The organism is Megasphaera sp. NM10 (assembly GCF_000417505.1).
GTDB classification, from domain to species: Bacteria; Bacillota; Negativicutes; order Veillonellales; family Megasphaeraceae; genus Megasphaera; species Megasphaera intestinihominis.
The window spans coordinates 1-42,539 of sequence record NZ_APHY01000066.1 but is presented as its reverse complement, the minus strand read 5'-3'; the positions used below and the strand labels follow the sequence as shown (position 1 = coordinate 42,539).

42 protein-coding genes, 2 pseudogenes and 1 riboswitch are annotated in these 42,539 nt (G+C 54.4%); of the genes and pseudogenes, 36 read left to right on the top strand and 8 right to left on the bottom strand.

Annotation, left to right across the window (positions count from 1 at the left end):
* From argS to NM10_RS10255, 10 genes and pseudogenes are all read left to right on the top strand, one after another.
* A pseudogene (gene argS / locus NM10_RS10300) lies at window positions 1-1,405 on the top strand (arginine--tRNA ligase); the annotation flags it as partial.
* A 66-nt stretch (window positions 1,406-1,471) separates the two neighbouring features.
* Window positions 1,472-3,082, top strand: a complete 1,611-nt coding sequence (locus NM10_RS10295; protein ID WP_020311515.1) for a CTP synthase — start codon at window positions 1,472-1,474, stop codon at window positions 3,080-3,082.
* Between the two features lie 577 nt (window positions 3,083-3,659).
* Complete coding sequence (rsxC, locus tag NM10_RS10290; protein WP_020311514.1) at window positions 3,660-5,015, top strand: electron transport complex subunit RsxC; 1,356 nt, start codon at window positions 3,660-3,662, stop codon at window positions 5,013-5,015.
* A 17-nt stretch (window positions 5,016-5,032) separates the two neighbouring features.
* A complete protein-coding gene (locus NM10_RS10285; protein ID WP_036201110.1) occupies window positions 5,033-6,064 on the top strand; it encodes an RnfABCDGE type electron transport complex subunit D in 1,032 nt (343 codons plus the stop codon).
* 1 nt (window position 6,065) lies between these two features.
* Window positions 6,066-6,617 carry an RnfABCDGE type electron transport complex subunit G gene (locus NM10_RS10280; RefSeq protein WP_020311512.1) on the top strand — a complete coding sequence of 184 codons (552 nt, stop codon included), beginning with the start codon at window positions 6,066-6,068 and terminating at the stop codon, window positions 6,615-6,617.
* Between the two features lie 2 nt (window positions 6,618-6,619).
* On the top strand, window positions 6,620-7,243 hold the full coding sequence (rsxE, locus tag NM10_RS10275) for an electron transport complex subunit RsxE (RefSeq protein ID WP_020311511.1): 624 nt from the start codon (window positions 6,620-6,622) through the stop codon (window positions 7,241-7,243).
* Window positions 7,243-7,815 (top strand): electron transport complex protein RnfA, encoded by a 573-nt coding sequence (locus tag NM10_RS10270; protein WP_020311510.1) that lies wholly within the window; start codon window positions 7,243-7,245, stop codon window positions 7,813-7,815. Before rsxE ends, NM10_RS10270 begins: the two co-directional genes overlap by 1 nt.
* Window positions 7,816-7,836: 21 nt before the next feature.
* The gene (gene rnfB / locus NM10_RS10265) at window positions 7,837-8,694 is read left to right on the top strand and encodes an RnfABCDGE type electron transport complex subunit B (RefSeq protein WP_020311509.1); all 858 of its coding nucleotides are present in this window, start codon (window positions 7,837-7,839) and stop codon (window positions 8,692-8,694) included.
* 117 nt (window positions 8,695-8,811) lie between these two features.
* On the top strand, window positions 8,812-9,759 hold the full coding sequence (locus NM10_RS10260) for an FAD:protein FMN transferase (protein ID WP_020311508.1): 948 nt from the start codon (window positions 8,812-8,814) through the stop codon (window positions 9,757-9,759).
* Window positions 9,760-9,888: 129 nt separating this feature from the next.
* Complete coding sequence (locus tag NM10_RS10255; protein ID WP_014015117.1) at window positions 9,889-10,329, top strand: Lrp/AsnC family transcriptional regulator; 441 nt, start codon at window positions 9,889-9,891, stop codon at window positions 10,327-10,329.
* A gap of 157 nt (window positions 10,330-10,486) precedes the next feature.
* Here NM10_RS10255 and NM10_RS10250 read toward each other — a convergent pair whose 3' ends face one another.
* Window positions 10,487-11,176 (bottom strand): ATP-binding protein, encoded by a 690-nt coding sequence (locus NM10_RS10250; protein WP_020311507.1) that lies wholly within the window; start codon window positions 11,174-11,176, stop codon window positions 10,487-10,489.
* A gap of 123 nt (window positions 11,177-11,299) precedes the next feature.
* Here NM10_RS10250 and NM10_RS10245 point away from each other — a divergent pair, with 123 nt between their 5' ends.
* Window positions 11,300-11,968, top strand: a complete 669-nt coding sequence (locus NM10_RS10245) for a Crp/Fnr family transcriptional regulator (protein WP_020311506.1) — start codon at window positions 11,300-11,302, stop codon at window positions 11,966-11,968.
* A 162-nt stretch (window positions 11,969-12,130) separates the two neighbouring features.
* Here NM10_RS10245 and NM10_RS10240 read toward each other — a convergent pair whose 3' ends face one another.
* Both NM10_RS10240 and NM10_RS10235 read right to left on the bottom strand, forming a co-directional pair.
* Window positions 12,131-13,348 carry a bifunctional 3,4-dihydroxy-2-butanone-4-phosphate synthase/GTP cyclohydrolase II gene (locus tag NM10_RS10240; protein ID WP_020311505.1) on the bottom strand — a complete coding sequence of 406 codons (1,218 nt, stop codon included), beginning with the start codon at window positions 13,346-13,348 and terminating at the stop codon, window positions 12,131-12,133.
* 114 nt (window positions 13,349-13,462) lie between these two features.
* A riboswitch (FMN riboswitch) is annotated at window positions 13,463-13,594 on the bottom strand.
* Between the two features lie 52 nt (window positions 13,595-13,646).
* Window positions 13,647-15,049, bottom strand: a pseudogene (locus NM10_RS10235) (FAD-binding oxidoreductase).
* Window positions 15,050-15,213: 164 nt separating this feature from the next.
* Here NM10_RS10235 and NM10_RS10230 point away from each other — a divergent pair.
* The 14 genes from NM10_RS10230 to NM10_RS10165 all read left to right on the top strand — a co-directional run bounded on the left by NM10_RS10230 (window position 15,214) and on the right by NM10_RS10165 (window position 29,084).
* Window positions 15,214-15,561, top strand: coding sequence for an FtsB family cell division protein (locus NM10_RS10230; protein WP_020311504.1), 348 nt, complete (start codon window positions 15,214-15,216; stop codon window positions 15,559-15,561).
* 108 nt (window positions 15,562-15,669) lie between these two features.
* On the top strand, window positions 15,670-16,119 hold the full coding sequence (locus tag NM10_RS10225) for a S1 domain-containing RNA-binding protein (protein ID WP_014015111.1): 450 nt from the start codon (window positions 15,670-15,672) through the stop codon (window positions 16,117-16,119).
* 85 nt (window positions 16,120-16,204) lie between these two features.
* On the top strand, window positions 16,205-17,128 hold the full coding sequence (locus NM10_RS10220) for a Ppx/GppA phosphatase family protein (RefSeq protein WP_020311503.1): 924 nt from the start codon (window positions 16,205-16,207) through the stop codon (window positions 17,126-17,128).
* Window positions 17,125-18,117, top strand: coding sequence for a tRNA lysidine(34) synthetase TilS (gene tilS / locus NM10_RS10215; RefSeq protein ID WP_020311502.1), 993 nt, complete (start codon window positions 17,125-17,127; stop codon window positions 18,115-18,117). The genes NM10_RS10220 and tilS overlap by 4 nt, the downstream gene beginning before the upstream one ends.
* A 26-nt stretch (window positions 18,118-18,143) precedes the next feature.
* Entirely contained in the window at window positions 18,144-18,683 is a 540-nt protein-coding gene (gene hpt / locus NM10_RS10210) for a hypoxanthine phosphoribosyltransferase (RefSeq protein WP_020311501.1), read from the top strand.
* A gap of 89 nt (window positions 18,684-18,772) precedes the next feature.
* A complete protein-coding gene (ftsH, locus tag NM10_RS10205) occupies window positions 18,773-20,821 on the top strand; it encodes an ATP-dependent zinc metalloprotease FtsH (protein WP_036201101.1) in 2,049 nt (682 codons plus the stop codon).
* 255 nt (window positions 20,822-21,076) lie between these two features.
* Complete coding sequence (locus NM10_RS10200; protein WP_020311499.1) at window positions 21,077-22,045, top strand: biotin--[acetyl-CoA-carboxylase] ligase; 969 nt, start codon at window positions 21,077-21,079, stop codon at window positions 22,043-22,045.
* Between the two features lie 86 nt (window positions 22,046-22,131).
* Complete coding sequence (locus NM10_RS10195) at window positions 22,132-22,896, top strand: type III pantothenate kinase (RefSeq protein WP_020311498.1); 765 nt, start codon at window positions 22,132-22,134, stop codon at window positions 22,894-22,896.
* A complete protein-coding gene (gene dusB, locus NM10_RS10190; protein ID WP_020311497.1) occupies window positions 22,880-23,878 on the top strand; it encodes a tRNA dihydrouridine synthase DusB in 999 nt (332 codons plus the stop codon). Before NM10_RS10195 ends, dusB begins: the two co-directional genes overlap by 17 nt.
* 106 nt (window positions 23,879-23,984) lie before the next feature.
* The gene (greA, locus tag NM10_RS10185) at window positions 23,985-24,473 is read left to right on the top strand and encodes a transcription elongation factor GreA (protein WP_020311496.1); all 489 of its coding nucleotides are present in this window, start codon (window positions 23,985-23,987) and stop codon (window positions 24,471-24,473) included.
* A gap of 17 nt (window positions 24,474-24,490) precedes the next feature.
* The gene (gene lysS / locus NM10_RS10180; protein ID WP_020311495.1) at window positions 24,491-26,002 is read left to right on the top strand and encodes a lysine--tRNA ligase; all 1,512 of its coding nucleotides are present in this window, start codon (window positions 24,491-24,493) and stop codon (window positions 26,000-26,002) included.
* A gap of 204 nt (window positions 26,003-26,206) precedes the next feature.
* On the top strand, window positions 26,207-27,484 hold the full coding sequence (locus NM10_RS10175; protein ID WP_020311494.1) for a hypothetical protein: 1,278 nt from the start codon (window positions 26,207-26,209) through the stop codon (window positions 27,482-27,484).
* 112 nt (window positions 27,485-27,596) lie between these two features.
* Complete coding sequence (brxF, locus tag NM10_RS10170) at window positions 27,597-28,064, top strand: BREX-3 system P-loop-containing protein BrxF (protein WP_020311493.1); 468 nt, start codon at window positions 27,597-27,599, stop codon at window positions 28,062-28,064.
* 192 nt (window positions 28,065-28,256) lie between these two features.
* Complete coding sequence (locus tag NM10_RS10165; protein WP_020311492.1) at window positions 28,257-29,084, top strand: undecaprenyl-diphosphate phosphatase; 828 nt, start codon at window positions 28,257-28,259, stop codon at window positions 29,082-29,084.
* Between the two features lie 267 nt (window positions 29,085-29,351).
* On the opposite strand, the gene NM10_RS10160 is transcribed toward NM10_RS10165, so the two are convergent.
* Entirely contained in the window at window positions 29,352-29,813 is a 462-nt protein-coding gene (locus NM10_RS10160) for a hypothetical protein (protein WP_020311491.1), read from the bottom strand.
* A 116-nt stretch (window positions 29,814-29,929) separates the two neighbouring features.
* Between NM10_RS10160 and NM10_RS10155 the strand changes: the two genes are divergently transcribed.
* From NM10_RS10155 to NM10_RS10115, 10 genes are all read left to right on the top strand, one after another.
* Window positions 29,930-30,487, top strand: coding sequence for a DUF805 domain-containing protein (locus NM10_RS10155; RefSeq protein ID WP_020311490.1), 558 nt, complete (start codon window positions 29,930-29,932; stop codon window positions 30,485-30,487).
* 11 nt (window positions 30,488-30,498) lie between these two features.
* On the top strand, window positions 30,499-30,729 hold the full coding sequence (locus NM10_RS10150) for a FeoA family protein (protein ID WP_020311489.1): 231 nt from the start codon (window positions 30,499-30,501) through the stop codon (window positions 30,727-30,729).
* Window positions 30,722-32,623 (top strand): ferrous iron transport protein B, encoded by a 1,902-nt coding sequence (gene feoB / locus NM10_RS10145; protein WP_256378983.1) that lies wholly within the window; start codon window positions 30,722-30,724, stop codon window positions 32,621-32,623. The genes NM10_RS10150 and feoB overlap by 8 nt, the downstream gene beginning before the upstream one ends.
* A complete protein-coding gene (locus NM10_RS15050; RefSeq protein WP_256378982.1) occupies window positions 32,620-32,826 on the top strand; it encodes a nucleoside recognition domain-containing protein in 207 nt (68 codons plus the stop codon). The genes feoB and NM10_RS15050 overlap by 4 nt, the downstream gene beginning before the upstream one ends.
* 24 nt (window positions 32,827-32,850) lie before the next feature.
* Window positions 32,851-33,690 (top strand): energy-coupling factor transporter ATPase, encoded by an 840-nt coding sequence (locus NM10_RS10140; protein ID WP_020311488.1) that lies wholly within the window; start codon window positions 32,851-32,853, stop codon window positions 33,688-33,690.
* Window positions 33,675-34,547 (top strand): energy-coupling factor transporter ATPase, encoded by an 873-nt coding sequence (locus tag NM10_RS10135; RefSeq protein WP_020311487.1) that lies wholly within the window; start codon window positions 33,675-33,677, stop codon window positions 34,545-34,547. The genes NM10_RS10140 and NM10_RS10135 overlap by 16 nt, the downstream gene beginning before the upstream one ends.
* Window positions 34,537-35,334 carry an energy-coupling factor transporter transmembrane component T family protein gene (locus NM10_RS10130; protein ID WP_020311486.1) on the top strand — a complete coding sequence of 266 codons (798 nt, stop codon included), beginning with the start codon at window positions 34,537-34,539 and terminating at the stop codon, window positions 35,332-35,334. Before NM10_RS10135 ends, NM10_RS10130 begins: the two co-directional genes overlap by 11 nt.
* On the top strand, window positions 35,334-36,116 hold the full coding sequence (truA, locus tag NM10_RS10125; RefSeq protein ID WP_020311485.1) for a tRNA pseudouridine(38-40) synthase TruA: 783 nt from the start codon (window positions 35,334-35,336) through the stop codon (window positions 36,114-36,116). Before NM10_RS10130 ends, truA begins: the two co-directional genes overlap by 1 nt.
* 85 nt (window positions 36,117-36,201) lie before the next feature.
* Window positions 36,202-37,266, top strand: coding sequence for an anthranilate phosphoribosyltransferase (gene trpD / locus NM10_RS10120; protein WP_020311484.1), 1,065 nt, complete (start codon window positions 36,202-36,204; stop codon window positions 37,264-37,266).
* A gap of 45 nt (window positions 37,267-37,311) precedes the next feature.
* Window positions 37,312-38,004, top strand: a complete 693-nt coding sequence (locus NM10_RS10115) for a TVP38/TMEM64 family protein (protein WP_020311483.1) — start codon at window positions 37,312-37,314, stop codon at window positions 38,002-38,004.
* Window positions 38,005-38,086: 82 nt separating this feature from the next.
* Here NM10_RS10115 and NM10_RS10110 read toward each other — a convergent pair whose 3' ends face one another.
* The 3 genes from NM10_RS10110 to NM10_RS14725 are packed head-to-tail and all read right to left on the bottom strand — an operon-like array spanning window position 38,087 to window position 40,421.
* The gene (locus NM10_RS10110) at window positions 38,087-39,493 is read right to left on the bottom strand and encodes a radical SAM protein (RefSeq protein ID WP_239639703.1); all 1,407 of its coding nucleotides are present in this window, start codon (window positions 39,491-39,493) and stop codon (window positions 38,087-38,089) included.
* Window positions 39,494-39,520: 27 nt separating this feature from the next.
* Complete coding sequence (locus NM10_RS14730) at window positions 39,521-39,985, bottom strand: universal stress protein (protein WP_020311481.1); 465 nt, start codon at window positions 39,983-39,985, stop codon at window positions 39,521-39,523.
* Entirely contained in the window at window positions 39,972-40,421 is a 450-nt protein-coding gene (locus tag NM10_RS14725) for a universal stress protein (RefSeq protein WP_020311480.1), read from the bottom strand. Before NM10_RS14725 ends, NM10_RS14730 begins: the two co-directional genes overlap by 14 nt.
* Window positions 40,422-40,558: 137 nt before the next feature.
* On the opposite strand from NM10_RS14725, the gene NM10_RS10100 reads away from it, so the two are divergent.
* A complete protein-coding gene (locus NM10_RS10100) occupies window positions 40,559-41,482 on the top strand; it encodes a LysR family transcriptional regulator (RefSeq protein WP_036243998.1) in 924 nt (307 codons plus the stop codon).
* A gap of 113 nt (window positions 41,483-41,595) precedes the next feature.
* Here the strand turns inward: NM10_RS10100 and NM10_RS10095 are convergent, their stop codons facing one another.
* Window positions 41,596-42,144, bottom strand: coding sequence for an NADH peroxidase (locus NM10_RS10095; protein ID WP_020311478.1), 549 nt, complete (start codon window positions 42,142-42,144; stop codon window positions 41,596-41,598).
* Window positions 42,145-42,539: the final 395 nt, after the last annotated feature.

Genomic DNA, 42,539 nt, shown 5'->3' with positions numbered 1-42,539 from the left:
AGCATCAACTTCTTCTTGAAGAATGACGTCATTTACGATACGCTCAACAGATCCTGGCTGCCGGCGATGCCTATGGCCATGCACCGCTGCGCAAAGAAGACACGATCCAGGTCGAATACGTCAGTGCCAACCCGACAGGGCCGCTCCACGTCGGTCACGGCCGCGGCGCCGCTTATGGCAGTGCCCTGGTCAATCTCCTGCGGGCTGCGGGCTATAACGTCCAGGCCGAATACTACATCAACGACGCCGGCAACCAGATGAACAACCTGGCCGCTTCCGTCAATGCCCGCTACCTGGAACTGTTGGGCAAGCCGGCAGAAATCCCGGAAAACGGCTATCACGGCCACGACATCATCGAAACGGCCCAGGCCATCATCGACCAGGACGGTGACAAATACCTGGACATGCCTGAAGAAGAACGGCTGGAACTCTTCAAGGACCGGGCCTATGCCGAAAAGCTCAAGGCCCTCAAACGCGACCTGGCCCATTTCAACGTCCATTATGACAACTGGTTCAGCGAACGGACCCTCCATCCCGATGCCATCCAGGCAGCCTGCAAGGTCCTGGAAGAACGGGGTAAGATTTATGAAAAGGACGGCGCCCTGTGGCTGAAATCGACGGATTACGGCGACGACAAAGACCGCGTCGTCATCCGCGACAACGGCGTGCCGACTTATCTGGCTGCCGATATCGCTTATCATAAGAATAAATACGACCGGGGCTTCAAGAAGATGATCAATATCTGGGGCGCCGACCACCACGCTATGTAGCCCGTGTCAAAGCGGCCATGGCGGCCCTCGGCTATGACGTCAATCAGCTGGAAGTGCTCCTCTTGCAGATGGTCAGCCTCTTCCGCGACGGCAAACCGGTCAAGATGAGCAAGCGCACGGGCCAGGCCATTACGCTGAACGAACTCATCGAAGAAGTTGGTACCGATGCAGCCCGTTACTTCTTCATCATGCGTTCCCTGGATACGCAGCTCGATTTCGACCTGGACCTGGCAAAATCGCACAGCAACGAAAACCCGGTCTATTATATCCAGTACGCTCATGCCCGTATCTACAGCATTTACCGTCAGGCCAAGGAAGCCGGCGCCGACCTCAGCACGGACTGGTCCGACGTCAAATGGGATACGCTGACCAACGAATACGAACTGGAACTCATCAAGAAGATGGCCGCCTTCCCGGAAGAAGTCCAGCGTGCCGCCCGCGAACGGGCACCGCACCGCATTGCCCACTTCGTCCACGAACTGGCCGGTATGTTCCATACGTTCTACAACCACTGCCGCATCATCCAGGAAGACAAGAATCTGGAAAGAGCCCGTCTGGCCCTGGTCACGGCAGTCCGCATCACTATCGCCAACAGTTTGGCTATTTTAGGGGTTTCTGCTCCTGAAAAAATGTAATATAATAAAATAAAAGTTATTGATTGATTTTTGATTCGATGAGCAGAAGCTCAACAGGGAGGAAATATGGCTAAATACATCTTTGTCACAGGCGGCGTCGTTTCTTCGTTAGGGAAAGGCATTACAGCAGCATCGCTGGGCCGTTTGCTGAAGAACCGCGGCTACAAGGTCACGATCCAGAAGTTTGACCCCTATATCAATATCGACCCGGGCACGATGAGCCCGTACCAGCACGGCGAAGTCTTCGTCACCGACGATGGCACGGAAACGGACCTCGACCTCGGTCACTATGAACGCTTCATCGACATTAACCTCGGCAAGAACTCCAACGTCACGACCGGCAAGATCTACTGGTCGGTCCTGCAGAAAGAACGGCGCGGTGACTATTTGGGCCATACTGTCCAGGTCATCCCGCACATCACCAATGAAATCAAGAACCGCGTCTACCGCGTCGGCGACGATGACAATGCGGACATCGTCATCACCGAAATCGGCGGTACTGTCGGCGACATCGAAAGCCTGCCGTTCCTGGAAGCTATCCGCCAGATCAAGAAGGAAGTCGGCCGCAATGATGTCTTGTACATCCACGTCACACTCGTACCGTATATCGGCGCTGCTGGCGAACTGAAGACCAAACCGACCCAGCACAGCGTCAAGGAACTGCGCAGCATCGGCATCCAGCCGGACATCATCGTCTGCCGGACGGAACGCCCCTTGTCGGATGAAATGAAAGAAAAGCTGGCCCTGTTCTGCGACATCGACAAAGATGCCGTCATCGAAAACAAGACCTTGAACAGCATCTATGAAGTACCCCTCCTCTTGTCGGAAGAAGGGATGGACCGCATCGTCCTGGAAAAACTCGACCTGCCCAATCGTCCCTGCGATATGGAAGACTGGAAGAAAATGGTCCATGCCATTTACAATACGGAAAAGACCCTGGAAATCGCCTTGGTCGGTAAATACGTCGCCCTCCACGACGCCTACCTCAGCGTCGCTGAAGCTCTGAACCATGCTGGCATCGCCTATAAGACGAAAGTCAATATCCACTGGATCGATTCGGAAACTCTGGAAGACCCGAACCTCTCGATGGAAGAAGTCTTCAAAGGCATCGACGGCATTGTCGTTCCCGGCGGCTTCGGCAACCGCGGCGTCGAAGGCAAGATCCGTGCCGTCCAGTATGCCCGTGAAAACAACGTGCCTTACCTCGGCCTCTGCCTGGGTATGCAGTGCGCTGTCATGGAATTCGCCCGCCACGTCGTCGGCCTCGAAGGCGCTACGTCGTCGGAATTCCATGAAGATGCCAAATTCCCGGTCATCGACCTCATGCCCGACCAGGTCGACATCTCCGATAAAGGCGGCACCATGCGCCTCGGTCTCTATCCCTGCAAGCTGACCGAAGGTACGAAGGCCCATGAAGTCTATGGCACCAACCTCATTTACGAACGCCATCGCCATCGCTGGGAATTCAACAATAAATACCGCACGGAAATGGTCAACGCCGGCCTCGTCCTCTCGGGCACATCGCCGGACGACCGCCTGGTAGAAATCGTCGAACTCAAGGATCACCCCTGGTTTGTAGGCTGCCAGTTCCATCCGGAATTCAAATCCCGCCCGACCAAAGCCCATCCGTTATTCAAAGGCCTGATCAAAACGGCTTTAGAATTAAAAGGGGAATAATTAGTGGGGGCCGCCGCATGAAGGGTTCTGCCATCATGCCAGGCCCCTTTTAATTTATAGTTTGTAGTACGGAGTTTGTAGAAGATGGCTTTAAATTTAAAAAACTTCACTAAAAACTACAAACTGCAAACTTAATACTCCCAAAGGCGCTGTCATAAGACAGCGCCTTTTTCGCGTCTATGCGGCAGACACATATAGGATGCATATATATGTGATTTATTGAACGTATGGCAAGTTGTTCTAGAGCCGTCAAAATACGATAAAAGTTAGTTACGGCGACATGAAAAATAAACTATTTTTTGTTATTATGCATCCTTATAAAATAGGGTAAGAACGGCCTTTATACTATACAAAACAGGTGACGTATACGGAAATGTAACTACGTTATCTCTTTGTATCCGGACAATTTTTGACTTCTTTTTCCTGCGCCCGGCAGGTCATAAAAATAAGTTAAATGTGTAACTTTGCTCTGATTTTCACATTGAATAATATGCTACATAATGATATAATGTAAGCGATTGAAAGCATGATTCATGTTTTTATTATTTTTCATTATATAATAATGAGGTGATTTTTGATGTTGAATACCTTTAAAAGAGGTGGGGTCCATCCTGACGATGGCAAGATCTATGCAAAAGACAAAGCCATAGAAACCCCGGCAGTACCGGCTCAAGTCGTCATTCCCATGAGCCAGCACTTTGGTGCGCCTTGTACGCCGACCGTCAAAGTCGGTGACCTGGTCAAGAAAGGCCAGCTTATCGGGACGAGTGACGCATTCTTGCATGCCGACATCCATGCATCTACGTCCGGCAAAGTCATCAAAGTTGCGCCTATGCCGCACAACATGATGGTCAAATGCATGGCTGTCGTCATCGAAGCAGATGGCAAAGATGAATGGGCAGAAGGGATTCCCCAGGCTCACGACTGGAAACAGCTCGACAGCAAGGAAATCCTGGAACTCATCAAGAAAGCCGGCGTCGTCGGCTGCGGCGGTGCTACTTTCCCGGCTCATGTCAAATTGGCTCCGAACAAACCGGTCGATACGTTCATCGTCAACGGTGCCGAATGTGAACCGTATCTGACTTGTGACTATCGTGCCATGGTCGAAAAGGAAACGACGGACAAACTCGTCACGGGCGTCCAGATCTGCATGAAAGTCCTCGGCGTCAAGAAGGCTTTCATCGGCATTGAAGACAACAAACCGGAAGCCATCCAGAACCTGACCGAAGCTTTCAAAGATATTCCTGAAGTTACGGTTCTCGCTTGTAAGACGAAGTACCCCCAGGGTGCTGAAAAGATGATGATCGAAGCCTGCACAGGTCGTCAGGTCGAACCGGGCGGACTTCCTATGAACGTCGGCTGCGTCGTCAGCAACGTCGGTACGGTCATTGCCATCACCGATGCTGTCTGCCAGGGCATCCCCTTCATCGAACGCCTTACGACCGTTACCGGTGACTGCATCAAAGAACCGAAGAACCTCCGTCTCCGTATCGGTACGACTTTCCAGGAAGCCATCGACTACTGCGGCGGCTTCTCCAAACAGCCGGATCGCCTGATCGCCGGCGGCCCGATGATGGGTCTGGCCCAGTATCAGCTCGATGTGCCGATCACCAAAGGGGCTTCCGGTATTCTGGCTCTCTCTCCGGAAAAATGCCAGGTCGGCGAAGAATCTCCGTGCATCCGCTGCGGCCGTTGCGTAGAAGCATGTCCCATGGGCCTCATTCCGAGCCAGCTCAGCATCTTCTCGTCCTGTCAGGCATGGGATAAATGCATGGAATACGGCGTCATGAACTGTGTTGAATGTGGCAGCTGTGTCTATACCTGCCCGGCAAAACGTAACATTGTCCAGTATATCCGCAATGCGAAAGGCCAGTGCAAAGCTATCCAGCGCGTAGCGCAGGCTAAAGCTGAAGCACAGAAAGCCAAGAACTAATTGGAAGAAGGGATATCATGAGTCCAGAAGCTAAAGGACAAACAAATGGAAAGGATGCTAAAGACATGCAGGAATTTAAACTTACCGTAGCATCTTCACCGCATGTTCGCTGTAACGAAACCATTCCTAAGATCATGTGGAATGTCGTCGCCGCCCTTGTACCGGCTGCTGCGTTCGGCGTCTACTATTTCGGTGTCAATGCTCTCGTCAATATCATCGTCGCAATTGTCTCGGCAGTTGTATTTGAATTCTTATGGGAAAAACTGATGCACAAACGCGTCACCATCAAAGATGGTTCTGCCGTCATCACGGGCCTTCTCCTGGCTATGTGCTGCCCGCCGAGCCTTCCCTGGTGGATGAGCATCATCGGTTCCTTCCTGGCAATCGTCGTTTGTAAACAGGCCATGGGCGGCCTTGGCTACAACATCTTCAACCCGGCTCACGTCGGCCGTGCTGGTTTGATGGTTTCCTGGCCGATCGCCATGACGACCTGGACCCAGCTCAATGGGACCGTCATCGACGGTGTCGCTGGGGCTACACCGCTGAACGTCTTCAAACACGGCGGCGTAGATGCTCTCTTCAATCTCTTCGGTACTAACGATTGGGGCAGCATTTATCAGAGCTTATTCTTCGGGTTCCGCAACGGTTCCCTCGGTGAAACGTCGACAGTCCTCCTCATCCTCGGTGGTCTGTGGCTGATCTACAAAGGCTACATCAACTGGCAGGTTCCGGTCATCATGATCGCTACCGTCGGCGTCCTCATGGGTGCTTTCTATGGCGTCAACGTTGCAATCTTTGAAATGATGGCTGGCGGCCTCATCATCGGCGCCTTCTTCATGGCAACCGATATGGTCACGGCTCCGATTACCCTGAAAGGCCAGATGATCTTCGCATTGGGCTGCGGCCTGATTACGGTCCTCATCCGTACTCTCGGCGGTTATCCGGAAGGGGTTTGCTACTCCATCTTGCTCATGAATACCTTGACTCCGCTCATCGACCGTCTGGTCAAACCGACCGTCTTTGGCGCAGTAAAAAAGGGGGCTAAATAAAATGGCAGACAAAAACGAAAGCGGAATCTTCAAGGTTGCGATGAACCTTATCCTGACCTGCCTGGTTTCCGGCTGTATCATCGGCGTCGTCTATGCTGCTACCAGCAAGATTGCCTATGAAAAAGCTGAACAGATGAAACAGGATTCCATGAAATCCCTCGTTCCGCAGGCTGAAAAATTCGATCCCGTCCCTGGCGAAAAAGATACCTTCGTCGCTGAACAGGGCGGCAAGAAAGTGGCTTATATCATTCCGACGGCTCCGAAAGGTTACGGCGGCGCTATCAAGATGCTGACGGCTGTTTCCATGGATGGCACGGTTATGGACTACACGGTCCTCGAAGCCAACGAAACTCCGGGCCTCGGCGACAGAGGTGCTAAATCTCCGTTTAAAGATCAGTTCAAAGGCAAAAAACTGGAAAACTTGGAAGTCACCAAGAGTGCTAGCGAAAAGGATAAAATCCAGGCTATGACCGGTGCTACCATTTCTTCCCGTGCTTTCACTTTGGGCGTTAAACAGGCTGTTCAGAAAGCAGCAGAGTTAGGGGGTAAATAATAATGAATCTTTGGAAAGTATTTACTAGAGGCATTATTGAAGAAAACCCGTACTTCGTCCTGGCCTTGAGCCTGTGCCCGGGCCTTGCCGTTACGACAAGCATCGTCAATGGCCTGACCATGGGCTGCACAGTATGGTTCGTCATCACGGCTAACAATACGGTCGTTTCCATCATTCACAAGCTGATCAACAAAAAAGTCCGTATCCCTGTTTACATCACCTGTATCGCTACTATCGTAACGTGCGTACAGCTGTTCTTACAGGCTTTTGCTCCGGATCTGTACAAAGCCCTGGGCGTATACCTCGACCTGGTCGTCGTATTTGCTATCATCCTGGCTCGTGCTGAATCGGTTGCATCGAAAAACGGCGTCGTCGTTTCCTTCCTCGACGGCATGGGCATGGGCATTGGCTTCACCATTGCTATGTTCCTCATTTCCTTCGTCCGTGAAATCCTCGGCAACGGTACCTTCTTTGGTATCCCTGTCTTCGGTCCGTCCTATCAGCCGGCTCTGATCATGGCCTTGCCGCCTGGAGCCTTCATGCTCATCGGTTTCATCATGGCTGGTTTCAAAATCTGGAATGAACATGTTGAAAGACAGAGACAACTGAAAGGGAGTGAAGGATAATGGAATACTTTACGCTGTTCATCGGGGCTGTCTTGATTAACAACTTCGTATTGACCAAGTTCCTCGGTTTGTGTATCTTCTTCGGCGTTTCCAAGAACCTGAACGCCTCTGTCGGCATGGGCTTCGCCGTCACTGCCGTCATCACTATGAGTACTATCCTGGCATGGTGCCTGTACAACTTAGTCCTGGTACCGCTTCATTTGGAATTCCTGCGCACGATTTCCTTCGTTATCTTGATCGCAAGTTTCGTACAGTTACTGGAAATCGTCATCAAGAAAGAATCGCCGACCTTGTATAACATGTGGGGCATTTACCTCATGCTGATCGCTACGAACTGTATCGTCCTGTCCGTCCCGGTCATCAGTGTCACCAGCGGTTATAACTTCTTGGAAAACATCGTCTTCGCTGTTGGCGCAGGCCTCGGCTTCGCCGTAGCTCTGATCCTCATGGCAAGCTGCCGTGAAAAATTGGACTATGCCGCTGTTCCCCACGCTCTGAAAGGCACACCAATCGCTTTCATCGTCGCCGGTATGATGTCCCTGGCCTTCCTCGGCTTCTCCGGTATGATTTAAGGCAAAGGAGTGAATTAGATTATGTACGATTATACAACGATAGCTATGTATGCTGTCGGCGTCATGGTTTGCATCGGTATCGTCTTCGGCTTTATCCTTGCAAGTGCTGATAAGAAATTTGCCATGGAAGAAAATCCGCTCATCGGCGAAGTAAAAGAAGCACTTCCTCAGGGCCAGTGCGGTGCCTGCGGTTTCGCCGGCTGTGCAAAATATGCGGAAGCCGTCGTCCTCGACCCGAACGTTCCGCCTAACCTCTGTGTTCCTGGTAAAGCTGAAGTCGCTGCTGTCGTCGCTAAGTTGACAGGCAAAGTCGCTGAAGCTACGGAACCGAAATACGCTCACATCAAATGCCGCGGCGGCAATGGCATTGCCAAACTGGCTTATGAATACAAAGGTGTTCATGACTGCGCGGCTGCTAAGATCGTCCAGCAGGGCCCGAAATTCTGTAAATTCGGCTGTCTCGGCTTCGGCAACTGCACGCGTGCCTGCCCGTTCGGTGCTATGAGCATGGGCGAAAATGGCCTGCCTGTCGTCAACAAGACGCTCTGCACAGGCTGCGGTAAATGCGCTTCTGTCTGCCCGAACCACGTCATCGAACTCCTGCCGATCAGTGCCAAAGTCAGCATCAGCTGCAGCTCCAAAGATTTCGGCGCTCCGGCTATGAAGAACTGCAAGGCCCTGTGCCTCGGCTGCGGTTCCTGCATGCGTAACTGCTCGCATCAGGAAGAAGGGGCTATCAAGATCATCGACCATCTGGCCGTCGTCAACCAGGACATCTGCCATACCTGTGACAATGCTACCTGCCTGACCAAGTGCCCGACTGGTGCCATCAACGAAATGATCAAAGGCTCTTTCAAGAAAGAAGAAAACGTAGGTTAATACATGGATAAGAAACGGTATGTATGGGTTCTTCTCACCATGGCGTTCCTCATCATCCTTAGTTGCTCCGGATGCAGTCTGCATCCGGAGTCTTCTTTTGATAGGAGCGGTGTCGCCATGGATACGACGGTCTCCCTGCGGGCGTCCGGGAAAGAAGCCAAAGAAGCAGTCGATGAAGGCTTTGAACGCCTGAATCAGCTGGACAAACTGGCAGGACAGAATGAAGACAGCGACGTAAGCCGTATCAATGCCGCTGCCGGCAAAGCATACGTCCAGGTCGACCCGGCCATTTATGAAATGATTGAATACGCCAAGGATTATTCGGCCAAGAGCCAGGGCGAATGGGACATTACCGTTGGCGTCATGACCAATTTATGGCGCATCGGCAACGACGACCAGCACGTGCCGTCAGCCGATGAGATTTCCCAGGCCCTGATGAAGGTCAACTATAAGGACATCCTCCTGCGGCCGGAAGACCACAGCGTCATGCTGGCTAAACCGGGCATGGCCATCGACCTGGGCGGCGTGGCCAAAGGCTATGCTGTCGATGAAATCCGCAAGATTTATGAAAAACACCACATCGAAAGCGGCCTCATCAACCTCGGCGCCAGCTCGATGTATGCCGTCGGCAAGACGACCAAGGGCAAGCCCTGGCGCATTGGTATCAAACATCCCCGCTCTGACGACGACAAGAGCTTCCTGGGCATCGTATCCATCGAGAACCAGGCCCTGTCCACATCAGGCGACTATGAACGCTATTTCATCCAGGATGGCGTCCGCTACCACCATATCTTCGACCCCCGCACGGGCTATCCCGCCCGGTCCGGCGTCATGAGCGACTCTGTCGTCATCGACGGTTCCGTACCTCATGCAGGCATGCTCAGCGACATGATGACGACTATCGTCTTCGTCCTGGGACCGCAGAAGGGGATGGAACTGGCAAGCAGCATGGAAGGCGTCAACTGTGAAATCACAGGCAGCGACAATGCCGTCTACATGACCCAGGGCTTTGCCGATAATTTCTCTGACTTGAATAGTGATTTCCATCTTTCCGATTCGGAATAAACCAGTCTCCATAGAAGCAAAAAGTATAACAGAAAAAAAATTAATATCTTTAAGTCTATTTACTTTTTCATTCGTTTGTAAGATAATAGATATGTAAATTTTAGAAATTATGGAGGGTAGTATCTACATATGGATCATATCGATGACAAAATTTTAACGATACTCAAACACAATGGCAAAGCTTCGGCTACGGAAATCAGCAAGGTCGTCGGCCTGTCCATTCCGGCTGTTGCCGAACGCATCCGCAAGATGGAACACAACGGCATCATCGAAGGCTACGGTGCCAAAATCAGCCGCCGCAAGACCGGTTACAACGTGACGGCTTTCATCATGGTCAATCTCGAACGCTCTGGCGATGTCGAAGAATTCCGCTCGAAAATCGTCCAGTACCCGGAAGTCCTGGAATGTCACCACGTCGTCGGCGCCTTTGACTACTTGCTCAAAGTGCTGGTCAAGACACCGGATGACCTGGAACACTTCCTCATGCAGGTATTGAACGAAATCCCGACGGTCGCCTCGTCCCAGACCTTCATGTGCCTGTCGACACTGAAGGAAGAATGGAATGTGTAAAGAGCGTCGTGCCTCGTAGTTCGTAGGGGATGCCCCAAGGGCGTCACGCAGACATTGACGAACCGCTAACAACTAACCAGAACGGGCCGCCCTTTGGGACGGCCCCTACGATAAAAAGGCTTGCCGCTACGCGGCAAGCCTTTTTACTATCCTTTTATTATCTTCCGTCGAGGCTGATGATGCGTACCTCGAAGGGGATATCTTTGCCGCTCTGTGCGAGGGCTCTTTTGGCAGCCATTTCCAGACCGCCGCAGCACGGGACTTCCATGCGGACCAGGGTGACGTCGTGGATGTCGTTCTGACGGAGGATTTCTGTCAATTTTTCGGCATAGTCGATGTCGTCGAGTTTAGGGCAGCCGATGAGGGTGATGCGGCCCTTGATGAAATCTTCGTGGAAGCGGGCGTAGGCATAAGCCGTACAGTCGGCCGCGATGAGCAGGCTGGCACCGTTGAAATAAGGCGTATGGGGTGGTACGAGCTTGAGCTGGACCGGCCACTGGCTCAGGCGGGAGATGGACGGCCCGGCAGGAACGTCGTCAGCCCTTTTCTGCGTTTCGCCGAGGCTGCGGGCCTGGCTGCCGGGACAGCGGCCGGTGTAGGTCCGTCCCTGGGCGGCCATGTGCTGTTTCACGGCTTCTTCATCATAGGCAGCGGCTTCGCGTTCGACAAAGGTGATGGCATCCGTCGGGCAATGGGGCAGGCAGTCGCCCAGGCCGTCGCAGTAGTCATCGCGCATGAGGCGGGCCTTGCCGTCGACCATGGCGATAGCCCCTTCGTGACAGGCCGTGGCGCAGGCGCCGCAGCCATTGCATTTTTTCGAATCAATCTGTATAATTTTACGTATCATAATTTCCTCCATCGTGGTATATGCATCAAACTGGTTTGGGACCTTTATGGTCTAAGTATAGTCGATGGAGCAAAAATAAGCTGTTGTTTTTCCAACTATCATCTTTTTTTTGGAGGTCTTTCCATGGAACAATATCTTTCCCTCATTGAAACGTCGCCGCTCTTCCACGGCGTCGCCGAAGCCGATGTCCTGCCGCTCTTGCAGCGCTTGAAGGTACGCAAGAAAAAATATGAGAAAGGGGAATTCCTCTTTTATTCCGGCGATGCCGTCCCCTATATCGGACTGGTCCTGGAAGGGGCGGTCCACATCATCCAGGAAGATTACTGGGGGAACCGCAATATCCTGTCCCAGATCCCGGCAGGCTTCTTTTTCGGCGAAGCCTTTGCCTGTCTGCCTGACGCGCCGGCGACGGTCGACGTCGTCGCCGCCTCGGATGCGGTCATCATGCAGGTCTATGTCGGCAACATCCTCCATGCCGGTCAGGTCCTGACGCCGGACCAGGCTCGTTTTACAGGCAATCTCCTGGCTCTGATGGCCGAAAAGAACCGCCTCCTTACGGAAAAGATACGCTACCTGACCCAGCGCTCGACGCGCCAGAAAATCATGCTCTACCTGTCCGACATGGCCCGGAAAAAAGGGAAGGCCACCTTCGTCCTGCCTTTCAACCGCCAGCAGATGGCCGACTTCCTCTCCGTCGACCGCAGCGCCTTATCGGCCGAACTGAGCAAGATGAAAAAAGAAGGCCTCATCGATTACCACAAGGACAAATTCACCTTGCGGCAGGAACATTAAGGAAATCGGCGGGCCGCCAGCTAAGCTGTCCATTCTGGCAGCTACCCTATCGGTACCTGGTGGGCCAGAAAGGCTTTCAGGACGGCTCTTACAAACCACGAGCCACGAGCCACTGCTAAAAAAGGCGCTGTCTTCATGCGACAGCGCCTTTTTTACTCGCTTTTAATGCAGATGGGGGAGGATGTGGCCCATTTTATTCTTTTTCGTTTCCAAGTAGAATTCGTCGAATTTCTGGGGTTTCATTTCGATGGGGACGCGTTCTACGATTTCGACGCCGAAGCCTTCGAGGCCGTAGACTTTTTCCGGGTTGTTCGTGAGCAGGCGGATTTCTTTAGCGCCCATGTCCTGGAGAATCTGGGCACCGATCCAGTATTCGCGAAGGTCCGGAGCGAAACCGAGTTTTTCGTTGGCTTCGACTGTATCGTAGCCCTGTTCCTGGAGGACATAGGCTTTGAGTTTATTGATGAGGCCGATGCCACGGCCTTCCTGGCGCATGTAGAGGAGAATGCCCCGGCCTTCGGCGTTGATCTGTGTCAGGGCAGCGGCCAGCTGTTCACCGCAGTCACAGCGGCGGGAGCCGAAGACGTCGCCTGTAAGGCATTCAGAATGGACGCGGCACAAGAGGTTCTTGCCGTCGCCGATTTCGCCTTTGACCAGAGCGACGTGATGTTCGCCCGTCAGGTCGTTGATGTAGCCGTAGATCTTGAAATCGCCGTATTTCGTCGGCATCTTGGCGACGGCTTCGCGGATGACGTGTTTGTCATGGCGGCGGCAGTAGTTCTGGAGATCGTGGATGGTGATGAATTTCAGGCCGTATTCGTCGGCGATTTTCCAGAGGTCCGGCGTGCGCATCATCGTGCCGTCGTCTGCCATGATTTCGCAGCACAGGCCGACCTGTTTGAGTCCGGCCAGGCGCATGAGGTCGACCGTGGCTTCCGTGTGGCCGTTGCGGGTCAGGACGCCGCCGCGTTTGGCGACGAGGGGGAAGTTGTGGCCAGGACGGCGGAAGTCTTCGGGACGGGCCGATTCTTCAGCGCATTTGCGGGCCGTCAGGGCGCGTTCGACAGCCGAGATGCCCGTCGTCGTGTCGACGTGGTCGATGGAAACAGTGAAGGCCGTTTCGTGGTTATCTGTATTTTCGCTGACCATCTGGGGCAGGCCGAGCTTATGGGCATATTCGATGTTCATGGGCATGCAGATCAGGCCCTTGCCGTGGCTGGCCATGAAGTTCATGTTTTCTGTCGTGCAGTACTGGGCGGCGCAGATGAAGTCGCCTTCGTTTTCGCGGTCCGGGTCATCGGTGACGATGATGACGTGGCCGGCCTGTAATTCTTCCAATGCTTCTTCGATAGTGTTGAATTTACGTTTTTCTGTAGTCAAAATAAAGACCTCCTTAAAGTCTGTATTGTCCATAGTTGGTGGTACTCAAAAAGCCCTGGCGATGAGGCACAGGGCTTTGACATGCAAGGAAAGGCACGCTGCAGAAACAGCACGCCACATCTTCTTCCATCCAGACTATACTGTCGGTTTTGGAATCGCACCAAATCACGAGCCAATGGCTCCTACGCCGTAGCGTTCGCGGACTATACCGCCGATCGGGAATTTCACCCTGCCCTGAAGATATACGTTTTATTCAGTTCTGTTATGTATTATACACGGTAACTTTCATTTTTGCAAGTTAGTCGACGTCGAAGATTTTCCCCGGGTTGAGGATGTCGTTCGGGTCGAGGGCTTTCTTGATGGCCTTCATCATTTCCAGTTCGCCGGGATCGGTGAATTCTTCCATCAAATGCTTGCGCTTGTAGCCGATGCCGTGTTCGCCGGACAGGCGGCCGCCGTGGGCATAAATGAATTTGTACAGTTCCTGCTGGTTGGCCTTGACCCGCTGGTCCCAGTCTTCATAGGTGGCATCTTCATTCTTGAGGATGTTCAAGTGAATGTTGCCGTCGCCGGCGTGGCTGGCGATACGTGTGACCAGGTTGTATTTCTTGGCCAGGCGCAGGATTTCGTCGAGGAGGGCCGCTTCCTGGTCGACAGGGACGACGACGTCTTCTTTGCAGACGATGAGGCTTTCGGCGCGGACGGCTTCGGCAAAGGCCTTGCGGGCCTGCCAGATCTTATTGTGGTCAGCGACGAGGACTGACGACGCGCCGTTTTCCGTGCAGACTTCGTCGAGGATGACGGCCTTGTCGTCCAGGTCGTCTTCGCTGGTCCCTTCGACTTCGACGATGACGTAGTTGCCGTTGTCGCTGCCCTGGAGATTTTCATTGAGGTATTTTTCGACGGACTTGATGGTGATGTTGTCCATGAATTCGACGCACGTCGCGTGATGCCGGCCTTGATGATTTTGGTGACGACGCCCATGGCCTGGCGGCGGTCGTCGAAGATGGCCAGCAGGTCGAGGGCGTACTTCGGCTTGGGCAGGAGCTTCAGCGTCGCCTTGGTGATGATGCCCAGGGTCCCTTCGGAGCCGATGACCAGCTGGTCCAGGGAATAGCCTGTCGACTGTTTCTGCAGGCGCGCGCCGAGGTTGACGATGCGCCCTGTCGGGTTGACGACTTCCACGCTGTAGACCTGGTGGCGCGTCGTCCCGTATTTGACGGCCCGGTTGCCGCCGGCGTTGGTGGCGATGTTGCCGCCGATGAAGCACGAGTCGCCGCTGCACGGATCGCCGGCGTAGAAGAGACCTTTCTTTTCGGCCGCTTCCTGCAGGTCCGACGTGCGTACACCTGGTTCGACGACGGCATAGAGGCCGTCTTCATTGATTTCCAGTATCTTGTTCATCTTTTCCAGCGACAAGACGATGCCGCCGTATTCCGGGACGGCGCCGCAGGCCAGACCCGTGCCGGCCCCGCGGGGGACGACAGGGAAGTGGCAGGCATTGGCCAGCTTGATGATGGCGCTGACCTGCTGGGCTGTTTCGGCAAAGACGACGGCTTCGGGCATGTGATGGTAAGCCGGGTCGGTCACTTCGTCATGGGAATAAGGCTGCATGGCGTCGGCGTCGGTGACGACGTCTTTCGGGCCGACGATGGCCTTTAATTTTTCCAGGATTTCTGTCGTTATTTTTTCATAGTGCATACGTGTTCCCCCTCGGATAAGATACAAAATGTCGTGCCTCTATTATATATAACTGCCGCCCATTTTAAAAGGAATTTTACAAAAAAACTTTATCTTGCCAGCAAAGCACGGTATACTATAGGGTAAGACTTTTTCAGTCTCTTGTTCTTAGAAAGGGTGATTGGGTGGAAACCAAGCAGTATCGCCAGCCTCGGCGCCGAAAGAAGCGCCGCAAGGTCCCCCGGAAGCGCCGTACAGGGCTGCTCATCCGGCTCCGGCAGATGAGCTGGTATAATCTTATTCTCGTGGCCATCATCGTCGCCGGCTTCTATCTCATCGGCGTCCGCCTCTACAGGCTGTGGGAAATCCATGACGACATGAACCGGACCCTGCAGCAGGAACAGACCTTGCGGGACGAAAATCTTCGCCTTCGCGAACGGCGTGACAAGCTGAATGATCCCGATGAAATCGCCCGGGAAGCGCGCGAACAGTTCGGCCTGGCCAAGCCCGATGAAATTCCCTATAAGCCGTGATTCCCTATATTTTGTATTTTGATGATTGAATTTTTTGGCATTTATGAGTATAATGGCTTTATACGTTTAGCAGTAATGCTGATATTACAAGGAGGAAATCAAAACAGCATGACAATCGAAGTAGGCAGTGTGATGGAAGGTACCGTTACAGGAATCACAAAATTTGGCGCATTCGTAGAGCTTCCGGATAAGAAGGTAGGTCTTGTACATATTTCTGAAGTCGCTAATGAGTATGTCAAAGATGTAAATGATTTTTTGAAAGTTCGAGACAAGGTCAACGTCAAAGTGTTGTCTGTAGACGATAAGGGAAAAATTGCCCTGTCTATCAAACAGACCCAACCGGCGCCGGAAAAGAAAGAATTCCGTCCGAAACGCGATTTTCGGCAGAAACATGAATTCCGCCAGCATAACGGCTTTGATTCGCGCCGTTCGTCGGGCTCGCTGTCTTTTGAAGACCGGCTCAGCAAATTCCTGAAGGAAAGCGATGAACGCCTGATGGATTTGAAGCGCAATACGGAATCGAAACGCGGCGGCCGCGGTGCGCGCCATGCTGATTGAGTGCGTATTGAATAGCGGAAGGTAAAAAAGAAGGGCGCTGTTGCACAAAGACAGCGCCTTTTTACGTTTACAGGAAGGAGCAGATATGGAGTATCAGAAGTATGCAGTCATCGACATCGGCTCCAACTCCCTGCGACTCATGACGGGCTGGCAGGAAGTCCCGGGCACGTGGATCTTTTCGCCGAAAGAACTGGCGACGACGCGGCTGGGGAAAGATATCGATGAAACACACCATTTGTCACCGGCAGGGATGGAAGCGTCCTTTGCGGCCATGGAAGGCTGGAAAGAACAGCTGACAGGCGTACCGGTCTGTGCCGTCGCCACCAGTGCCGTCCGCGAAGCTATCGACGGCCAGGCCTTCCTGGCAGAAGTGCGGGCCCGTTTCGGCTGGCACTGCCGGGCCATTTCGGGCCTGGAAGAAGCGTCGCTCAGCTTCACTGGAGCTACGGCCTCGCTCAGCCCCGATGTGACGGCAGCCGTCATCGACATCGGCGGCGGCAGCAGTGAAGTCGCCGTCGGCCGCGGCGGTGACCTGTGCTGGTCCCACAGCTACCCCATGGGGGCTGTGCGCTTTACGCGGGGCGAAGTTATGAGCCATCAGGCCGTCGCCCATCTGGAAAACCGCTGCTATCAGGAATGGCTGCCCATGCAGGTCCAGCCGGACCTGCTCATCGGCGTCGGCGGGACGCTGACGACGCTGGCGGCCATGGACTTGCAGCTGGCCGTCTACGATGCAGAGAAAGTCGAAGGCCATCGCGTTTCCTATGATGCCCTGTGCGGCCATATCGAACGCCTCCGGGCCATGACGCCGGAAGAACGGCGCCACGTACCGGGCCTGCAGCCCAAGCGCAGCGACATCATCGTCGCCGGCCTGCTCATTGCCAAGTCCTTTCTCCAGCGCTATCACATCCCGGCCATCACCGTCAGCGAACGGGATCTCATGGAAGGCGTCTTTTTCCGCCATTCCTTCCATGATGCGGCCTGGAACTCCCGGGACCGCCAGTCGTGAACCTTGTCGACCGCGTAGACGCTTACGGCAGGCAGCACGGCCTGTGGCAGCCGGGGAGGGCCCTGGTCGTCGCCTGCTCCGGCGGGCCCGATTCGCTGGCTCTGCTGGATATACTGAGCCGCCTGGCCCCGTTATATAGGCTGACCTTGACGGCCTGCTACGTCCACCACGGCATCCGCCGGGCGGCCGATGAAGAAGTCAGCCTGGTACGGCGCGAAGCCGTGCGCCGCCATTGCGGTTTTGCCTGGCAGTACGTCGACGTGCCGGCCCTGGCCCGGCGGGAAAAGGCGTCGGAAGAAGCCGTAGGCCGGCGCGAACGCTACCGCATCCTGCGGGAAACGGCCCGGGCCTGCGGGGCCGAACGCATTGCCGTGGCCCATCACGCCGATGATCAGGCCGAAACGGTATTGCTCCATCTCCTGCGCGGCAGCGGCCTCGACGGCCTCTGCGGCATGGCGCCCAGGCGGGGCGACATCATCCGGCCGCTGCTTATGGTGACCAAGGCGGAGCTGGCAGCCTATGCCGCGGCCCGGGACCTTCCGGTCTGTCACGACGAAACCAATGACAGCCGGCGCTACAGCCGCAACCGGATACGCCTGGACCTGCTGCCGCAGCTGCAGGCTTATAACCCGGCCATTACGGCGGACCTGAACCGCCTGGCCGATATCGTCAGGGCCGACGAAGCCTTTCTGGACGACGCTGCCGAAACACTCTATGGGCAGCTCGTCCTTCCCGAAGACGTACCGGCTTTAGACAAGAAGCGCTTGCTGGCCCAGCCGCTGGCTATGCAGCGGCGCCTCATCCGCCGCTTGTGGCAGGAGGCGACGGGCTCTCGTCAGGACCTGCCTTTTCATTATGTTGAAACGATACGGGACCTGGCCGCCAAAGGAGCTGGAAAACAGTTCCAGTGCGGCCGGGCCTGTGCTTATACGACCCGGACAGCCCTCTGCCTGGGTCCTGCCGTTCCCCGCAGGGGACGGCAGGGGTAATTCACTTTTTCACGGAGGAAAACAAGATGCATCAGGATATCAAAGAAATTTTATTTACAGAAGAACAGATTGCTGCCCGCGTCCGCGAACTGGGTGCGCAGATTACTAAAGATTATGCCGGCAAGACCATCCTCATGTGCGGCATCCTCAAAGGGGCCGTCACCTTTTTCACCGACCTGGCCCGCTGCATCGACGGCCCGGTCTACTTCGATTTCATGAGCTGCTCCAGCTACGGTTCGTCGACGACGTCGTCAGGTGTCCTCAAGATCCGCAAGGACCTAGATAACGACGTCAAGGATAAAGATGTCCTCATCGTCGAAGACATCATCGACACGGGCGTCACCTTGAGCCATCTCGTCCCCATGCTCCAGGAACGGGGTGCCCGCTCGGTCAAATTGGCAACCCTCCTCAGCAAGCCGGCCCGCCGCCAGGTCGAAGTCCCTGTCGATTACAACGGCTTTGAAATCCCCGATGCCTTCGTCGTCGGCTATGGCCTCGACTACGACAGCCGCTACCGCAACCTGCCGTACATTGGCATTTTGAAAGAAGAAGTATATTCCAAGTAGTTGTTACTTTAGAAGAAGTGTGGTAATATAAGACTGTATTGGTTGGAATAAAAAAGCATTATCATAAACTAAGTGAAAGGAGCCATATTTTGAGTAAATTTGTGCGGAATGTAAGTTTATACTTACTCATCATCATCGTCGCCGTATCGATCATAGATGCCTTTACCAGCAGTAAGACAGATAAATCGGAAATTTCTTACACGAATTTCATGAGTCAGGTGCAGCAGAAAAAAGTCGATGCCGTCCAGATCACAGCCGACCACGCTATCGTCGGACAGCTGAAAGACGGAACCTCTTTTACTTCTTATGCCCCGACCGATTCGGCACTCTTGCCGGCACTGCGCGATGCTGATGTCAACATCATCGCCAAACCGCCCGAACAGCCTTCGTGGTGGATGAACATGCTGACAGCAGTCCTGCCAATCCTGGTCCTCATTGCCATCTGGTTCTTCATCATGCAGCAGACCCAAGGCGGCGGCGGCCGGGTCATGAACTTTGGCAAGAGCCATGCCAAGATGCACGGGGAAGGTAAGATCAAGGTTACCTTTAAAGACGTTGCTGGTGAAGACGAAGCGAAGGAGGAATTGGCGGAAATCGTCGAATTCCTGCGCAACCCCAGCAAGTATAATGCCATTGGCGCCAAGATACCCAAAGGGGTGCTCCTCTTCGGCCCTCCGGGGACCGGCAAGACCCTCCTGGCTCGTGCCGTAGCCGGCGAAGCCGGTGTCCCCTTCTTCAGCATCAGCGGTTCCGACTTCGTCGAAATGTTCGTCGGCGTCGGTGCCTCCCGTGTCCGTGATTTGTTCACACAGGCCAAGAAGAACGCGCCCTGCATCGTCTTCATCGACGAAATCGATGCCGTCGGCCGCCAGCGCGGTGCTGGCCTTGGCGGCGGTCATGACGAACGGGAACAGACATTGAACCAGCTCCTGGTCGAAATGGATGGCTTCGGTTCCAACGAAGGCATCATCACCATCGCTGCGACCAACCGTCCGGATATCCTCGACCCGGCGCTTCTCCGTCCGGGCCGTTTCGACCGGCAGATCACCGTCGACCGGCCGGACCTGCGCGGCCGCCGGGCTATCCTCGACGTCCACGCCAAAGGCAAGCCCCTTGGCAAGGATGTCGACCTCGACGTCATCGCCAAGAAGACGCCGGGCTTCACCGGTGCCGACTTGGGCAACCTGCTCAATGAAGCAGCCCTCCTGGCTGCCCGGGCTAATAAGAAAGTCATCAACATGGCTGAACTGGAAGAAGCCAGCGAAAAAGTCTGCTTCGGTCCGGAACGCCGCAGCCATGTCATCAGCGATAAGGAAAAGCGCCTGACGGCAGTCCACGAATCGGGCCACGCCCTCATCGCCTATCTCCTGCCTGATGCCGACCCGGTCCACAAGGTCACCATCATCCCCCGCGGCCGGGCTGGCGGCTATACCATGATGCTGCCGGAAGAAGACCGGTCGTATGAAACGAAGTCGTACTACCTGGCCCAGATCCGCGTCGCCCTCGGTGGCCGGGCTGCTGAAGAAATCGTTTTCAACGAAATCAGCAGCGGCGCTTCCGGTGACCTTCAGAGCGTCACCCGTATCGCCCGCCAGATGATCACCCGCCTGGGCATGAGCCCGAAACTGGGCCCCATGGTCTTTGGCGAACAGCAGGACCAGGTCTTCCTCGGCAAGAGCCTGGGTCACGAACGCAACTACAGCGAAAGCGTAGCCGAACTCATCGACAAGGAAATGCACGACACCGTATCGGAAGCCTATGCCGACGTGCTCCACATGTTGCGGGAACAACTGGATACGCTGAAAAATATGGCCAATGCCCTGATGGAAGTCGAAACGATCAATCATCAGCAAGTCGATAACCTGGTCAAATACGGCACCTTGGAAGGGCCGCAGGACGCTAAAAAAGAAGCTGCTGAAACACCGGCAGAAACGGCAGAAGCCGAAACACCGGACACAGCAGCCGTTTCCGAAGCCGCTCCGACAGTCAAGGAAGAAGCACCTGCACCGGCAGCTCCCAAAGCCGAACAGACAGAAGTACAGATCAGCCCCTGGGGAAACCCTGTCCCCAAAGGCGGCCTGACCACAGGCCTGACCGATAAGGACGAAGAAGAAAAAAAGGCTGACGAAGAAAAATAGAGAGTGAAAAAAGGCGCTGTCGCATGAAGACAGCGCCTTTTTGAGTATTAAGTTTGCAGTTTGTAGTAGGGGTCGCCGCGTGGGCGACCCGCCTGGGATTTGGTGGTGCTCTCCACGAGCCACTAACCCTAACCTCCCCTTGACAGGGTTATCGTTTATGTTACAATTTCTACATAGAATAGGTGAGTTATGCGCTAGGGAGTAGCGCTTTTTTTTGAATGGATGCTGCCAGGGGCAGCGGCAGAGGTGATTGCTATGAGACAAGACATTCTCGATTTTTTGATACAGCACAAGGACGAATTCGTATCGGGCCAGCAGATTTCTGAGCAGCTCGGGATTTCCCGGACGGCCGTATGGAAGCATATCCGCGTCCTCAAACAGCGGGGCTATGTCATCGAGTCGTATACCAAGAAAGGGTATTGTCTGCGCGAAGCGCCGGAACTGCTGTCGGAACAGGCTATCGAAGAAGGGCTTTCGACGAAAGTCGTGGGACGTCATATCGTCTACCGGGAACGCGTCGATTCGACGAATAATGTCGCCAAGAAGCTGGCCGATGAAGGCGCCCCGGAAGGGACCATCGTCGTCGCCGAAGAACAGACCGGAGGCCGGGGACGCATTAACCGCTCGTTCTTGTCGCCTTTTGCCAAGGGCGTCTGGTTCTCCCTGATCCTGCGGCCTAACATCCCGCCTATGGAAGTCTCCAAGATGACCCTCCTGGCTGCCGTCGCCGTGGCCCGGGCCATCCGCCATCACGGCCTGACGGACTGCGGCATCAAGTGGCCTAATGACATCCTGGTCAAGGGCCGCAAGATGGTGGGCATCCTGACCGAACTAAACGGTTCGGCGGAAAAGGTCAATTACATCATCATGGGTATCGGGGTCAATACGGGTATCACCGCTGAGGACCTGCCTAAGGATTTGCAGTCCATCGTCACCAGTTTTGCCCGCGAAGGCGTCCGCGTCAGCCGGCTGGCCCTGCTGGAAACGCTGCTGAAGGAAATCGAAGGGCTGTACCAGACCGTCTGCCGTGACGGTTTCGCCCCAGTCCTGGCCGAATGGCGGGCCCTGTCCTGCATGTTGGGCCAGGACGTAACGGTCACATCCATCGACAAGACCTTTTCCGGCAAAGCCGTCGATATCGATGAGAACGGCAATCTCCTCGTCGCGACGCCAGAAGGCGTGGAAGTCGTCATGGCAGGGGATATTCATGTCCGTCCGGCTTAATTTAGCCGTAAAGACTATTCAAGACAGGCAAACTCTGTTATTATAATAGGCGTATTATCAACTTAAAGTAGGCAGGAGATAAAGTTATGCTATTAGTCATTGATGTAGGGAATACAAATATTGTCCTGGGCATTTTCAAGGGAAAAGAGCTCATGGACCACTGGCGCGTATCGACGAACCGCCTCCGGACGACCGATGAATACGGCGTCCTCATTCGCAACCTCTTTTATTTGAACGGCGTCAACTCCGATGAAATCGATGCCATCATCATTTCGTCGGTCGTACCGCCGGTCATGCCCACGCTGGAACGCATGTGCCAGCGCTATTTCGGCCTGACGCCGCTGGTCATCGGACCGGGTGTCAAGACGGGCATGGACATCAAATACGACAATCCCCGTGAAGTCGGTGCCGACCGCATCGTCAACGCCGTCGCAGCGTATGAAAAATTCGGCGGCCCGGTCATCATCATCGACTTCGGCACGGCGACGACCTTCTGTGCTGTCGACAAGAAAGGGACGTACCTCGGTGGCGCCATCTGCCCGGGCATCGGCATCTCTACGGACGCCCTGGTCCAGCGCACGGCGAAACTGCCGCGTATCGAAGTCGTCCGCACGGATAAGGTCATCTGCCGCAATACCGTCGAAAGTATGCAGGCCGGCGTCTTCTATGGCTTCGTCGGCCAAGTCGACGGCATCGTCGCCCGTATGCGCAAGGAACTGGGCTGTAAGGCTAAAGTCGTCGCTACGGGCGGCCTGGCCGTCATCGTCGCTCCGGCTACGGATGCCATCGACGTCGTCGAACCCATGCTGACCCTGGAAGGGTTGAGAATCATTTATGACCGCAACCGTTAAGCCCTTTGCCATCGGCAAGGTCGAGCTCGATGCCCCGGTCATCCTGGCCCCTATGGCCGGCGTCTGTGATGCGCCGTACCGGGTCATCGCCCACCGCTATGGGGCGGCCCTGGTCTGCGCGGAAATGGTCAGTTCCCAGGGTATCCGCTACCGCAACCAGCATACAGAAGAACTGCTGCACATCGAAGACGGGGAACACCCCCTGTCCATGCAGATTTTCGGCTCGGACCCGGACGTCATGGCCCAGGCAGCGGCCGTCGTCGAAGAAGCCGGTGCCGATATCGTCGATATCAATATGGGCTGTCCCGTCAAGAAAGTCGTCAAGAACGGCGACGGCTCGGCCTTGATGAAGAACCTGCCCCTGGCAGAGAAAGTCATCCGTGCCGTCGTCGGCGCCGTGTCCATCCCGGTCACGGTCAAGATGCGCACCGGCTGGGATGACGCCTCTTTTACGGCGCCGGAACTGGCCAAACGGGCTGAAGCGGCTGGTGCCGCTGCCGTCACCGTCCACGGACGGACGCGGGAACAGTTCTATAGCGGCAAGGCGGACTGGCAGAAAATCAAGGCCGTCGTCGATGCCGTATCCATCCCGGTCATCGGCAACGGCGACGTCGTCGACGGCCCGTCGGCGGCAGCCCTGATGGAACAGACCGGCTGCGGTGCCGTCATGGTCGGCCGCGGCGCTCAGGGCAATCCCTGGATTTTCCCGCAGATACGCCATTATTTGGCGACGGGCGAAGTCCTGCCGCCGCCGACGGCCATGGAACGTTATGAACAGATGCTGTCCCATTTTGAAGCCCTGCTGGCCTATAAAGGTGAATACATCGGCGTCCGGGAGATGCGCTCCCACGCCTCGTGGTATACCCACGGCCTCTATGGCTCGGCGGCCCTGCGCGAACGCATCAACCGGGCCGGTTCGGCTGACGAATTCCGAGCCATCGTCCGCGACATGATGGACAAGGCGCGCCGGGCAGGGACATAGCTGTTTTATTGACACAAGGGACGGATGTGCATATAATTAAGAGTACGGTATAAATTAAAGATATGATATTGAAACGTGATTATATCGCAGGAGGAGCAGGAATATCATGACCAACGAAACGCTGATTACCCAGGAAGGGTTACAGAAATTAAAAGATGAATTGAATGAACTGAAATCGGTCCGCCGCATTGAAATTTCTCAGCGCATCAAAGAAGCTATCGCCCTCGGTGACTTGAGCGAAAACGCCGAATACGATGCCGCCAAGAATGAACAGGGCATCATCGAAGGCCGTATTGCCGAATTGGAAGCCAAGATCCGCACGGCTAAGATCATCAAGGAAACCGATGATGGCTCGGATAAAGTCCGCCTCGGTTCCAAAGTCATCCTGGAAGATGCCGAAACGGGGGACCGCTTCGATTACACCGTCGTCGGTACGGCAGAAGCCGATCCGTTCAACGGCCGCATTTCCAATGAATCTCCTGTAGGGAAAGCCATCCTCGGCCAGGTCATCGATGCTGCCAATCCGGCTATCGTTACCGTCAAAGCACCGGCAGGTGAAATCAAATACCGCATCTTGCCGCCTGATGCAGAATAAATCCTAGGAGGAATATCATGTCGGACACGAAAGAAAAAGAAACGCCCATTATTGAAGAAGAAAAATTGAATGACCAAATGAAGGTCCGCCGCGAAAAGATGCAGGAATTCATCGACGCCGGCGTCTATCCCTTCGGTCAGAAATACAACTGGGATCATCATGCACAGGAAGTCAAAGATGACGCCGTTGAACTGGAAAAGAATGAAACCGTCGTCAGCGTCGCCGGCCGCCTCATGGCCATCCGCCGCCACGGCAAGACTGCATTCTGCGTCCTCCGCGACTTGAGCGGCGAAATCCAGCTCTATTTCCGCAAAGACGTACTCGGTGAAGAATCGTACAATTTATTCAAGCTCCTCGATATCGGTGATATCGTCGGCGTCGAAGGGACAGTCTTCGTCACCCATACGGGCGAAACGACGATTCGCGTCGAAAAATGGACCCTCTTGTCCAAATCGCTCCGTCCGCTGCCGGAAAAATTCCATGGCCTGACCGATAAGGAAACGCGGTATCGCCAGCGCTACCTCGACCTCATCGTCAATCCGGAAGTCAAAGACACATTCATCAAACGGTCGAAGATCATCAAGGGCATCCGCAAATACCTCGATGACCGCCACTTCCTGGAAGTCGAAACGCCGATGCTCCATACCATCGCCGGCGGCGCTGCAGCCCGTCCGTTCAAGACCCATCACAACGCCCTCGATATGGACATCTACCTGCGTATCGCACCGGAACTCCACCTCAAACGCCTCCTCGTCGGCGGCTTGGAACGGGTCTATGAAATGAACCGCTGCTTCCGCAACGAAGGCATCGATACACGGCATAACCCGGAATTCACGACGGTCGAATTGTACCAGGCTTATGGCGACTTGGAAGACGTCATCAACATTACGGAAGACATGGTCTCCAAACTGGCAGAAATGCTCTATGGCACGATGAAATTGACCTATATCGACAAGGAAATCGACCTCACGCCGCCGTGGGACCGCATGACCATGATCGAAGCCGTCAAGAAATTCAGCGGTGCTGACTTTGAAGGCATTACCGATGTCGAAACGGCCCGCAAGATGGCTGACGAACACGACGTTGAATACGGCCAGTACGATGGCGTCGGCAAGATCATCAACGCTTTCTTTGAAAAATTCGTCGAAGAAAACCTCATCCAGCCGACGATCATCACCGGTCATCCCCTGGAAATCTCGCCGCTCACCAAACAGGACCGGGACAATCCGCTCTTGACCTATCGTTTTGAAGCCTTCATCTATGGCCGCGAACTGGCCAATGGCTTCTCGGAATTGAATGATCCCATCGACCAGCGCAACCGCTTCATCGAACAGATGAAGGAACGGGAACGCGGCGATGACGAAGCGCATCAGATGGACGAAGACTACTGCCGCGCACTGGAATATGGCCTGCCTCCGACAGGCGGCCTGGGCATCGGCATTGACCGACTGGTCATGTTCCTGACCAACAGCCCGTCTATCCGCGACGTTCTCCTCTTCCCGTTGAGCCGCCCGGAACAGCATAAATAAGATAAGGACGGTTCCATGAAGGTTTCTGCCATCATGCACGATTCCTTTGACTTAAAAGTTTTTCGTTCGTCGTTCATCGTTCATCGCGATGGCTTGTTATTTTTGCTCCCTTGCGACAAACGATGAACGGCCTGCGACCAACGTAAAACGGAGCTGTCTTCATTGGACAGCTCCGTTTTCTCAATCCTACGAAGGAGGAACGCTATGAAATGTACAGCCATGGCTGCGCTGGTCTTCGCTGCCTGCCTGGCCTGGGGGCCGGCAACGGGGGCGGCACCAGCTGAAAAGCCGGAAAAGGCCCTGACCGGGACTGCCACTGCAGCCGCAGTGGATGCCGGCGGGAAAGCCGGGACCGTTCCGTCTGCCCAGAAGGACGCCGATAAGGCCATCAAGGCCGTCGCGCCCCAGTCCGATGACAAAACCGGCAAAGCGGATAAATCCGATAAAGACGGCAAAGAGAATAAAGACAGCAAAAAAGAAACGGCCCATGTACCGACGGATGATGACTGCGTCCTCCTCGATTCGCTGGATACGCTGACCATTCCGCCCCTGCAGGCCAGTGATTTTTACATCGGCAGCATCCATCACGGCGACAGCCCGGCCAAGGTCAAGCGCATTTTTGGGCCGCCGGCGAAGTTTTCCCGCAGCACCCACTATACGACCATGCAGTACAACGACAAGGACTTGAAGATGCGCTTTACTTTCCGCAACAAGACGGCTGACAGCCTGCGCCACAGTGCCGATACGCGCAAAGCCGTCCTGCCCGGTGCGGAATCGATGTTCCTGTCGGCTGGGACGAACATCCTAATCGGCCGGGACGTACGCCTGAAATATCCGGCCGAAGTGCTGCTGCGCCAATATGGCCTGCCCGATTCGGTCCTGCGCGATGCCGATGCCAATGTCTATTACTTCACTTATGAAAGTCCGCGGAAAGATGTCATGTACGTCTTTGCCATCGGCAACCGCCGCATCGAACGCGTGGCCCTCATGCCCGTGCGGCCGCCGTACATTACGGGGGACGAACCGGCGGACCGCATGAAACTGGGCGAACGGGACTTTACCCTCATGGGTTTTGGCCTCAACCAGCCTTTCGAGCCGAACAAGTACAACATGTGGACCAACCTGGTCAAGCGCAATAACAGCAACTTCTGGCTCTATGGCGATTACGGCGTCGAAGTGGACCGGCGCAATATCGTGCAGAAAGTCTTCCTCTTGACGAATAATGCCTATACTGGCCGCGGGGCGACCCTGGGTTATCATGTCTCGACGATCCTGGCCTTATATGGCCGGCCGGACCGCGTTGAATGGGGGCCGGACAAAGAAAAATCCGTCGACGCCTATTACTATGACAGTCCCTATCAGAAAGGCGTGTCCCTGGTCATCGTCGTGCGTCACAACGAGCCCTATGTCGATGACATCATCCTGACGTCGACGCCGATCAAGAACATCCAGGACCCGATGGAACGGTATGGATTGAAATGATGATACATATTGTTTTGTCATATGTCAAAATAAAATAGCAAAAATGCTTTACTTATATGATGAAAGTTAGGTATAATAAAATAAATAATATAAGAAAACGAAGGTGATTTTCATGGTTACAGATGCAGATGTTTTAAAACGGTGGAAGTACATTGCCCAGGACGATGAAAAATTGTTGATTCTCATTGGCGGACCCGGTTCCGGCAAGAGCAGCTTGATTCGTGAACTGACATTCCAGGATGGCTGGAAAATCTGTGAAGCCCGGGAACTCTTTGATGACGAATTCCTGGAAATCCCCCGCGCTGACCGCCCGGATAAGGCCATTGCCCTGGTGTCGGCAGCCATTCATCGTCTCAATGCCCGTGTTGTCATGATTGATAATGTTGAATTCCTGTTCGCACCGATCCTGAACCTCGACCCCGTAGCGATGCTGAAGAAGTTGAGCCGCGAATGCCCGATTATCGTCAGCTGGCGCGGCAGCCTGGAAGGCAATACTTTGTATTTTGAACACAATGGCGATCCGAAATATGCTAAATTCGTCATCGATAACCCGAATCACGTCATTTGCCTCGACGAATAAAAATAGGCGTAATTTAAAGATTCGTTATTTTTTCGCAATCGTTTTTTCATAGATACTTGTTAGAATGAGTGCTGTCCCGCAAAGAAAAGCTCTTTGCGCGGCAGCACTTTTTTTTTTACCTGCCATTGTGGTATACTTTCTAGTATTGTTGTAAACATTTCATCAGGTATTCAGCGAAAAGGAGTTAAAAACATGAGTGATTATATTATTGCCGTCATCCTGGGTATCGTCGAAGGGGTCACGGAATATTTGCCAGTTTCATCGACAGGCCATATGATTCTCGTCGGCGATATGCTCGGCTTTACCGGTCCCCGGGCCAGCGTCTTTGAAGTCTTCATCCAGCTCGGCGCTATCTTGTCGGTCATCGTCATTTATAAAGAGAAGTTCATCCGCATGCTCCATCAGTACCGCTGCTGGGACCTCTTCCGCCGGGAAAACTGGTTCCGCACCGATACGGGACTGACCCTGGCCCACGTCGCAGCCGGCATCGTGCCGGTCATGGGCATCGGCTATCTGGCCCACCACGCCATCAAGACCTATCTCTTTTCGGCAGGGACGGTCATCATCGGCCTCATCATCGGTGGTATCTTCATGCTCGTCGCTGAAAAGTCCCATACCAAGACGGTCTGTAACGACGTCGAAAAGATGACTATTGCCCAGGCCTTCCTGACGGGCATGTTCCAGATCCTGGCCTTATGGCCCGGCTTTTCCCGTTCCGGTTCGACCATTGCCGGCGGCCTTTTCCTGGGCCTCAGCCGGAAAGCAGCAGCTGACTTTTCCTTCATCATCGCCGTACCGGTCATGATCGTCGCCTGTTTCTATGACCTCTTGAAGAGCCTGAGCGACCTCAGCGGCAACGACCTGGTCATGATCGTCATCGGCTTCATTACGGCCTTCATCGTCGCCTACATCTCGGTCCTCTGGTTCCTGAAATTCATGAACAAGTCGACGCTGGCATCCTTTGCCTACTACCGTTTCGTCGTAGCCGTCATTTCCTTCGTCTACTTCTTCATCCTGTAGGGCGTTGGCCTGCCATCATGCGAGTATGGTTTGTAGTACGGAGCTTGTAGTTGTCAGAGAAAACCTTTAAATTTAAAGCCATCCCCTAACCACTAGCCACTAGCTGCTAACCCTAAAAAGGGGCTGTCGTACGTGCGACAGCCCCTTTTTTTGAATCAGGTTGGCGGGATCCCCATGGCGGGCGCCCCACGTGGTCGCCCCTACGGATGCCGATGGCGGGATTCCCACAACGGGCCGCAACCACGAGCCACTAGGCCACAGACGCCATCACAATCCGCTGCCGGCGAGCTGGCGGAATTCGTTGGCCAGTTCGTCCAGGAAGGGGATGATCTTGGCGTCGTCGATGTCGGCGTTGAAGGCTTCCATCATGTTGGGGAAGAAGATGTACAGGCCCTGCATATAGACGTAGTAGTAATACTGCAGGTCGTCATGGCTCATGATGGCCAAGGCCAGGGCGTCGTTGACGGCGAAGTTGAGGTCGTAGAAGTCGAGGATTTCATCTTTGAAGCGGCCTAAGTCGAGCTCGCCGCGCTGGTAGTCTTCCATGAGGTGGCTGCCCATTTCTCCCAAGGCATCGGCAATGTCGCCGACGTTGTCCGGAACGGCAAGGCCGGCGTCTTCCATGACGTGCGTCAAGGTGTGGAGCGACGTGATCAGGGATTCACAGAAAAAATTAAAGGTCAGGGCTCCTTCAGAGCCGCGCAGATTCGTAAAGACAGTAGATTCCATAAGGACCTCCTTGAAGTAATTTTTTCTATTATAGCATATTTTGCCGGAAATGAATTGAATCGAGGCCATGAATATAGTAGGATAATACTAAGAGTATTTTATAGGAGGTAATCGTTGTGTCTCAACGCAATCAAAAAATTAAATTGAAGAAGCGGTCCCGCCAATCGGCACGTATCCATCGCGGCTTTGCCATGCCTGTCGGTCCGGGCAGTGAAAACAGCCTGGTCAGTTTCCGCGACTTTGCCGATCTGAAGGCCAAGTATTTCCGCTTTACCGGCCGCATCCAGCGCCGGCCTTTTATTTTCCGGACGCTGATCTTGATGTTCGCCCAGTTCATGTTTTCCATCATCCTCTACAGCAAGATCGTCGAATCTATTTTAATCAATCATATGGAATATGCCATCATCTTCGGTATCATCTTCGTTCTGCTGTCCATTCCGGCTATTTGGTCCCAGATTTCCCTGGGCGTCCGGCGCTGTCACGACATCAATAAGCCCGGCCTCATGTTTGCCGTTCCCTTCATTTGTTACCTGGCCAGCTATGTCCTGCCCGTCCTGGGACAGGATACGGCGGCGACGGCAGCCCAGTCGATCATGGCTGTATCCTATTTAGGCTTGTTCACGGTCAAGGGGACGTCCGGCGATAACGCTTACGGTCCGGAACGGGCACGATAGGGGGCGGTAGCATGACCTTAGCAGAAGGAAAAATCGGACACGACTATATCATCGAAACATTGGATTTGCCGGACCAGACGGAAAAGCGCCTCCAGGCCCTGGGCATGATTGAAGGGACGGAAATCTCCGTGCTCAATAATAAGAACGAAGGGACGGTCATCATCAAGATGCGCAGCACCCGCCTGGCCTTGGGCAAGGGCATTTCGTCGCATATCGGCATAAGGGGGAAAGACCATGACTAGCGAAGTAAAAATAAAGGCTGGCCAGCCGCAGGTCCAGAAGGCACCGGTCAAGGCTGAAAAAAAGGAAATGACCGTCGCTTTCATCGGCAATCCGAACTGCGGCAAGACGACGCTGTTCAACGCCTATACGGGGGCCAACCTCAAGGTCGCCAACTGGCCCGGCGTTACCGTCGAAAAAGTTGAAGGCGCCATCAATGCCCACGGCTATCACATTCATCTCGTCGACCTGCCCGGGACGTACAGCTTGACGTCGTACACCATGGAAGAACAGGTTTCGCGGAATTTCATCCTCAGTGACGATGTCGACGTCATCGTCGATGTCATCGACGCGTCGGCGCTGGAACGCAATCTCTACCTGACCTTGCAGCTCCTGGAACTGGGGAAACCCGTCGTCGTCGCCTTGAACATGATGGACATCGTCGAAAAACGGGGCATGGAAATCGACTTGCACCGCCTGCCGGAAATGCTCGGCGTGCCGGTCATCCCCGTATCGGCCCTGAAGCGCCGCGGCCTGAGCGTCCTGCTCCATGCGGCCGTGCACCACAAGGACCACGTCCACCCGGATCGGCTCATCCACAACCATTCAGACCATACCCATCATCAGCATAATCATCACAGTGAATTCGCCATGGTCTACAGCGACGCCATGGAAGACCGCATCGACGCCGTGCGCCAGCTCCTGCATGACAAATATCCCGATTTGTACAATCACCGCTGGCATGCGCTGAAGCTCATCGAAAGGGACCCGGAAATTACGGCCAAGTATCCCGTCGACGACGTCCATCACGTCCTGGACCGCAGTTATGAAACGGATATCATCACCGAAAAATATGCCTTCATCGAAGAAATCATCCATGAAGTCGTCGTCAACCAGGCGTCGAAAGCAGCGGCAACGGATTCCGTCGACCGCTACTTGACCGATAAATGGCTGGGCATCCCCATCTTCCTGGCCATCATGGCCATCGTCTTTTTCCTGACTTTCTTCATCGGCGATATGGTCCAGGATTCCTTCCAGGGCTCCATTGATACTTTATCGGCCCTGGCTGAAGGCGGCCTGACTTCGCTGGGGGCTGACGATATGCTCATTTCCCTGGTCTGTGATGGCATCATCGCCGGCGTCGGCGGCATCCTGACCTTTTTGCCCAACATCTGTATCCTCTTCTTTGCCCTGGCCATCCTGGAAGACAGCGGTTACATGTCCCGCGTGGCCTATGTCATGAACGATATCATGAACCGTTTGGGTTTGTCGGGCCGGGCCTTCATCCCCATGATCCTCGGCTTTGGTTGCAGTGTGCCGGCCATCATGGCGTCGCGTGCTCTGGAGGATAAACGCGACCGCTATCGGACGATGCTGGTTACGCCTTTCATGTCCTGCAGTGCCCGCCTGCCCATTTACATCCTCTTTTCGGGCATGTTCTTCCCGCACAATGCCATGATTGTCGCCTATTCCATGTACCTCATCGGCATCGTCGTCGCCCTGGCAGCCCTGAAGGCGATGAATCTCTTCAGTCATGAGAAAAAGGAAAACGACCTGCTCATCGAGCTGCCGGAATATAAGCGGCCCAGTGCCCATACGGTCTACGTCTATGTCTGGGAAAAAATCAAGGATTACCTGAGCCGTGCCGGTACAGTCATCTTTGCCGCTTCCATCCTCATGTGGTTCATCCTCAACTTCGGCCCTGCCGGCTATGGCGATATGGCCGACAGTTTCGGGGCCATCATCGGCAAGGCCATCGTGCCTTTCTTTGCGCCCATCGGCCTGGGGTACTGGCAGATCTGTCTGGCCCTCATCGCTGGCATTTCGGCCAAGGAAGTCGTCGTATCCAGTTTCGCCGTCCTCTTCGATGGCGTCAACATCAATTCTCCGGCAGCCCTGGCGGCTTTGGCTCTATGATGAGCCAAGGCGGCTTTACTCAGCTCAATGCCTACTGCATGATGCTCTTCTCGCTGCTCTATATTCCCTGTGCCGCCACGATAGCCACGATCCACGCCGAATCGCACAGCTGGAAGTGGACGGCTTTCTCCGTCTGTTTCCAGATTGCCGTTGCCTGGGTCCTGACCTTCGTCGTCTATCAGATCGGAAGTCGGATTTTTTAATCACTAATAACTAAGGAGTGCAGTATGACAGAACCTATGATAAAAACGGATCATCTCAGCCATACCTATGAAGACGAAGACGGCAAGGTGGTCTATGCTTTGAAGGATATTTCCCTGGAAATCGGCAAGGGCGAGTTCGTCGCCATCATCGGGACCAACGGTTCGGGCAAGTCGACGCTGGCCAAGCATTTCAACGTCCTCCTGACGCCGACGTCCGGCACGTGTGAAGTCTGCGGCATGCGGACCGATGACCCCGACAATATCTGGAAGATACGCCAGCACGTCGGCATGGTCTTCCAGAATCCGGATAACCAGATCGTCGCCGCCGTCGTCAAAGAAGACGTGGCCTTTGGCCCGGAAAACCTCGGCGTCCCGTCGGACGAGATCAAGACCCGCGTCAGCGATGCCCTGCGCCGCGTCAACATGACCATTTATGCCAAGCACGGACCGCACCTCCTGAGCGGCGGCCAGAAACAGCGCGTCGCCATTGCCGGTATCCTGGCCATGCAGTGCGACTGCATCGTCCTCGACGAACCGACGGCCATGCTCGACCCTGTCGGCCGCAAGGAAGTCATGGATACGCTCCACCAGCTCCATGACGAAGGCATTACCATCATCATCATCACCCATTTCATGGAAGAAGCCGTCCAGGCCGACCGGGTCGTCGTCGTCGACCAGGCCGAACTGAAGATGGACGGGGCGCCGCGTGACGTCTTTACGCACGTCAAAGAGCTGAAGGCCATGGGCCTCGACGTACCGGTAGCGGCGGAACTGGCCGAACGGCTGCGCCAGAAAGGCCTCGACCTGCCGGACTCCATCATTACCGAGGAAGAATTAGGAGATGCATTATGTCAATTAAGTTAAGCAACGTGACCTATACCTACGGCATCGGGACGCCTTTTGAAAAGACGGCCCTCTACGATACAGATGTCGAAATCCATGAAGGGGAATTCGTCGGCATCATCGGTCATACCGGATCGGGCAAGTCGACGCTGGTCCAGATCCTCAACGGCCTCATCAAGCCGACTTCCGGAACGGTGACCGTCGACGGGACGGATATCGGCAAGAAGACGAAAGAAGCCATGGCCGTGCGCCATAAAGTCGGTATGGTCTTCCAGTATCCGGAGTATCAGCTCTTTGAAGAAACTATTGCCAAAGACATCGCCTTCGGGCCGCGCAATTTCGGTCTGAGCGAAGAAGAAATCACAGAACGGGTCAAAGAAGCCATGGACTTCGTCGGCCTCGATTATAAGACCTATGCCGACCGTTCGCCGTTCCGCCTGAGTGGCGGCCAGATGCGCCGCGTCGCCATTGCCGGCGTCATCGCCATCCATCCGTCGTATCTCATCCTGGACGAACCGTCAGCCGGCCTGGATCCTATCGGCCGGCGGGAAATCTTTTCGGAAATCCAGCGCTGGCACCAGGAAAAGGGCATTACCGTCATCTTGGTATCGCACAACATGGACGATATTTCCCGCCTGGCCAGCCGCCTCCTGGTCTTGTCCCACGGCCATATCGTCCTCGACGGCGAACCGCTGAACATCTTTGCGACTCAGCAGCAGGCCCTGCACGATGCCGGCGTGTCCGTGCCGCCTGTAACGGGTGCCCTCCAATATCTCCAGGGCCGGGGCTTTGCCGTCGACGACCGGGTACGGACGGTCGAAGAAGGGGCACAGGCTATTTTTGACTGCCTGAAAGGAGGCAAGGGCCATGCTCACTGATATTACTTTGGGCCAGTATTTTCCTGGCACGTCTTTTTTGCATAAACTCGATCCGCGCATCAAGATCGTCGCTACGATGATCTTCATCGTCGCCATCTTTTTTGCCCATTCCCTGGCATCCTATGCCATCGTCACGGCCTTCGTGGCCTTGAATTTCGCCATTTCCCGCCTGCCGGCGAAGTTCATCGTCAAGTCGCTGAAGCCCTTGTGGGTCATCATCATTTTCACCATGGGCGTCCATATCTTCACGACGCCAGGCGATGTCCTCTGGCAGTACGGCATTTTCCACATCACCAAAGAAGGCCTGTATCAAGGGGCCCTCATGACGGCCCGCCTGGTCTTCCTCATCGTCTTTTCGTCGCTGTTGACGTATACGACGTCGCCTATCGTCCTGACCGACGGCATCGAACACCTGCTCAATCCCTTTAAGCGCATCGGTGTGCCGGCTCACGAACTGGCCATGATGATGACCATTGCCCTGCGCTTCATCCCGACCCTTTTGGAAGAAACGGACCGCATCATGAAGGCCCAGACGGCGCGGGGTGCCAATTTTACCAGCGGCAGCCTCTTGCAGCGCGGCAAGAACATGATCCCCCTGCTGGTACCGCTCTTCGTCAGCGCCTTCCGCCGGGCCGATGACCTGGCGACGGCCATGGAAGCCCGCTGCTACCGCGGCGGTGAAGGGCGGACGCGGATGAATGAATTGTCCTATACCTATCGGGACGGCATCGCCATGGCGGCTGTCCTGATTGTCACGGCCGTCCTGGCCGCTATGCGGTGGTTATGATGAAGAAGAATATCTGCCTCGTCGTCGCCTATGACGGTACGGATTTCCACGGCTTCCAGCGCCAGACCAACGCCGAGTCGATCCAGGGCTGCATCGAACAGGGCTTGTCGGCTATTTTCCAGACGCCTATTACGATTTATGGCGCCGCCCGCACGGATGCCGGTGTCCACGCCCGCGGCCAGGTCGTCAATTTCTATGGTCAGGAATCGATTCCGACGGAAAAGATTCCCTATGCCATGAAAGGCTATCTGCCGCCGGAAATTGCCGTCCTGTCGGCCCGGGAAATGCCCAATCGCTTCAGCGTCCGCCACGATAATGTGGGCAAGCATTACCGCTATTCCATCGACAACAACCGCATGCACGACCCCTTTCTCCTGCGCTATGCCTGGTTCATCCGCAAGCCCCTGGACCGGCAGGCCATGCGGGAAGGGGCGGCCATCCTCTTGGGGACGCATGATTTTTCTGCTTTTGAAGGCCAGAATACGACGCCCATGAATCCTGTGAAGACGATGTATTCCATTACCCTCCATGAGCGGGGCCATGTCCTAGACATCGACGTCGTCGGCGACGGCTTCCTCTACCATATGGTGCGGAACATTGCCGGCGGCCTCGTCGACCTGGGCCTGCACCGCCTGACACCGGAGCGCTTCCGGGAAATCCTCGCCAGCGGCGACCGGACTCAGCTCGGGGCGACGGCACCGGCCCAGGGCCTGTGCCTGGAGACCGTCTTTTATGATGAAGGGGAGCTGAAAGGGCGCATTGCCGAATTAGAAGGAGAATGAGCTTTTTTACAGCGCTGATGGGCATAATATGCTATAATAAAAGAGAATAGTATAGTTCCGTTTTTTTCAGGCGGAGGTGAGGACCATGCTGACCAGCTTACTGAAAACCATTACTAAAGGAAAAGACCTTAGCGAACGGGAAAGCGCTATCGTCATGGAGCAGATCATGGAAGGGACGATTTCAGACGTCCAGTTGGCTGCTTTTTTGGCAGCCTTGACGACGAAAGGCGCTTCAGAGCGGGAAATCACGGCCTTTGCCCGGACCATGCGGAAATACAGTATGCATGTTCCCTGTACGATGGACGTCTTCGACATCGTCGGGACCGGCGGCGGCCGGACCAAGACCTTCAACATCTCGACGACGGCGTCTTTCGTCATCGCCGCCGGTGGCGTCCGCGTCGCCAAGCACGGCAACCGGGCCAAGACGTCGCGCAGTGGTTCTGCCGACGTTCTGGAAGCCTTAGGGGCCAATATCTTCCTCAGCCCCGAAAGCTGCCTGGATATGCTGGGGCAGATCGGCCTCTGTTATTTCTATACGCGTTACTACTATTATATGATGAAACGTATCGATGCCGTCCGCGAACAGTTGGGTATCTATACGGTCTTCGATGTCCTGCGGCCCTTGACCAATCCGGCTCATGCAGTCTATGAGATCCTCGGCGTCAATGCGCCGCACCTGGTCGAACCCATGGCCCATGTCCTGGCTGCCCTCGGCGTCCGCCACGGCATGGTCGTCTATGGTCAGGACGGCAGCGATGAAATCTCGGCATCGGCAGCGACGACGATTTGCGAATTTACGCCAGAATCGTTTTCGACGTATGAAATCAGGCCGGAAGATTTCAACCTGCCCAGGGCTTCGCGGGACGAACTGCGCGGCGGCCTGCCCAAGCACAATGCTGCCATTACCCGCGCCGTCCTCGACGGCCGCAAGGGCGGGGCCCGGACAGCCGTCCTCCTCAATGCCGGCGCCGGTCTCTACGTCGGCGGCAGTGTCCTCAACCTCTATGCCGGCGTCCGCAAGGCAGCCCGCCTCATCGACAGCGGCCTGGCCCGGCAGAAACTCGATGACTTCCTCATCCTGAGCCAGCGCCTGGGACAGGCGGAAAAAGTGAAGCTCATAGCAGACAGGGACCCGGAAGATATGGTATAATAAAGGGTACGAAAAAATTCATTATTACGTGAGGACCGCATTTCTATGAATGATAAATATTTAGGCTGGCTCCTTCATATCGGCGGGGGCATCTTAGTCGTCTTGATGTTTTTATCGATTCAGCTCATGGCACCTGATTTTTATTCGATCATGTGGCATCTGACCGTCAGTGGTGATCTGGATGGGTTAGCCGATTACATTGCCTCTTTTGGCTTCTATGCCATCGGCATCAGCGTGTTCATGATTGCCTTTGTCAATGCCATCGGCCTGCCGTCCATTCCCTTCCTGACCGTCAACGGCATCATCTTCGGCCTCATTCCGGGCATCATCATTTCCTGGATCGGCGAAGTCATCGGCATTGAAATCAGCTTCCGACTGACTCGGACGCTGCTCCGCAAGCAGGCCCAGAAGGTCATTTCCAAGAGCAAGATGCTGGAAAAACTCGATTCTTACAGCTGTATCAAGACAGTCATGATGGGCCGGGCCATCCCGTATGCACCGAATGTCGTCGTCACGGCGTTCAGTGCCTTGAGCCATATTTCTTACCGCGACCACTTCATTGCCAACTTCTTCGGCAAGATGCCGGCCGTCCTGGTCGAAGTCTGGCTGGGCCATGACCTCCTGCGCATCCAGGAACACTGGGGCCGCCTGCTCATATTGGTAGCCGTCGTTTCTTTCATTTATGGCATCATCTGGTGGCGCAAGCGTCACATAAAAAAAACCGATATCATAGGGTGAAGTAAAAAAAAGGAGCTGTCGCATCGCGACAGCTCCTTTCAGGTTGTTAGTTGTTAGCGGATAGGTTTAATTTTTTACTTTTTTACGAGATTTCCTGTTCTGACGATTTTTTATCGTCCTGGACGATATCAGTCCATAACTTATCGGCTGTCGGCTGCCAGTGCTTGGCATAGGCTTTGCATTTAGCACAGAGGTGTTCAACCGATTCTGGTGACTGCATGTCCGTCGATTTGGCTCCCGTCCGTTTGACCATATCGACGAGGGATTGGGGATTTTCCAACATCGGGCAGGGGCGGAGATGATTGTGGTTGAACGGCTGCCCTTTTGCGTATTCCTTAAATAAGGGCTGCTGGAGACAGGTGATGAGGTCCTGGTCGTTGATGTTGGCACTAGAGTAGTGGATAAAGACGCACGGTTCGACGTCGCCGTTAGGATTGATATGGCAGTAGTTGCGGCCGCCAGCGACACAGCCATCAATGAACTGGCCATCGTTCTGGAAGTCGATAGCAAAAATGGGTTTGCCGCCCTTTACGCTGCGGATTTCACGGATACGCCGTACCATATAAGCACGCTGTTCCGGTGTGGGCAGTAAATCGACAGAGGCATCGTTGCCGACGGGCATATAGTGGAAGTACCAGGTAAACCAGGCTCCCTTGCTGATGAGGAGGTCGAGGAAGGTATCGGATGTGACGGTCTGGATGTTCTTACGGGTATAGCAGATGGAAGTACCGAAGACGATACCGTACTGGCGCAGTAGGTCCATGGCGTGCATGACCTTGTCGAAGACGCCTTCACCGCGGCGGCTGTCGTTGACTTCGCGGAAGCCTTCGACGCTGAGGGAGAAGCTGAGGTTGCCGACCTTGACGACTTCCTGGCAGAATGCATCGTCGATGAGGGTCCCATTGGTAAAGGCGTGGAATTCGCAGTCCGGATGTTTCCGACAAAGTTTCAGGATGTCCGCTTTGCGGACCAGCGGTTCGCCGCCAGTGAGGAGGTAGAAATGGCAGCCTACTTCTTTGCCTTGGCTTACGATTTTATCCATGACATCGTAGGACAGGTTCAGGGTGTGACCATATTCGGCAGCCCAGCAGCCGATGCAGTGCAGGTTGCAGGCGCTGGTCGGGTCGAAGAGGATGGCCCAGGGAATATTGCAGTGATATTTGGCTTTGGCTTCGTCCCGCGTACGCAGACCGTAGAAGCCCGATTCAAAGCCCAGGTCCATGACGGCTGTACGGACTACGTTGGGGTTGAGTGTATCCAGGGCTCGGTTGAGGAATTGGAACCACTTGCCGCCTTCGTCAATGAGCTTGCGGGCATTGGCAAAAGATTCTTCTTCAAATAAGTCACCGAAGAAGGTTTCCATAATCGTGGTCAGTCGTTTCAAAGTCTTCTTACGGGTTTCTGGATTTTTTTCGGCCATGATGCGGTTGACCAGGAGGGCGACCGATTCTTTTTGGGCTTTATACATGAGTTTATTCAAGGGAATCATCTCCTGAGGAGTTTAATGAAGTAATGATTAGCGGATGATGAGGACGGGAAGGCCTGAATGGGAGGATACATAGCGGCCGACGCTGCCCAGGAGGACGCTTTGGATACGGCTCAGGCCGCGGCTGCCCATGACGATGAGGTCCGTTTCCGTATCGGCTGCGGTCTGTAAGATGATCGGACCGGGCGAGCCGATTTTATACAGGCATTGCAAGGGGACTTGAGATGACAATTCTTCCTGGCAGCGCAGGAAGGCGTTATGACCCTTGGTCCGCATGTGAGCGGCTAATTCCTGTAATTTATGCGGTTCCAGCGTATTGGGGATGGCCGTATCGCGCAGGCTGTCGCTGACGCTGGCGACGTAGAGGACGGTCAGGGAAGCGCCATCTCCTTTGGCCAGGACTTCGGCTTGTTTCAGGGCCTGTAAAGACGATTCAGACCCGTCTACGGGCACCAGGATATGCCGGTATGGGCCTTTCTTTTCATCGCGGGCCAAGAGGACCGGGCAGGGTGCGTGGGTGATGACGTAAGTGCTGAGCGCTGCCGAGAAGAAAATTCTTGAGGGCCTGGCCGCCGCCGCGGCCCATGCAGATGAGGTCTGCCGATTGGGATTTCTGTTCTGCCAGGATGGCCGCTTCCGGGGCGCTGAGTTCAAAAATAGACTGGACTGACAGGGAAGCGGGTATCATGGCGGCAAATTTTTTTAACAGTCCTGTGCTGTTGGCCTGGGCCGAAGCCGTCATTTCATCCATAGTCAGTTCACTCGTATTTTCCATTTGCCCGAACTGGTTGATGATATCGGCCATATTGGCGACGCTCAGCAGGGTAATGGCACCGCCAGTGATCCTGGCGATGTCGATGGCGTGCTGCAAGGCTTGTTTAGAATGATCGGATCCGTCGATAGGGACGAGGATATGCTGATATGATTTCATAAAAATACCTCCTTCAAGGGTACCTTTAGGATAGCCTTGAAGGAGGCTGGCGTCAAAGTGGTTTTGCCGTATACGAACTATAGCTCTTGTGTTATAATTAGGTATACGAATATTTTTTGTTACATAAAGGAGCTTTTATGGAGTTGGAAAGACGTGAATATGAATATATCCGTAAAATTGCTGAGACAGGGAGTTTCATAGCGGCAGCCGAAAAATTATACATCACCCAGCCGTCGTTGAGCCAGTTCATCCGCCGCATCGAGCGCCATGTCGGTGCGGAACTCTTTGACCGTTCCCATCAGCCTGTGACCTTGACCGAAGCCGGGCGTATCTATCTGGACATCGAAGGGCAGATCCAGGACTTGTGCAAGGTCCGGGAACAGCGTATCCAGGATTTGGGGCAGACCGTTGGCGGCACCGTGCGCATCGGCAGTTCCAATTATCGCAGTTCGACCATCCTGGCGCGGGCTATTCCCATCATCAACGAACGCTATCCGCACATCGATATCTGCCTGGAAGAAGGGACGACGCGGGAATTGGAAGATTTCGCCATCCAGGGAAAGACGGATTTTTCTATCGTCGTTAAGCCTACAGGGCATAGGGACTTGGATTATATCGAACTTTTCCGGGAAGAATTGCTCTTGGCTGTCTCGCCGGACTGGGGCCTGGGGCGGGAACCGCTGCATGACGAGGGCCTCCACTCCCGCTATCCTGTCTTTGATTATCACAGCCTCGACGGCCATCCCTTCCTGGTCATGAAAGAAGGCCAGGAACTGCGCCATTCCTTTTTTGCCCTTGTCGAAGCCCTGGATATATCGCCGACAGTGGCCCTGGAAACGACGGACATGGCCACGGCCCAGACCCTGGCCGGCATCGGCGTCGGCGCGGCTATCGTACCGGGTGGCCTGGCTCTGGCCAATATCCCAGCTGTGGAACCGAAGTATTTTTCCCTGCGGGCCTATCTGGACGACTGGGATATCGTCCTGGCCTATAAACGGGGACGTTACTTGTCCAAGGCCGATAAAGCCGTCATCCGCGTCATCTGTGACGTCGCTGGTTGAAAAGCGCTGTCGCGTAGCGGCTTCTGCCATCCCCTAACCACTAGCTACTAACCACTAACCACTAAAAAAAGCGCTGTCTTTATAAGACAGCGCTTTTTGCATTCCCAAACGGATTATTTTGCGAAGTAACGAGCCAGGAGGCCATCGAATACACGGCCATGACGAGCTTCGTCTTTTGCCATTTCATGAACAGTGTCATGGATAGCGTCGAGGTTGAGCTGTTTAGCGAGGGTTGCGATTTCTTTCTTGCCTGCGCAAGCGCCCTGTTCAGCAGCAGCACGCATTTCGAGGTTGGTCTTGGTGTCGTCCGTAACGACTTCGCCGAGGAGTTCAGCGAATTTAGCAGCGTGTTCAGCTTCTTCGAAAGCGATGCGTTTGTAGGCTTCAGCGACTTCCGGATAGCCCTGGCGGTCAGCGACACGGCTCATAGCGAGGTACATGCCGACTTCGGAGCATTCGCCTGTGAAGTTGAGGTGGAGGCCTTCGAGGATGCGTTCGTCGACGCCTTTAGCGATGCCTACGCGATGTTCGTCAGCGTATTCTTTGACACCAGCGACGAGTTCCGTGAATTTTTCTTTCGGAGCGCCGCACTGAGGACACTTTTCCGGAGCTTCCGTACCTTCATAAACAAAACCGCAGATACCGCATACAAATTTTTTCATCATTCATTCCTCCTGATATTATAATACATTTTGAATAAAATGGATATTAACTGAATACTAACAAATAACTTTTATTTGTTATGGCTACATTGTAACAGACTGATGGGGGAAAATCAAGAGTAATTTTGTAAAACTTTTAATTGAAAATAATTATTGATTAAAAAATAAGGCCTTGGAGGGGCGAGGCGGCACCATTTTATTGCAATTTATACATGAGTCTTATATAATGGAGGTAGTATTCAGAAAAAGCCAAGACGATACGATTAGCATAGAAAGAGACTGAATTTTGGAGGTTACGCCTAATGTGGAAGAAAAAAGTAGCATGCATCCTGCTGTCGATGGCCTTGTCGTGGGACCATGGCTGCCGGTGCGGCCGATTATACGATCCTGGAAAA

Bases quoted from the DNA above. Each gene is read 5' to 3' on its own strand.
- greA (WP_020311496.1), top strand. From the start codon at position 23,985: ATGACCAACGAAACGCTGATTACCCAGGAAGGGTTACAGAAATTAAAA.
- NM10_RS10250 (WP_020311507.1), bottom strand. From the start codon at position 11,176: ATGATACGTAAAATTATACAGATTGATTCGAAAAAATGCAATGGCTGC.
- NM10_RS14725 (WP_020311480.1), bottom strand. From the start codon at position 40,421: ATGAAATCATATCAGCATATCCTCGTCCCTATCGACGGATCCGATCAT.
- NM10_RS10160 (WP_020311491.1), bottom strand. From the start codon at position 29,813: ATGGAATCTACTGTCTTTACGAATCTGCGCGGCTCTGAAGGAGCCCTG.
- NM10_RS10110 (WP_239639703.1), bottom strand. From the start codon at position 39,493: ATGATTCCCTTGAATAAACTCATGTATAAAGCCCAAAAAGAATCGGTC.
- truA (WP_020311485.1), top strand. From the start codon at position 35,334: ATGAAGAAGAATATCTGCCTCGTCGTCGCCTATGACGGTACGGATTTC.
- trpD (WP_020311484.1), top strand. From the start codon at position 36,202: ATGCTGACCAGCTTACTGAAAACCATTACTAAAGGAAAAGACCTTAGC.
- NM10_RS10245 (WP_020311506.1), top strand. From the start codon at position 11,300: ATGGAACAATATCTTTCCCTCATTGAAACGTCGCCGCTCTTCCACGGC.
- NM10_RS10165 (WP_020311492.1), top strand. From the start codon at position 28,257: ATGAGTGATTATATTATTGCCGTCATCCTGGGTATCGTCGAAGGGGTC.
- lysS (WP_020311495.1), top strand. From the start codon at position 24,491: ATGTCGGACACGAAAGAAAAAGAAACGCCCATTATTGAAGAAGAAAAA.
- NM10_RS10225 (WP_014015111.1), top strand. From the start codon at position 15,670: ATGACAATCGAAGTAGGCAGTGTGATGGAAGGTACCGTTACAGGAATC.
- brxF (WP_020311493.1), top strand. From the start codon at position 27,597: ATGGTTACAGATGCAGATGTTTTAAAACGGTGGAAGTACATTGCCCAG.
- NM10_RS10220 (WP_020311503.1), top strand. From the start codon at position 16,205: ATGGAGTATCAGAAGTATGCAGTCATCGACATCGGCTCCAACTCCCTG.
- NM10_RS10295 (WP_020311515.1), top strand. From the start codon at position 1,472: ATGGCTAAATACATCTTTGTCACAGGCGGCGTCGTTTCTTCGTTAGGG.
- NM10_RS10175 (WP_020311494.1), top strand. From the start codon at position 26,207: ATGAAATGTACAGCCATGGCTGCGCTGGTCTTCGCTGCCTGCCTGGCC.
- NM10_RS10135 (WP_020311487.1), top strand. From the start codon at position 33,675: ATGTCAATTAAGTTAAGCAACGTGACCTATACCTACGGCATCGGGACG.
- NM10_RS10285 (WP_036201110.1), top strand. From the start codon at position 5,033: ATGAGTCCAGAAGCTAAAGGACAAACAAATGGAAAGGATGCTAAAGAC.
- NM10_RS15050 (WP_256378982.1), top strand. From the start codon at position 32,620: ATGATGAGCCAAGGCGGCTTTACTCAGCTCAATGCCTACTGCATGATG.
- rsxE (WP_020311511.1), top strand. From the start codon at position 6,620: ATGAATCTTTGGAAAGTATTTACTAGAGGCATTATTGAAGAAAACCCG.
- rsxC (WP_020311514.1), top strand. From the start codon at position 3,660: ATGTTGAATACCTTTAAAAGAGGTGGGGTCCATCCTGACGATGGCAAG.
- NM10_RS10140 (WP_020311488.1), top strand. From the start codon at position 32,851: ATGACAGAACCTATGATAAAAACGGATCATCTCAGCCATACCTATGAA.
- NM10_RS10115 (WP_020311483.1), top strand. From the start codon at position 37,312: ATGAATGATAAATATTTAGGCTGGCTCCTTCATATCGGCGGGGGCATC.
- NM10_RS10270 (WP_020311510.1), top strand. From the start codon at position 7,243: ATGGAATACTTTACGCTGTTCATCGGGGCTGTCTTGATTAACAACTTC.
- NM10_RS10200 (WP_020311499.1), top strand. From the start codon at position 21,077: ATGAGACAAGACATTCTCGATTTTTTGATACAGCACAAGGACGAATTC.
- NM10_RS10095 (WP_020311478.1), bottom strand. From the start codon at position 42,144: ATGAAAAAATTTGTATGCGGTATCTGCGGTTTTGTTTATGAAGGTACG.
- rnfB (WP_020311509.1), top strand. From the start codon at position 7,837: ATGTACGATTATACAACGATAGCTATGTATGCTGTCGGCGTCATGGTT.
- NM10_RS10130 (WP_020311486.1), top strand. From the start codon at position 34,537: ATGCTCACTGATATTACTTTGGGCCAGTATTTTCCTGGCACGTCTTTT.
- dusB (WP_020311497.1), top strand. From the start codon at position 22,880: ATGACCGCAACCGTTAAGCCCTTTGCCATCGGCAAGGTCGAGCTCGAT.
- NM10_RS10195 (WP_020311498.1), top strand. From the start codon at position 22,132: ATGCTATTAGTCATTGATGTAGGGAATACAAATATTGTCCTGGGCATT.
- feoB (WP_256378983.1), top strand. From the start codon at position 30,722: ATGACTAGCGAAGTAAAAATAAAGGCTGGCCAGCCGCAGGTCCAGAAG.
- NM10_RS10280 (WP_020311512.1), top strand. From the start codon at position 6,066: ATGGCAGACAAAAACGAAAGCGGAATCTTCAAGGTTGCGATGAACCTT.
- NM10_RS10100 (WP_036243998.1), top strand. From the start codon at position 40,559: ATGGAGTTGGAAAGACGTGAATATGAATATATCCGTAAAATTGCTGAG.
- NM10_RS10255 (WP_014015117.1), top strand. From the start codon at position 9,889: ATGGATCATATCGATGACAAAATTTTAACGATACTCAAACACAATGGC.
- hpt (WP_020311501.1), top strand. From the start codon at position 18,144: ATGCATCAGGATATCAAAGAAATTTTATTTACAGAAGAACAGATTGCT.
- NM10_RS10150 (WP_020311489.1), top strand. From the start codon at position 30,499: ATGACCTTAGCAGAAGGAAAAATCGGACACGACTATATCATCGAAACA.
- NM10_RS10260 (WP_020311508.1), top strand. From the start codon at position 8,812: ATGGATACGACGGTCTCCCTGCGGGCGTCCGGGAAAGAAGCCAAAGAA.